The organism is Salinicola avicenniae (assembly GCF_023736115.1).
In the GTDB taxonomy this organism is placed as follows: Bacteria; Pseudomonadota; Gammaproteobacteria; order Pseudomonadales; family Halomonadaceae; genus Salinicola; species Salinicola avicenniae.
Window position 1 is genome coordinate 401694 of sequence record NZ_JAKQZC010000005.1, and the last position, 57671, is coordinate 459364.

Below are 57671 nucleotides of genomic sequence, written 5' to 3' on the forward strand. Positions count from 1 at the left end.
GACTTCGCTGCCGCCGCCACGCTGCCCACGACCTTCTTCACCGTTTACTACGCACTCAAGCACCTCGCCCGCCTGGCGCCGGGAGAGCGCCTGCTGATCCACGGTGCCGCCGGTGGTGTCGGTCTGGCGGCTGTACAGGTCGGTCGCTGGCTCGGCGCGGAGATCTTCGCGACCGCCGGCAACGACGACAAGCGCGACTTTCTGCGTCTGATGGGCGTGGATAGCCTCTACGACTCCCGCAGCCTGACCTTCGCCGAGGAAATACTGCACGACACCGGACCGAACGGCGGCGTCGACGTGGTGCTCAACTCGCTGGCCGGCGAGGCGATCAACCAGAACCTTCGCGCGCTCAAGCCCTTCGGCCGCTTCATCGAGCTCGGCAAACGCGATTTCTATGAGAACACCGCCATCGGCCTGCGTCCCTATCGCAATAATCTGAGCTACTTCGGCGTCGATTCGGACCAGTTGATGCGTGAGCGCCCCGATCTCACTCGTCAACTGTTCCGGGAAATGATGGCCCTGTTCGCCGACGGCACGTTGACGCCGCTGCCGTATATCGCCTTCGACAACCAGCGCATCATCGAGGCATTTCGCTATATGCAGCAGGCGCGCCAGATCGGCAAGGTAGTGGTGACCTATGCCCAACCGCCGGTGGAAGACACGCCGCGACGAGATCCGCGTACGCTCGCACTCGACCCCGACGCCAGCTACCTGATCACTGGAGGACTGGGCGGCTTCGGGCTGGCAACCGCCCGCTGGCTGACGCAACACGGCGCCCGACATCTGCTGCTACTGAGCCGCCGCGGCCCGGCCCACGAGGAGTCTATCAGCGCCGTTGCCGAGCTGCGCGCGCAGGGCATCGAGGTCCGCGCGCTCGCCTGCGACGTCAGTGACAAGATAGCGCTGGCCGATGCGCTGGCTACCTGTGACAGCGCCAACGCGCCGTTGAAAGGGGTCATACATGCCGCGACCGCGATCGACGACACGCTCGTCCGCAATCTCGATGCCGAACGCCTGTCGCAGGCGCTGGCAGCCAAGATCGAGGGCGCCCGTCATCTGGATGCGCTTACCCGCGGGCAATCGCTGGATTTCTTCGTGCTCTACTCTTCGGTCACGACCCAGTTCGGTAATCCCGGGCAGGCTAGCTATGTCGCCGCCAATCACTGGCTGGAGGGGCTGGTCGCCGCGCGTCGCGCCAACGGCTTGCCCGCCACCTGTCTGCGCTGGGGTGCCATCGGCGACGTCGGCTTCCTGGCCAGGCACCCCCAGATTCGCGAGGCGCTGATGCAGCGTCTGGGTGGCAGCACGCTCGATGCCGCCGAGGCGCTGCAAGTCCTCGAGCAGGCCATCACGCACGGTGCCGCCACGGTCGGCGTCATGGAACTGGCGTGGCACGCGCTATCGCGCTTTTTACCGACCGCGGCCAGCGGACGCTATCGGGAACTGGCTCGTCTGGCGCGCGGGAAGGAAACGCACGACGGCGAGAAGGATTTCCGCCAGCAGCTGGCTGGGCTGGATGCCGACGCCATGCAGGCGCGCATCGTGGCGCTGCTTCGGCGAGAACTCTCACGGATCCTGATGCTGGAAGAAGAGCGCATCGATCTGCATCGACCCGTCTACGATATGGGTTTCGACTCGCTGATGGGCGTCGAGCTGGTCACGGCGCTGGAGTCAAAGCTGGGGATCCAGATTCCCGTGATGATCCTGAGCGATAACGCCACCCTGAACAAGCTCGGTCAGTACCTGGTCGGCAAACTGCAAAACGAGGAGACTTCCACGGAGACCCTATCGACGGACATGCCGCTTACGTCACTGGCTCAACGGCATGGTATCGATGATCACGACACGCCGGCTCGCCGCCTGGAGGCCGATGCATGAACCCCGATGCCAAACCCGACCTCAAGGCAAGACTGATCGCCCGCGCCACCGATCGCCGTCGTCTCTCCGCCAGCGCTAGCGCGCCGATCGGACAGAAAGAGGCCACCGTCGTCGAGGATCGACATACCCGTTTCGACACCCTGCCGGGCTATCAGCAGATACAGCTCATTCGTCAAGGCGCGGCGCAGTTCGGCGTTCCCGATCCCTTTTTCAAGCTGCATCAAGGCAATGCCGGTGCCACCACCCGGATCGGCGATCGCGAATACATCAACTTCGCCAGCTACAACTATCTCGGCCTATCGGGTGACCCGCGCATCAAGCAGGCGGGGATCGATGCGCTCGAGCGCTACGGCAGTTCGGTTTCCGCCAGCCGCATGGTCTCCGGGGAACGCCCCGTCCATCAGGCACTGGAGCGTGGCCTGGCCGAAGCCTATGGCGTCGACGATGCGGTCGTCTTCGTCAGCGGCCATGCTGCCAACGTCTCCACGATCGGCTACCTGCTCGGTGCCCGCGACCTGATCCTGCACGACGAGTATATTCACAACAGCAGCCTGATCGGCGCGCAACTTTCGGGCGCGCGCCGCATGAGCTTTGCCCACAACGACCCGGACGCGCTGACACAGCTGTTAATCCGACATCGCGGACAGTTCGAGCGGGTACTGATCATTATCGAAGGGCTCTACAGCATGGATGGCGACACGCCCGATCTCGCTCGGTTCGTCGAGATCAAGCAGCGTCACCGGGCCTGGCTGATGGTCGATGAAGCCCACTCGTTCGGCGTCTTGGGAAGCACCGGACGCGGTCTGCACGAGTCCTGCAACGTGGCGGTGGACCAGGTCGATATCTGGATGGGAACGCTGAGCAAATCGCTATGCGGCTGCGGCGGTTACATCGCCGGCAGCCAGCCGCTGATCGATACCCTGCGCTACCTGGCCCCCGGTTTTCTCTACAGTGTAGGGATGCCCGCACAGGTGGCGGCGCCCTCGCTGCGGGCGCTGTCGATCCTGTTCGAAGAGCCGGAGCGACTGCAACGCCTGAAGGCGCGCTCGAGCGACTTCCTGCGCCGGGCTCGCGAAGCGGGACTGAATACCGGTGACAGCATCGGGATGGCCGTGGTACCGATCATTCTGGGCAGTTCGTTGGTGGCTGCCCGTGTCTCGGATACGCTGTTCAAGGCGGGCATCAATGTGCAGCCGATCCTCTATCCTGCCGTCCCGGAAAAGAGCGCACGGCTGCGCTTCTTCTTCTCCTGCGATCACACCGAAGCCCAGATCGAGCGGACGCTCGACGTTCTCGTCGACGCCCTGGCACGGGAACGGCCCCGCTGAGGCCATCACCACGGGGGGGCCAAGGACGAGAAACCGCCGTCCTCGATGATCGTCGCGGCCATTGGTGTCGGCACTGCCACCCTGCACGTCGCGTGACGATTTCCCGCCTCTCGCCCTGACGTCGAATTGCCCTGATGTTGAATTGCCTAAGGTTGAATTGCCCTAGCGGCGAACCCACCAGAACGCGCGAGCCCGCTCCGGATCACCGAGCTCGCGCGCTTTACGCGCCGCCTGTTTTGCCATGACTCGCGTTGACCAGGGGTCATCGATCAACTGCTGAATGGCCTCCTGCCACGCCCCAGGTCGATCACTCACCAGCAGGCCATCCTCGCCGTGGCTGACGATCTCGCGATAAGGCGCACGGTCGCTGTAGAGACCGACGCAGCCAACGACAGCATTATCGAGGAACTTGATGTGCGACTTGCCCGCGTTGAAAGCGGTGTCACGCAACGGCGTCAAGCCGACATGCAACCGCGCCCGCCGGCGATAGCGCTGGAAGGCGCGCCAGCTCATCGGCCCCGGCGTCTCGACGCGAGGCCGAGTCTGCAGCGGTGGCGGCGCAAACGCCCCCAGCATGATCTCGAAGGTCAGCGACGCATTGCCATCGTGCAACGCGGTCAGCGCGGGCACGATCGACTCGAGGTCGGCCAGGTGCGCACGCGTGCCATGAAAACCGGCGCGGCAACCCGAATCACGGAAATGTGCCTGGTCGGGTGGTTCGGCAATCAGCGTCGGGGGTAGCAGGGTCACGCCAGCGTGGTGCTGACTGAAAAGCCGGGCGAGATGATCGCTGCAAGCAATCACCTCGTCCGCCAGTGCCAGCAGGCGTGGCTGCCCCCCACCGGCAAAGGCCCGCATACGTTGTCGATAGGCCATCGGCAGATTGGCGTCGGTCGCCGCCGCGCCGATATCGTCGTCGATCAAATAACGGACGCTGGCCAATCGCGCTCGGTGACATTCGAGCCATTCAATCCATGGCTCGGCCAGCGTGCGGCAGACAATGATATGGGCACCTCGTAAAGCCCCTATCAGCCAAGGGCGTGCCAGCCATGGCGAGCGCCAGCGACGCGTATCGAGACGCCGAACGTCGATGCCGCGATCGCGGAGCCACGGCGCCACCGCTCGCAGGAAATAGATATCCTCCGTCGGGCAGGCGCCGTCGCTCAGCAGTACCCAAGGCGGATGACGCATGGTGGGCACCTCGGTCGCGAATCAGTGTGAGGCAGGAGCCAACGCCCGCCCGATGTCCGTGCGCGGCTTGACCATCAGTTTGGTGAACGCTCTCAGCACCATCTCTTCGATGCCCGGCCCCATCTCCTTGCGCAAGGCTTCGTAATTGGGGTAGCTGGGCTCGGGAGCGATGCACATCTCGAAGAAGTGCTGGCGATTGATGTGCGGATTGTCGACGAAAAACTGGCTCAAACGATTGTGCTTCTCCTGCTTGGCCGCACTGACCACATAGTTGCCGATGCGGTCGAAGAACTGCTCGGCGCTGCGCAGGGGCAGGTGGTAGATACAGGCTTCCCACTCGCGTGCCAGGTTGGTCACTTCCTCCTCAGGCTCCAGCACCTCGTTGTTGTCGCGAGACATCAGCCAGTGATAACCCATGTGCAGGCGATGTGTCCGACGGTGCAGGAAAAGCGCCTTGGTATCGGAGGCCTGCTCGCCCATCGACCAGTACTCCGCTTCCAGCAATCGCCCTTCCAGATCCTTCTGATAGGCGATGCGCTCCTTACAGATGACATTGATCCAGGGCAGCCGGAAGTAGAACCGTTTGAGGTTCTCCTCGCCGGGGAAACGCTTCACAAAGGCGGCGAAGAAATCCTTCACCGTCATCCCTTTGCGGAAGGTAAGAAATTCATCGGCATCGAATCCGAAGACCACATTGTGGCAGTCCTTCTTGAGATAGACCTCGAGGGCCCCGTTGATATAGTCGGCCTTGCGCTTGGAAAAGCCTTGCTCGTCCTCGATCTCCATGAAGACGATCTCTTTCTCGGGGAAACGATCTCGCAGCAAGGCCACGCATTGCCGCAGAAAATCATGCTCGACGTGGCTGATGACGATGAGTCGATCGAAGCCGGTACGCAGTTGATGCAGGAAAGAGGCAAAGGCGACATCCTCTTCCCCTCTAACCATCGTGATGGCAGTAAACTCAATATTCATGGTCGGCGTTTCCTGTCATTGTTGGTGGACCGCATCGCCATCAAGGCGAAACTGGAAAGAAACCGGATCGTTGACGAGTCGTTATCCGCTCAGCGCAGCGAAAAATCCTCGTGGGTCAGGGTCAGGCTGGGGTGATAGGCCGGGTCGTCGAACAGGCAGTGACGCCAGCGCCGTCGCATATAGTTGGCCTCCCGCGTGGCCCGATTGCGCTTCGCCGGCGTGTCGTCGGCGCCCCGGGAGAGCGACTCGTGGTGATAGAGTTCGGCGTATGGCGTCCATAGGTTCCGGTAACCGGCCTCGCGCACCTTCAGGCAGAAGTCGACATCGTTGAACGCGACCGCCAGATTCTCTTCATCCAGCCCGCCCACGGCATCGAAGATTTCGCGCCGGACGACCAGGCACGCCGCGGTGACGGCCGAGTAGTTCTGCACCAGATGCAGCCGCGTGAAGTATCCCGCGTCGTGCTTCGAGAAATACTTGTGCGCATGCCCCGCGACGCCGCCGATACCCAGCACGACGCCACCGTGCTGGATCGTGCCATTGGGGTAGTAGAGCTTGGCGCCGACGCAGCCGATTTCGGGTCGACAAGCCTGGGCCACCATCTCCTGCAGCCACGTCTCGTCGATTGGCTCGATGTCGTTGTTGACCAGGCCGATGACCTCGCCCCGGGCGTGACGCACACCAAAGTTGTTGATCGCAGAGTAATTGAAAGGATGCGGCCAGGCCAATACGCGAACCCGCGCGTCCTGCGTGAGCTCATCGAAGAACGCCAGCGTTTCGCCACAAGTCGAACCGTTATCGAGAATGATGACTTCCAGGCGCGGATAGCGCGTGCGCCGCAACAGTGCCTCGACGCAGGGCCGGAGAATCGAGATCTGATCGCGGGTCGGGATCAGCAGGCTGACCAGCGGCGGCGTTTCCGGTAGCGGCCAGCGCACCCGGTAGGTATTCGGGTACTTGCCGGCTTCGACCTGAGCATCGAGTGCGTGCGTGGCCAGATAATCGGCCACGGCCCGCAGACCTGCCTCGCTGGTATACGTTTTCTCGCCGGCCGCGGTGGCGGTCGACCCTCGCCCCGCCCCCCAGTGATAGAGCACCTTGGGGATCCGGATTACCTGAGAGGCAGTCAGGCCGTGCGTGCAACGCAGCGCCAGATCGTGATCCTGACTGCCCTCGAAACCGCGGCGGAAACCGCCGACGGCCCGCATCCGCTCGGCGCGGTATACGCCGAGGTGCGAGAGATAGTTCTGACCGAGCAGCAGATCCGGGTTCCACGCCGGCTTGAAGTGGGGATCGAAGCGCTCGCCGAATTCGTCGATCTTGTCCTCGTCGCTGTAGAGCACCTCGGCATCCGGGTGTCGCTGCAGCGTCTCGACAACCTGATAGAGTGCCTCCGGTCGCAGGCAGTCATCGTGATCGAGCAGCGCCACGAACTCCCCGCGCGCGCGCGCCAGTGCACTGTTGCTGGCGGCGCAGATGTGCCCGTTGACGGGACGGAAGATCACATCGATACGCGTATCGAGCTCGGCATAGCGCGACAGGCAATCGTGGACCCGGCTATCGGAGGAGGCGTCATCGGCGATGCACAGCTGCCAATGTTCATAGTGCTGCGAGCGGACCGAGTCGATACAGCGTTCGAGATCCTCGATCCGCGTGTTATAGGTCGGCAGCAGGATCGAAATAAGCGGCCGGCGGTAAAAAGCGGCCATGCGCTGGGTGATCCAGTCGATATCGGTGGGCGGCTGCTGTTCCAACCACTGGCGATAGCTCTTGCCCGGGCAGAGCCGCGCAAAGGTTTCGTCATACTGTTTCAGCGCCAGCGCCCGCCAGTTCGTGCCCTGCTCCCGGGCTTGTTGCCGAAGTGCCGGGAGCACGCGTGATCTAGGCGTTTCCAGCCACCGGTGATGCAGATTGGCAAGGCGATGGCTCAAGCGATCGTGGGCGAACCAGGGCGTCAGCCAGACCAGACGCAGATGGGTCAGGGTAAAACGCCCGGCACGCTCCATGGGATCGAAACGCAGCGCGACAAGGCCATGCGGGATAAAGCAGAGTCGCTTGGTAATACGGCTGGACTTGAGCGTCAGGTAGAGACTTTCCGTTTCGTTGAACCCCGCTCCCGTATCGAGATAGAGGCGAATCGAGACACTTGGCTGGTCATGCCGCATGGCCACCTCGAGCATGTTCCAGCCCGGTAGCGGCAGATCGCGGCGCCAGTGAAACTGGGGATCGTCGCTCGTGGCACGCCAGGCATAGTCATCGGGCCGGGCGTAGTTAGCGGGCCGGGTGTAGTTATCGGACTGGGCATCATGATCACAGGGCTCGAGCCCCGCCAGCGGCTTGAGGCGTGGCTGACAGACGAAGCGCGTCGAGCGTTTCAGAACATTCCAGGCGCCCGGCGCTCGAACTACCGATACCGGCTGCAACGAGGTCTGCATGGCATCACTTCCTCTCGGGTTCCAGCGATGTCCGTAAGCGCTCGGGCTGCCGCACGCTGCGCGGTCCGAGCGACTGGCCGGTCACCATCACGCGACAATCGACAACATCTCCCGGGGATGACTTCAACGGCAGATGAAAACCGACATAGCTACCGCGTGGGGCGCCCCAGCGAAGAAAGCCGGGTCGAAGCGCATTGGCCAACGTCTGACCGACACGCTCACCGTTGACCCAGATTTCCATCTCCACGGGCGTATCGTCCGTGGCCCACCAGGCCCAACCGACAACCCGATCCGGCTGGCACTGCTGAATACCACCGTGAACGTATGCCTTGCCCTCGCGCCAGAGTGCCAGACGTGATTCGAACAGCGCGCGACAGGCCGCGTAGAGATGCAGGTCCTTGCGATTCAGTTCACGCAACGCAGCCTCGTCCTCGGGCGCGATCTCGTAGCGGTGGTCGACCGTCGTATGTCCCAGGTTCTCGACCAGCCCCGGCACCGCCCAACCATAGAGATCGTTGATCAACGACAGCGACTCCGAATAGCGCTCGGTGAGCCCCACGAAGCCGATCGCTTCCAGCGAGGTCGAGTCGAGAAAACGGCTCTGGCGGTTGATCATGTCGTCACGGCGATAGAAATCGGAGAAGCTGCCCTGAAAGCCGTGATGTCGGACGAAATGGTGGTAGTCGGATGCGACCCGTTGAAACGGGTCGCGAACGAAAGAAAAGCAGTTGCGCAGCCCCGCCAGATGGGCGTATTTCTCGAGCGGGACATGCCCACCCAGTAGCGCCACATTCTGCTGCGCCAGCATCTGCCACAAGCGCCAGAAGTCGCGACGCTCGTAGACCCAGCGAACCACATCCGCAGCGGTCTCGCGCTGTTTCTCGCCGTAGTCGTGCCAGACCCCCGACTCGCCGAGATGGCGTTTTGCCCCCAGCCGAAAGCTGGTGCCTGCAGTCTTGGGAATATGCACAAAAAAGCGCGTGGGCGCCGGTTCCGCGGAGGCCGGTTCGAGCAGCCGGGAGGTATCCGCCACGCACTTGAGCCAGGCACTCGACAGCGTTACCTCGGTGTCATTCAGATCATGGTTACGAAAGTAGGTCAGGTCTCGCGTATGGCCGGCGGCCATATTGGCCCGGCCTCGCGGCATCTTGGTATCGACGTACTCTTCCAAGGACTTGATGTTGTAGTGATAGACGCGGCACGGCGTCTCGACGACCGTCCGGGTGCGCCCGGTGCCGGGTTTGTCCTCGAGAAACGCCGCCTGCTGCCCGTTCGCAGTCAAGTACTGGAAACCGGGAAGCAGCGTGGCCGTGTGCGCCGTGACCGAGGTCGCACAGCGCGGTTTGACGATCGACTTGACGTGACAATTGACGCTGTGCGAGCTGACACTGGCCCGCCGGAATCGCGACAGGACCCCGCCCGGCTGTCGGAAGCGCAGACCACCAGAGCCGAAGATGCGCCAGTTGATCGCGACCGCTCCCACCTCCGGGCGCTCCAGCAACGGTAAAAGTCGCGCCAGCGGCTGATCGCCGTCAACATCCACGAGAAATTCATCAGCATCGAGAAACAACAGGTAGTCGACGTTGCGAGCCTCGTGGGTCAAGACATGCCGGTACCATGATGTCTGCGCTCGATCCCCCGGCACCCAGCGCTGGGTGGTCAGCCAACCCTGAGCCTGCCAATCGGCGAGCAGCTCGGCCGTCCCGTCATCGCTGCCATTGTCGGCGATATAGAAGTGTTCGATGCCTATCAGGCGATGATGGGTAATCCACTCGGCAAGATACGGGCGCTCGTTCTTGACGATGGCGGCAATGGCAAATCGATAGTGCGGCGGTTGAGCGACACGGGCGATCATCGGCGTAGTTTCCTAGGTGACGCGAGCGCGGCGGCGACTATCTCGCCGCGCCCAGAACAGGACCAACATCTTCTCGACGGCGATAGATGAATCGAGTGATGGCCCGAATTTTTCGATCGGTAATGGCTTCACCGAAGTCGTTGGTGGCTTCGGCAAGACTGGTATAACGGGGCTGGCTGGCGATACAGGCCTCAAACAGCTGATCGGCGAAATCCCGCGTGACGCCCTCGGACGCCGCGCCCGACTCCTCATTGGCAGCCTGCGCCAACACCCGACGCATGGGCCCCTCCAGACGGTCACGAAACTGGCTCGGGCTGCGCAGCGGGACGTGATAGACGCAGGCGCCGGTCGACTCCACGAAATCTCGAGCCCGCGGGTGGGGCTGCACCGGAATATCCTTTTCACCCAGAAACGTCTGGTGATACGCCATGTGCACGCGAGTATTGATACGTTTGCGGAACAGCACCTTGTGCCGGCTGTTCTCGCGCCGATCGACACACAGATATTCGTCCTGCAGGAACTGACCGCTGAGATCCTGAGGCGAGAAGTCCCGCCGCTTTGGGATCAGGTTCAGCCACGGCATCGGAAAGCAGTCCGCCGCGATGTCGCCGCTCGGCATCGATGCCTCCTGTGACAAAAAGGCCCCGAGGAAATCGCCGACCGAGGTATAGCGCCCCAGTGACAGAAACTCGTCGGCATCGAAGCAGTAGACATAGTTGGCTACCTTGGGGTCGACGAACATCGTCAGCGCCCGGTTGACATAGAAGGCTTTGCGCCGACCGAAATGCCCGCGACTTTCGATCTCGACCAAGTCGACTTCCAGGTCAGGAAACGCCTCACGCAGACGATCGATGCACTGGCGCAGAAAACCGTGTTCCAGGTAGCTGACGACGATCAGGCGGTGAAAGCCCAAGCGCGCATGATGCAGTAACGACGACCAGATGATGTCGCTCTCGCCTCGCACCATGGTCAGCGCGGTAAAGCTGGGGCCATGCTGCTGGCGTTCACGGGTGTTCGCGTTCAAGCGCTAGCCCCCTGTACAGACTGTCCAAAAGAGAGTGCGGTCGGCGACCGGTAGCGAAGCGCCCGCCGACCAGGGAGGCGGTCGAGACAGGCAACGGACCCTCACGACGCTATCGTGAAGCCCCCTTCAACACCGTGCGCCCTTGTCCACTAGCGAGCACCACGACAACCGGACGTCACGGCGCTAGCCGTGAAGCCTGATCGCCTCACTCTCCGATAAAGGGATTGCGTCCGACCTCGCTGATCAAACGGCCCCACTTGAGGATCTGCATCTCGTCCAGGGCATCCGCGCCGTTCAACACATGGGGAAATCCCAGCGCGCGCCACTTGTCCATCGGATGCAGGATATGGAAGGTCGTGAGCCCCATATCGCCGGGCATCTGCGCATCGGCGACCACGTTGTCACCGATGTGCAGATGGCGCTGAACCCCTTCGTTAGCCAGGTCCTGTTTGACCTTGGCCCACATCGTGCCGTTGTCCTTGCGCGCCTGCTCCTCGCTCGAAACCATCAGGCGATAAGCGGCCGCGACACCGGCTTTACGCAGCATCAGCCCCACTTGCTCACGGTTGTAGTAGCTATCGGAAATCACCCAGAGAATATGTCCCTGCGCCGCCAGGTGGTTGAACAGTTCCACCATTTCGTCCTTCGGCCGAATCATTTCCAGGTCGAGCTCGAACTCTTGCTCCATCCAGCTTCGCGCCAGGTCGCTGTCGACATCCAGTTCCACGGCCAGCTCGTCGTAGATCGCTTCGATCCGCACGTCCCCCTGGAAATTGGCACGTCGTCGCAGCGTCGACTCCGCATCATTGCGCAGCTTGACGAAGTATTTCGCCGACTCGACGTAGTCCTGTTCCGCCAGCAACTTGCCTAGCTTGAGCTTGGCGTAGTCCGGCACGGTGTACTCGCGACGAACCAGCGTGTCGAAGACATCGAAGCTGATGCAGGCATGCGCCTGAATGCTTGCCAGGTGCTGTTCCAGTCGACCGTGATAGCTCGCCGTGATATAGCCATTGTCGGTCGTGAACTGTCCGGTCGGCGGATAGAAGAACAGCTGGCGATAGCCGAGATTCTCGGCCAGCGGCCCGAGCACTCGCTCCAACGCGTGAAGCATGGAGTTATCGTTGGGTAGCGGCTCTTCCGGAAAATCCTCATAGCGCCAGGTCTGATCCAGCACGCCCTTCATCGCGCCAGGACGCGACCAGAACATGCCGCCAGCGGGATAACTCAGGAAATCCGGTATCGGACCCAGTCCCAGCTTCTTCTGCCACTCGCGCATGAAGCCCTTGTTCATGGTCTGATGGTTGACCCAGGAGGGCATCAGCCAGAACGTGGTGGGGTAATAGAGGCCCAAGGTGTCGTCAGCGGCGAACGCATTCAGCAGCCGAGTGATGACCGAGACGTCGCGCAGCAGATATTCGATCAGGTACTCCGCCCACTGGGTCTGCTCCTTGCCGGAGTAGAGCGACTTCTTCGAGTGAAGGTGGCAGAACAGATCGTACGCCTGCAGCGTCTCGCCATACTCGACCAACACCGGCCCGAAGTTGCGACCGCGATTCGGCACCACGCGTGTCTCGAGCTTGTTCACCCGCGGATGCCCGTCGAACACCCGGTGCGCATGCTCTTCGAATTCCGCCTTGGCCAGTGTCAGATAGACATCCACCTTGACCGGGAACCGAGAGATGGCGCTGGCAAAGCGATCCAGGAAATCCGGGTAGAAGACGTGCAGGCAGAGCGCGACCTTCAGCTCACCGGCAGCCTCGCTCAACGTCGACGGTGGCGACACGATCTCCCGCGGGAACCAGCGAACGGTGGCCGGCACATGCTGGCGCCCTTCGCTTCGGCCGTGAAGCAAGTAGTGCTGTAGCGGGCTCTGCTGGGCGTGGAACACATCGATGTACATGCGATGGTAGGTCTCGCTGTCGAAGCGCGGCGACGGATTGACCGGCGCGAACTGCGACTTGCGAATATAGTCATCGAACGCCTCTCGCTGTGTGGCAAAGCGGGAGCCGTAGGTGGCCTGATACCAGCGGGGATCGAAGAGCTGGGTATTCAACGCATCCATGAAGGCCTGACTCATCAGCGCGGAATAGGCATCCTCGCCCTTATCGGTACTGCCGATCGGCAGCTCCGGCGGCTCTTCCGGCGTCGGCGCTTCCGGGGGTTCTTCGGTCGGTGTCTGCTCGTCCAAGGTCACGGCGGCATCGTTGGCTGGCGTGCCCTCCTCGACCACGAAGGTTTCCGTCATGGTGACCAGACTCTTGTCTTCCAGCCCCGGCTCCTGGCGCGCCGGCGCGCCGTTCTCGCTACCCGGCAGGACAATATTCTTGTCCAGCCCGACCAACTCTTCTGCCGCCAATCGCTTCTTGCGCGCTTGGCTGGAAAGCTGCGTATGAAACAGCCAAGGCAGTAGCGATATCATTTTTCCCGCTGGTTTCATGTGAGGGCCCCCGCTCTCTCGGTCTCTCGATTTAAATCGCGAACATCTGCATCGGATTGACGATGCCATTGCCAGTGATATCGTCGTCGACACTGAACAGATGCCAGACGTCATGCGGAATGCAGTTAGGCTTGGTCGCAAACACTTCGTACAGATCTTGAACATCGGTTCGTGAGTAGGTCACGCCGTGATGTCGGCACCGAATGACATGGTCGATCGCACCGTCGAAAACGGTCTTCAGGTCCTGGAAATGCCGCTGTGTCGCCGCCTCTCGCCCATAGAAATATTCGAACTCGCCGCTACTCTTCTGGCGAATATCTACCATCTGCCCGTGAGGCGCCGTCAGCAGGCATTCGAAAAGCAGCGAGCGGTCGAGCATGGTGCAGCCACTGCGCCAGCCGACGCCCTCATGAAAAACGCCTTTGAGCAGCGCTTGATGGTCACCGACTTCGGTTTCACCTGGCTTGGTCGCGATGAAATAGAGCCCCGCCGTATCTCGCTCCAGAACGTGCGTCAGGATTTTCTGGATCGTGCCGGAGTAGCCCAGGTCCAGCATCAGCGGGCGTTTCTCTTCGTCCATCAGGCCGGAGCGGCGAAGATAGGCGATCAGTGCCTTGCGGGTCGGGGAAACCAGTGACTCCAGCGCCTTGAGATGCGGTGACAACCACTCGTAGACCAGCGCCTGATCCTTGGGCAGCTCGCAGTTGAATCGCAGTAGCTCGATCGGTAACGCCGAGAAGATCTCGTGGAGCTGTAGGCCAAAACGCTTGCGCATCAGATCCAGAATGCTGCCGGCAAATTCGTTGCTGAGCGCCATCGGCATAATGACCGGAGAGCCGAGCATGGCGCGAAACAGAAGCGTGCGTGAAACCCGAAGGTAGACCGGGGTGTTCTCGAGATCGATCGACGATTCTCGCTGCAGGCGCGACAGCAGACGATGAAAACACCACCCCTCGCGGGCCAGGCAAACGGGCAGATGTCCGTTCGACTCGGCTTCGATGGATTCGGCATAGACATGTAGCGCAGGACCCAGAAAGGTCGCGCCGAATTCATGTAAAGCTCTGCTCTTGGCTTGCATGAGAAGGCCTCTGGCTTTTCGTTGCCGTGTCAATGGAATTGTTGTCATCTTCGTATTCGCCCCACGTCCACGCCTCGGGCGACAGGGAGCGCATCTGTCGGGAACCCTTCTCGACTCATAACGCGGCTATTCGGCCAATACGGCTCGATAAAAACAGCTCGATCAATACGGTACGACCGATACGGCATCGTTCCGGCGTGTTTCACCGAACATGTCAGCCTTGATCGTCTTCGAACTTTTCGATCCCGAACGCCGGCGACCGGGACTGCCGGTGGTTCAGAAAGCGCATTCATCCAAAATATTTGTAAAAATACGTCGCACAAATGTTTTTGTGACAATCTGACGAGACCGACACGCTTTTCGAAACGTTTTAATGCCGAAAAAAGACACTTTCATGCAAACTATGTTTCCTTGAAAAGACAACCTGTCCGGCATCGACAATTGGCAAGCCCCGTTAAGACTTTAGTTAGGTTAAGCGGGAGGCAGATTTTGTTGAAGATGAATTTACTAATCGATATTCATCACCCTGAAAACACAGAAACGCAACAAACAGAATGATAACGAGCAACGACCTGGCGCCTAATCTCGCTCCGGTGGACACTTGATGTCACGATAAGCCGATATGGCGATCCGATCCCTGGTAGTGCGTCCCTGCCCGGCATCACTCAGGTCTCGAAGATACCGCCTGTCGCCACCGGCGGCGCGAAGAACAGATATCGCATATGGCAGGCCACGGCCTATCTCATTGTCTCCCCCACAACATGCAGCTGACTGCCAAGCTCAGTGATCCTCTGGGATAGCTCGGGATAGTAGACGCGGTTTTCGAGCTCAAACCGGGCGTTGTACTCCTCTTCCTGCTTGAGCACCCCGGGGATCAGATGAAACCCTGACCGCCGCTCCTTCAAATGCGTCAGCAGGGCCTCTCGGGAAAAGTCCGCCACCCTGGAGGATAGCTTCTCGTAAGCCGACTTCTTGAACGCTTCATAGGACTTATGATGAAAATGAAAGTAGACGATCGGCGTTTTCTTCTCCTTGTCACTCAACCTTGACTTGCCATGATGAAAGCCGATATCGAGTGATGCACAGGTATTGCGAGCGAAGAAGCATTTTCTTTGCGCATCTTTTGGAAGGTAATAATCAGGATGGACCGGACTGTTATCGTATGCTCGCAAGATCGTCAGCACCTCGGGACTTTCCTGGTAAGGGTGCAGAGCCTTTTCGATTTCCGCGATATCGATCTTGATTCTCTGGTCGATACAGCATCCGACGAATTCATCGCAGTCTAGCGGTAGAAAGAAATCGTAGACCCCCTCGACGTCCAGCTCTCGAATCTTGCTGGACATGATCTCTCCCTTGTTCTCAAAGTGCCGCTTCTCCGACTTATCATAAAACACATTCAAACCAAACTTCTCGTATTTTTTGAGTATTTTCAATGTCTCGGAGTCAGTTGACCCATTGTCGTAAACAAACAGGTTGGTCAGCCCAAAGAGTTCTGCATGATACACAATCCACGGATGAATAAGATCACGCTCATTCTTCTGCATCATCAGACAGGCAATACGCATCCCCTGGCTTTCCAGACGCGGCTTTCTGCCAGAGACTGACTTTCCTGGTAATATCGACCACCCTACAAAACTCGCTAATTTTGTTTTCATCGTCAGCCAACCCATTATTGGTTATTGAAACCCCGCCATATCACTATTTTCTAAATAGCCGTCAATCTGCGGTTATTCAATCACCAATTTGGCATGACATCTTGGCTGTTTTGTTTATCCCTCAACACAGTGTATTAAACGAGTAAAACTGCAATTTTCTGTTGAAGCCGCACTACGGGAGATTACGACAACCCCAAGCCGAGCGATAATAAGGATTCACGGCTCGGCCCGTTGTTGTCGCCGTACTGTGCCGCTCGAAAACAACAGACTTTGAACGCGCGTTATTCACTATGGGGCTAACCATGCTGGATTAATCCATTCCGGATCATGTCACCGATGCGGCGCTGATTGTCATGCCGCGCCCGACCGCGTAATAATCGATACCGGCTGCCAACATCGCCTCCGGTTCATAGAGATTGCGGCCGTCGATCACCACCGGGTGCGTCAACTGTTCGCGGATCCAGCTAGCATCCAACGTTCGGAATTCCTTCCATTCGGTGCAGACAACCAGGGCATCTGCGCGCTTGACCGCCTGGACGCGGTCCGCCACCAACACGAGATCGTCGCGCTCGCCGTAAATCCTGCGGCACTCTTTCATCGCTTCTGGATCATAGGCCTGTACCGTCGCGCCCTCCTGCCAGAGCCGCTCCATCAAGGCACGGCTCGGCGCATCGCGCATATCGTCGGTCTCCGGCTTGAACGACAGGCCCCAGACCGCGATCGTCTTGCCGGCAAGCGCCCCGCCCAGTGCGTGGGCAAGCTTGTCGTAAAGCGTGGATTTCTGACGTTTGTTGACGGCCTCCACCGCCTGCAGCAGTTCGGCCTCGTAGCCGACCTTGCTCGCCGTTCTTGCCAGCGCCTGCACGTCCTTGGGAAAACACGATCCGCCGTAGCCACAACCCGGATAGATGAAGTGATAGCCGATCCTCGGATCGGAGCCGATGCCCCGTCGCACATCCTCGATGTCAGCCCCTAGACGCTCGGCCAGATTGGCCATCTCGTTCATGAAGCTGATCTTGGTCGCCAACATGGCATTGGCAGCGTACTTGGTCAGTTCGGCGGCGCGCACACTCATGAACATGAGCTTTTCGCGATTCCGGTTATACGGGGCGTAGCATTCGCGCATCAGTTCGCTGACGCGCTCGGAATCCGTGCCGACCACGATGCGCGACCCTCGCGTGAAGTCCTCGAGCGCCGACCCTTCCTTGAGAAATTCGGGATTCGAGCAGACGTCGAAAGGAATCTCCACAACCCGCTCCGCCTGAATATCGTCGATACAGGCCTGCACCTTGTCTGCGGTTCCGACCGGGACCGTCGATTTGTCGATCACGACCTTGTAGTCGTCCATGTACTGGCCGATGGTCGAGGCCACCGCCAGCACATACTGCAGATCGGCGCTGCCGTCCTCGTCGGGCGGTGTTCCCACGGCGATGAACTGCAGCACACCATGGGCGACGGCCATACGCGCGTCCGTAGTGAAGCGCAGGCGCTGCGATTCCACATTGCGCAACACCATCGACTCGAGCCCCGGCTCATAGATCGGAATTTCGCCCTGCGTCAGACGCTCGATCTTGCTCTGGTCGATGTCGACACAGACGACATCGTGGCCGACATCGGCCAGACAGGTACCGGTAACCAGACCCACGTAACCAGTGCCGAATACAGTAATCTTCATGGAACGCTCCCCCTGAAAACGCAATGCCGTCTTTCAGACGGCAGACCAGACGATGGGTGGAATCGAGACGCCGCTTCGGCGATCTCGGGGCGCCGTCATCGACGGCACTCAGGCAAAGGTGGGCGCCTGCGCCAGCGAGCTTCCCTGCTCGTCCTTGTCCGACGTGATCGGGCTACCGCCGACCAGCGGCCAGTCAATGCCCAGTTGCGGATCTTTCCAGTGAAGGCTGTATTCATCACCCGGCGCGTAGTAGTCGGTGCATTTGTACTGGAATTCCGCCTCGTCGCTGGTGACGTAGAAGCCGTGCGCGAAACCCGGCGGCACCCACAACATCTGGCGATTGTCTTCGTTGAGCAGCGCACCGACCCACTGCCCGAAGGTGGGCGAACTGCGGCGCAGATCGACGGCGACGTCATAGACCTCGCCCCGGGTCACGCGCACGAGCTTGCCTTGCGGCTGCCTCAACTGATAGTGGAGGCCCCGTAGAATGCCGCGACGCGACTTGCTGTGATTATCCTGCACGAAATCGTGGTCACCGCAGTGAGCGACAAATTCACTGCGGCGATAGGTCTCGAGAAAAAAGCCACGGTCGTCACCGAATACCTTGGGCGTCATCAGCACGACATCGGGAATGGCCAGCTTTTCGTAGTTCATGTTTCCTCTCTCCGGCGGCGAACGGTCGGGTTTGGTCAGCATCGGTTATCAGCGCAACATGTCTTCAGGCAACCGAGCCACGCTGGGCATCTTCCAGCCGTTTCAGCAGATACTGGCCGTAGCCGGTCTTCTTCAGGGCATCGCCCCTCGCGGCCAGTTGCTGGGTGTCGATCCAGCCCTGGTTCCAAGCGATCTCCTCGAGACAGGCGACCTTCAATCCCTGGCGATGCTCGATCGTCTGCACGTACTGTCCCGCCTCCAGCAGGCTGTCGTGCGTGCCGGTATCGAGCCAGGCAAAGCCACGTCCCAGACGCTCCACTCGCAAGGCGCCCTGCTCGAGATAGGCGTTGTTGACGCTGGTGATCTCCAGTTCGCCTCGTTCGGACGGCTCGACACGCTTGGCGATGTCGACGACATCATTGTCATAGAAATAGAGCCCGGTCACCGCGTAGGGAGACTTGGGCTTGATCGGCTTCTCCTCGATCGAGAGCGCGCGGCCGGTCTCGTCGAAATCCACGACGCCGAAGCGTTCCGGATCCTTGACCAGATAACCGAAGACCGTCGCCCCGGACTCCATGGCGGAGGCGCGCTTCAGCTGCTCTGAGAAATGCTGTCCGTGGAAGACATTGTCACCCAGCACCAGACAGACGGGATCCTCGCCGATGAAACGTTCTCCGATCAGGAAAGCCTGGGCGAGACCATCAGGCGAAGGCTGCTCGGCATACTGGAAACGCACCCCGAACTGCTCGCCGCTGCCCAGCAGGTACTCGTACTGCGGTAGATCCGAGGGCGTGGAGATGATCAGGATTTCGCGAATGCCGGCCAGCATCAGGACCGAGATCGGATAGTAGATCATCGGTTTGTCGTAGACCGGCAACAGCTGCTTGGAGATGCCCTGCGTGATCGGGTGCAGGCGGGTGCCGGAACCTCCGGCCAGAATGATGCCCTTACGTGCCATGATTCAGCTCCTTGTCGATAAAGAATCGAACGCGTGTCTTGTTGTTGAAGCCGTTGTGACGCCGGCGCTTCGTGTCCCGTTGTCGGTACTCAACGGGAGCCGTTGATCTCACGCCATTCCGCCAGTGTCAGTGCCAGCTGGGATTCCCAGCCCGGCAGCGTGATGCCCAGCGCCTGCTCCAGCCGTGCCAGCGCCAGTCGGGAGTTGAGCGGCCGCGTCGCCGGCGTCGGGTAGTCGGACGTCGGGATCGCGGCAACCCGCTCGGGGTCGACCTTCAGGGGCTCGCCGGCCGCCCTCGCCTGACGGAAGATCGCCTGGGCGAACCCGTGCCAGCTCGTCTCGCCACGTGGCGCCAGATGATAGAGCCCCGAGGGCAGCGACTGCCTCAGCGCCAGCAGCGTCACCTCGGCGATCAGGCGCGCCGGCGTCGGCGCACCGATCTGGTCGCCGACGATATTCAGCGCCTCACGCTCCCGGGCCAGTCGCAGCATGGTCTTCATGAAGTTGCCGCCGCGGGCGCTATAGACCCAACTGGTGCGGAACACCAGCGCCTCGGCACCACTCGCCATGACCGCCTCGTCGCCCGCCAGCTTGCTTTCGCCATAAGCCGACAGGGGTCCCGTGGCGCTCGTTTCCTGCCACGCCTGTTTCCCGTCACCGGGATAGACGTAGTCCGACGAATAATGGATGAGTTGCCCGCCATGAGAGGCGCAGTAATCGGCGAGCTGGGCAGGTAGCTCGGCGTTGAGGCGAAAAGCCGCCTCGCGCTCGTTCTCCGCCGCATCCACCGCGGTCCAGGCTGCCGCGTTGACAATTCGTGTCGGCTGCCAGCGATCGAGCGCCCGTACGACCGCGGCGGGATCGCCCAGATCGAGCGAGCGGCGGTCAGGCGCGATGACCTCGCCGAGGGGTGCCAACGAACGCTGCAGTTCAAAGCCGACCTGCCCGTTACCACCCAAAATCAGAATGGTCATGCGATCGCTCCCAGTCGTTCTCCCTGGTAGCTACCGTTCTGGACACGACGCCACCACACTTCATTATCGAGGAACCAGCGAACCGTCTTGCGCATCCCGCTCTCGAACGTTTCACGCGGCATCCAGCCCAGCTCACGCTGAATCTTGCCGGCATCGATGGCATAGCGCTGATCGTGGCCGGGACGGTCCGCCACGAACGTGATCAGGTCGCGATAGTGCGCCAGGCCTTCGGGCTTCTGCGGCGCCAGCTCCTCGAGCAGATCGCAGATGGTCTCGACCACCTGAATGTTCTGCTTTTCGTTGTGGCCGCCGATGTTGTAGGTCTCGCCGACCTGCCCCTGGGTCGCGACCTGTACCAGCGCCCGGGCATGATCCTCGACGAACAGCCAGTCACGAATCTGGCGACCGTCGCCGTAGACCGGCAGCGACTTGCCGGCCAAGGCACTGAGAACCATCAGCGGAATGAGCTTTTCGGGAAAATGGAACGGCCCATAGTTGTTAGAGCAGTTGGTCACCAGCGTGGGCAGGCCGAAAGTGCGCTGCCAGGCGCGTACCAGGTGATCCGAACTGGCCTTGCTGGCCGAATAGGGGGAGCTCGGCGCGTAGGGTGTCGTCTCAGTGAACAGATCGTCCACGCCATGGAGATCGCCGTAGACTTCATCCGTCGAGATGTGGTGGAAGCGAAAGGCATCGGCTTTCTCCGGATTGCTATCCTTCAGGTCCCGCCAGTAGGCGCGAGCCGCCTCGAGCAGCGTGTAGGTCCCGACGATATTGGTCTCGATGAAGTCCGAAGGGCCGTCGATGGAGCGGTCGACATGGCTCTCCGCCGCCAGATGCATGACCACGTCGGGCTGGTACTCCCGGAACAGGCGTGCCATGGCGCCAGCGTCACAAATATCCGCAAGCCGGAACTCATAGCGCGGATCGCTATCCACCCGCGCCAGCGATTCGGGGTTGCCGGCGTAAGTCAGCTTGTCCACGTTGACGACCCGGTGCGGCGTATTCTCGATCAGCTCTCGCACGACCGCCGATCCGATGAAACCGGCACCGCCCGTTACTAGAAACGTCTTGCTCATGATGCTTCTCCTGCCCGGGGGCTCTTGTTGGTGACGGGCGACGTGACGGCCCGCGCCGGCGTCGTTCCCGAGTGATGGCGAGCGGCCCGTTGGACTGTGCCGTCGCTTGCCAGGGCAACCCTGGCCGGTCGTGTTGATCCGTCGTGACAATCGCACTGTTCAGGCGTCCTGCCCGGGTCAGTCGCGATGATCTTTCACGATCAGAATCAGCATGTTGAGAATGAGGGTGATAAACAGCGCGACGACCGCGAACACCACCGAGTTGTAGAGGCGTTCAGGCTGCTCGGGATATTCCGGCAGTGTCGGCGTCTGCAGGACGGAAACTTGTTTCAGCTTGCGGGCGGCTTCGATGCGCGTGTTCTCGAGCGCGGCAAGTGCCCCCGAATAGCTGTCCTGGGCAAACTGCGCGCGCAGCATCAGCGTCTGGTATTCCGAGGAGATGCTGTTGAGCGCGTTGCCAGACTGACGCGCGAGTCGCTCGCGCTCCTGGCTGATCTGATCATTGAGCGCGCGAATTTCGCTGTTGATCCGCACCATCTCCGGCGAGCGCGCACTCTGGTAACTGCCGAGCGCACTCTTGCGAGCCTTGGCAATGGCCAGCTGCCCTTCCAGGCTGGCCACCACGGAGTTGAGGCTCTCTACCGTGCCGGTAGGCGAGACAAGGCCATTGGCATTCTGATAATCGAGCAGGTCGTCACGCGTCTTCTGAAACTTGTCTTCCAGCAGAGACACTTGCTGCTCGAGGAATCGCACCTGCTCCTCCGCCAGCCGCTGCCCCATCTCGTTCATATGCCGCTCGCCCTCGTCGAGCAGCAGCCGAGCGATCTGGCGCGCCTTCTCCGGCGTGAAGGCTTCCACGTCGACACGCAGGACGCCCGCGTACTCATCCAGCTCTACCGATACGCGAGAGAGGTAGTACTCATGCAGCTCTTCGAGCGGCGCCTCCTCGTCGTTCAAGGCGCTGAAAAAATCCGCACCGGAATTGGCGTAGTGATTGCGGAAATCTGCCTCGTCGACCAACAGCTTGAGCATGTCGACGGAGCGCATGAAATCACGCAACAGCAGCATGTCCGCCGTGTTGCCACCGGCGCTGCCCGTCATCAGCGAACTGAAGCTCAACTCCGGCGCGGCCAGCTGGGGGCTTTCCAATACCACGTTGGCATGCGAGACATAGCGATCGCTGGCCCAGAGTGCCCAGTAGAAAGAGACCACGACGATCGCGGCCAGGCAGACGACCCAGTGCAGGGACTTGCGTAGGGGGGATGACTTGTTCATGGCCAACCTTCTCTTGTTGTCTGGCGTCTCGACGACGTAGTAGATCTCGACGCGCGGTGGTGCGAAGCCCGACGATCCCCGATCCGGGAAATCCCGAATCCGGTTGCCTGGCCTGACGGCATGACGTGGTTACGTGGTCCGGAACCTCGGCGAGGTCACGCGACTTAGGGGGCCGGGGACTGGAACTGCTGAACGTATCGGCGCGCTTCCAGCATTCGCTCGCGGGCGTCCTCCAGACGCCAGCGCAGAATGTCGTCCGGATCATTGCGAGCCGGATCGTCGCCGGCGATCTGGTAGTCGAGACGAATCTGCTCGAACTCCCGGTTGGCCTGCTTGAGTACCTGCTTGGCTTCCGTCAGCGAGGTCGGCACCACCAGTGGTGTGCTCTTGCGACCATCGATGGCCAGATGATAGGCATCGATCGCCGCGTTGATGTCGTCGAACCAGCGCGCCTTGCCGCGCTCCAGTAGAATGCCGGCCTCGCAGAACTCCCGCAGCACGCCCTCCCCGTGGGAGACCATGATCAGGCTGGCCTTGCCGATGCGCTCCTGGAACGCGGCCTGGGCCTTGGCCTTGAAGGCACGGTCACCGACCGCCGTGGCCTCGTCGGAGAGATAGACATCAAAGTCGAACGCCAGCGACAGGCCGAATGCCAGACGGGAGCGCATCCCGGATGAATAGGTCTTGACCGGCTCATCGAACGCTTCGCCGATCTCCGCAAAGGCTTCGACCTGCGCGATGATCTCGTCGATGCCGGCTCCTGCGCCGTGAATGCGCGCCACGAAGCGGACGTTCTGTCGCCCCGTCATTGATCCCTGAAAACCACCGGCCAGGCCGATCGGCCATGAGACCCGGCTGCTGCGCGTGATCACGCCCCGATCCGGCGTATCCATCCCGCCGATCAGTCGCAGCAGCGTGGATTTTCCCGCCCCGTTGCGGCCCAGTAGCCCCACGCTCACCCCGGTGGGAATAGTCAGGTTAATGTCCTGCAGCACCCAGTGGCTGCCGTGATGGTTGTGATAGCGCTTGTAAAGGTCACGGATCTCGATCATGGAACGGCTCCCTCAATGCGCCTTGAGCTTGTCGTGAAAACGCATGTGAAGCGCCAGCCCTAGCGTGATCGACCCCAGCGCCCAGAACCACAGGTAGGTCATGTCGATGCCGTCGATGGTGTGATAGCCGCCGAAGAAGCTCAGGCGCATGCTTTCCAGACCATGCACGATGGGGTTCCACAGCAGGTACTGCCGAAATTGGTGCGGCACGTACACGGCCGGAATGATGACGCCCGACAGCAGTAGCAGTGGCAGCCCCATGATGCGCGCGATCTTGCCGATCTCGGGGACCAGGTCGGCGGCGACCGACAACGTCAGACCGACCCCGCAGCCAAGCGCCCACAGTGATAGCCAGTCGAGCAGCACCCCGAACGGATGGTCGGGGATCAGCTCGAACTTGAGCAGGCTGCCAATCACGATGAAAAGCAGGAAGATGAGGGACTTGAGCATACCTTCGAGAAAACAGCGCACCAGCACGGGATCGACCGGCTTGACCTGGCGATAGGCAAATAGGCCCCGGTTCGCCTCGATGGCACCGATGGAACGCATCATGTTCTCGCGGAACAAGGTGAATCCCATCATCCCGACCACCATCCAGGCGACATAATCGGCGCCGGAGACGTGGCTACCGGACATGAACAGCCCGCGTACCGAGACCATGATGGCAATGATCGCCAGCGGCTCGAAGATCATCCAGAACCAGCCCATGCGATCCGCCATGGTGCGCGAAATCGCCTCACGCATGAACGTCGCGAACCAGACGCTGCAGGCGACCCGCCAGGAAGAACGCGCCGCTTGTTGCCCTGGCGCCTGCGGCGCCGGCATCAGCGTATCGGTAGCCATGCGACATCACCTCCCTTCTCTGACCGCCCGAAGGCCGTGCGACGGCTCATAGATCCAGCGCCACGCGCGTGGCCACGGCGACCTGGAACAGAATCTGGGAGATGCTCGTCGCCAGCTGCAGGTTCTTGGTCGGTACCGCCGGTAGCACAAGGATCTCGTCGCCTGAACGCAGTTGGGTATGACTCGCACGCTCGACCGCGCCGTTGCGGCGCACCACCAGAATCTCGTCGCGATTGGCACGCGTCGTGAAACCACCAGCCCGATAGATGTAGTCCTCGACGCTCATCCCCGCGGTAAAGACCATCGCCTGCGGCACCAGTACCTCGCCGCTGACCAGCAGAGAATCGTTGACTTCCGGAATCGTCACGATGTCGCCATCCTGCAATCGAATGTCGGCGATGCTGCCGTCACCCCGCGCCACGACCAGACGTCCAGTCGGCTTGACCCGCGATGCCTTCTCGACGAAGTTCTGGATCAATTGGGCTTCCTGCACGCGGATCTGGGCTTCCTCGTTGGTCTGCGAGGAGGCGCCGAGATAGGTGGTCTCCAGCCGTCGCAGACTCTCGTCGAGCGACTTCTGCTGCTGCTCCGCCACGCTGACCCGGCGAATCGATACGCTTTGCGTCTCGGTCATGCCGCGCGGCACGCTGATGGCATTGAGCAGCTCGCCCAGGCGGGCATCCCGCGGTAACGCATAACGTGAAGGGCCGTAGTAGCTACCCTCGACCTGCACCACGATGGTCTCGTCGCGCTGGTCGGCGCTGAACAGCACCTCGTCGCCCCGTCTCACCTCCGCATCGCTGAAGGCGACCAGTGGCAGATAGCGTGAAATCGGTCCGCTCGGTCGGCTGCCCCGCAGCAGCACATGCGACACACCGGCCTTGAGACGCGCCAGCGCGACGACGTCGCGCCCGGTCAAGGCATTGCCGACCAGCTCGTAGCGGTAGTCCTTCTGCACATCCCCCACCACGCTGATCGCCGGTCCGCGCTCCTCGACCACGATGGTGTCGCCTTCCCGGAACTGCGGTCTGGCGATATCGCCGTTGAGCAGGAAGTCGTAGAGATCCACGACCGTCACCACCTGACCGCCCCGCTTGACCAGAACACGACGATAACTCCCGAGCGCCTGGTCGATGCCGCCGGCCTGGTCGAGGAAATAGAGCAGCGAATCATTGGGCGTGCCGGCATACCGCCCGGGATTCAGCACATACCCCGTGACGAAAACGCCGACCGGCTGAACTCCCTGCAGATTGGTGTAGACACTGACATTGTCGGGATAGACCGCCTGTATCGCGCCGCGCACCCGGGCATTGAGCTGGGCATTGGAGATGCCCTGCACCTTCAACGGCCCGATGCCCGGCAGGAAGATGTTGCCTTGAGCATCCACTACCAGTACGCGATCCAGCTCTACCCCACCCCAGACGCGTAGGGTGATCTGATCACCGGGCTTGAGGGTATATTCCGGATTGAGGCCGTCGGCCATCATGCCGCGGAACCCACCGGTGAACAGGTTCTCGCCGAAGGGAGGCAGGCTCTCGGGGTCGACCATGGTCTGCGCGCGTGGATCGACCGGCCCATAGGTGCCGCTGTTCCACGCAGCGCGGGGCGACGCTTCCACCTCACCCGAATCATCCTGCTGTGGGGGTAGCGTCTGCGCCTCCTGGCTCGACCCCAGAATCGTGCTGCTGTCCAGGCCGATAGCCTGACCGTGAGCGAAGCCGGCGTTCAGACACGCTACCGCCACCAGACACAGGGCCCGGAAAATCGTTATTGCGCGTTTCATGGTCTTCACCTTCCCTAACGCTGTTCAGGCCACCGAATCCGGGACCTGATACGGATCCCGTGGGCACCTGCCTTCCGGCACGCCCCATCTCGCTGGCACAGGTGTCGCCCCGGCATCGGGAGCGACGGGTTTCGACGGCTTCGTTTATCGAATGATGTCCGTCACCAGACGCTGCGAGTACCAACCCTGCCCCGGCACCAGGCACGCCACCTCACCGTTTCCCAGCGACGCCGGCGCGGTGTTTCTCGTCACATCCAGATGCAGGCACTGACGCCCGCTGGCGGAGAAGTAGCGCTCTCTCGCGTGCACCGAGACATTTGCCCCCCACGGGCTTTGCGGCAATGTCGCCACACTGCCGACCACCGCGTTGTCGAGAAACGCGTTCAGCGGTGCGCCGGCCGGCGTGGCGTTGTCCATGGGCACCATGCCGTTCGATGTCTGCGCCGGGTGATAACCCCCGGCACAACCACTCATGGACGCCACGACCAGCGTGAGTGCGATCCATTGGCTCGAACCGCCTGCGCGACCGAGTCTCTGACTGGCGTTGTTCGACTTGCTCATAGTCCCCTCCCGCTCCCGTGCGTTATCGCCGGAAAGCCTGCGTTGCTGGCAGGTCAGATGACCCGGTATCGACGTAGTGCCGCGATCAGTTGGCTCACGTTCTCCTCGAGGTCGTAGACAGAGGTGTCGATCTCCGCCTCCGCCTGGAGTGGTGCCTCGTAGGGAGAACTGATGCCGGTAAATTCCTTGATGTCGCCGGCTCTCGCACGGCGATAGAGCCCCTTGGGATCTCGTTGCTCGCAGATCGCGAGCGGCGTGTTGACGTAGACTTCGATAAATTCGTCTGGCTCGACCATGCCGCGGACGAGGCGACGGTCATCGCGAAAGGGAGAGATGAAAGACACCAGCGTAATCAGGCCGGCATCGACCATGAGCCTGGCGACCTCGCCGACGCGACGAATGTTTTCCCGACGATCTGCCGCGCCAAAACCGAGATCGCGGCACAGCCCATGACGCAGGTTGTCGCCATCCAGCAGATAGGTGCTGTACCCCATGCCGAACAACTGACGCTCGAGCGCGTTGGCCACGCTCGACTTGCCCGAGCCGGACAATCCCGTGAACCAGACGATGCTCGGTTTCTGGCGGTGACGCTCGGCACGTCGCCGTTTGTTGACCGCCATCTCGTGCCAGACGATGTTGCCGGCGCTCAAGGTGTCGACGACCATGCCGCCTCCCAACGTGAGATGCGTCTGGCGATCGATGAGAATGAAGTTTCCGGTCTGGGGAGAGAGCGAGTAACTGTCGAGCAGCAGCGGCTCGGCAACCTCGACCTGACAGCGCCCGATACCGTTCGGGAGCAGCCGGTCGGCGGCCTGGCGCGTCATCGTGTCGATATCGATTTCATAGATGATCCGCGTTACACGCCCGACGACATGGCGACCACCCGCCTTGAGTTCGTACTCCTGACCCACCGCCATTGCCTGTTCGTGAAGCCAGATCACATCGGCGGTAAACGCCGTGCAGGACGTCACATCGCACTGCCCCGGCACCAGAACATCACCGCGACCGACCGCAATGTCGTCGGCCAGCGTCAGCGTGATCGACTGCCCGGCTTCCGCCTTTTCCAGGTCGCCGTTGTCAGTAACGATGCGCGCAATGCGCGACCGCTGCCCCGAAGGTTCGACCCGAACCCCCTGCCCGACAGCCAAGCTGCCGCCGGCCAACGTGCCGCAGTAACCGCGGAAATGGAGATTGGGCGAATTGACGTACTGCACCGGAAACCGCAGCGACGAAAGGGCGATGTCCGACGGCCCCTCGACCGTTTCCAGCAGATCCAGCAGGGACGGTCCCTCGAACCAGGGCATGGTCGCCTGGCAGGTGCCGGCGATGTTGTCACCGGCGCGGGCGCTGACCGGCAGAAAATGGATATCGCTCGTGATCAACTGGTCGGCGAATTCCCGGTAAGCCGCAACGATCTCCTCGTAGCGCGCTCGCGAGTAGGCGACACGCTCCATTTGGCTGACCACGACCACGACATGACGGATGCCCAGCAGGCCGCAAAGCACACTATGTCGGCGAGTTTGCGCTTGCATGCCCTGCCGTGCGTCGATCAGCACGAGAGCGAGACTGGCCGTGGAAGCACCGGTCGCCGTGTTACGGGTATGCCGCTCCTCGCCTGGCGCATCGGCCACGATGAACTGACGCCGATCGGTGGCGAAAAATCGGTGGGACAGATCGGTCGCGCTGTCGTCGATGCCCGCCGTGTCCTCGAGGCGTCCTTCGCCAAGTCGGGCTTCTCGACGCTCGGCGCTTCGTGGAGAGATGGCTTCCTGATCACCGGTGCGCTGGGCCGAATGCGGCGATGCACCTGCAAAAGGCGGAGCTACGTTGGCGCTCATCGCCCCGAGTCGACTTTCGAGGCGCCCGTTCGCCTCATATGCAAGCCGTTCGATTAGTGTTGACTTGCCGCTGCCGGCACTGCCGCAGGTGATCACGCGCAGCATCCCTCGCGCTTCCTGTGCCCGGAGAGAGAGGTCGCGAATGTCGTCGCACGGTTGCGGCAACTCGCTCATCGGAGACGCCCCTCGGGCTTCTGACACCCCGCGTTGGTAGCGGCAGCGGAATCGGCGGCGTACTCGCCTCCTACCGGCGACCGCCACTGCTGTATCTCCTGGATGATGGCGGGCAAGGTGGTGGCTCGAGAGGCAACCACACCGGCCTGCGGATAGCAGCCGAGTCGATCGAAACGCACCCAGCGCGCCTCGGGCACTTCATCCGTGGCCAGCGCCAGATTGTCGCCATCGACCACGAATAGACGGCCCTCGCGTTCGACCACCGGGCGCGGTGCCGCGTAGTAGAGCGGTACGACGGCTATCGACTCGCGATGGATGTATTGCCACACATCCAGCTCGTTCCAGTTGGAGAGCGGGAAAGCTTGAACACGCTCTCCCTTGTCGAGGCGACCGTTGCAGAGATTCCAGAGCTCGGGACGTTGATTACCGCTGCACCAGCGATGCTGTCGATCACGAAATGCATAGAGTGGCGAGCGCGACCGGACGTTCGTTTCGTCGCGCCGCAGGCCGCTGAAAGCGGCGTCGAAACCATGCCGATCCAGCACCTGCTCGGTCGCCTGGCTCAGCATGATCTCCAACAGACACGCTTTGTCCGGTATCCGTGGATTCAGACTTGCCAATGACTCCTCAGCCTCCACGGACTCGATCAGTTCCATTCCGACCTGAGCGCTCATTCGCCGCCGGAAAACCATTGCCTCCTGAAAGTCCCATCGGGTGTCGATATGCAGGAGCGGAAATGGCGGGGTGCCAGGATAGAAGGCCTTGCGCGCCAGATGCAGCATGACGGCAGCGTCCTTGCCAGCGGAAAACAGCATGGCTGGGCTGCTGAACTCGGCCACCACCTCGCGGAAGATCTGCATCGATTCCGCCTCGAGCTGCTGCAGGTGGGGGCGAAGCTGTCGAACCACTTTCGACATGTCGCCTCCTAGCGCCGTAGCCGTGGGATCGGGAAGACAACACCGCCTGCCACGGGGGAACCGGATGACGCCGTCACCACATTCCGGACAGCTGCCGTTGCGGTCCTGGCACCCGAGCGCCCCGCCAATGTCCGGCAGTCGAAGCCATCCTCGGTATTCTTCCCCATGACAGAACCCCCCAAGCAGTGACAGTCGCTCTTCCGGAATGGGCCAAGGCTGGTTTTCCCATCCCTCATCCCGCGAGCCCGTCAGAAAAAGCGCCAATTTTTGTTGTCCGCGACGGGATCGCTATTGGCGTCCAGTCAGCCGCGGGAATGCAATTCAGGAGTTCTTTTTGTACAAAAGATTACCGGGAGTCAAACGGTAAATTTTCTCTCTGTATCTATTTGTAAAACCCAAAAACAAAGATTCTAGTTTTAATAACCAAGCGATTTAATGATTCTTCTAACACTGATGACACGCATCAAGTTTTGGCAAAAAACCCATTAAAAACAATATCATGCAAAAATAAAAGGCAATAAAAAAGCTAGTAAAAAACAAGCCGACATGCCTCAAAATCGGAACAGGCGCCTACCGACAAGATGTCTCCAATGAGAAAAAACTAACCCGAGATAAAACCCGCAACGAGATAAATAAGAGAGACCGTTATCGACCACTATGAGAAAACCCATTACGACTTGTCGGATTAACCTCAGCGATCCGTCAGCAGATGATTAACGGAAAGTACTAGGAGTCACTGTGCAGAGACACATCCCTCACCGTGAACACGGCGTGGTATCGATACCACGCCCTTGCCACGTACCGACAGCTTGCCAAGTGAGAGGGCGATGGGCGTCCTGGGTCCCAAAGCAAAAGCAGGACCACGTCGCCGTGGCCCTGCTCTGAATACCGCCCTCCAATCAGGGCGCGTTATGCACCAACACGCTCAGCCGAACTGGTTCATGGTGTTGAGACTGCCACCGGCCTTGAGTGCAGCGGCCCCCGAGAAGTACTCCTTGTGGTCGTCGCCGATGTTCGACCCCGCCATGTCCTGATGCTTGACCGACGCCAGACCACGTCGAATCTCCTGGCGCTGGACACCGGCGACGTAGGCCAGCATACCTGGCGCACCGAAATAACCCTCGGCCAGCACGTCTGTCGACAGTGCCGCCGTATGGTAGGTCGGCAAGGTGATCAGGTGGTGGAAGATTCCCGCCTGGCGCGAGGCATCACGCTGGAAGCTTTGAATGCGGCGGTCCGCCTCCTCGGCCAGGGGAGTGTCGTCATATTCCTCGCTCATGAGACGCAGACGGTCATAGGCGCCGAGGTCCTGCCCTGCCGCCTGCCAGTCATCGAAGACCTGTTGACGGAAGTTGAGAGTCCAGTTGAACGACGGCGAGTTGTTGTAGACCAGCTTGGCGTCCGGCACGACCGCTCGAATACGCTCGACCATACCGGCAATCTGCCCGATATGTGGCTTCTCGGTCTCGATCCAGAGTAGATCGGCCCCGTTCTGCAGCGCGTGGATGCAGTCGAGTACCACGCGGTCTTCCCCGGTGTCCGAGCGGAAGCGGTAGAGCCCATTGGCCAGCCGCAGCGGCTTGCGCAGATCGCCATCCAGCTTGATGACGCTGTCGCCTTCGTTGACATCGTCGGCGGAGCAGATCGGCACGGTGTAGAGGAAACTGTTGTACTGATGAGCCAGATCCCCCGGCTCGTGGCTCACCGGCAACTTCTGAGTCAGGCCGGCGCCCAGCGAGTCGGTACGCGCGACAATCACACCCTCGTCGACGCCGAGCTCCAGAAACGCATGGCGAACCGCATTGATCTTGGCGACGAAATCCTCGTGCGGCACGGTTACCTTGCCGTCCTGATGCCCGCACTGCTTGGCATCGGAGACCTGGTTCTCCAGTTGGATACAGCAGGCGCCAGCCTCGATCATGCGTTTGGCCAGCAGGTAGGTCGCTTCTTCATTGCCGAATCCGGCATCGATATCGGCGATGATCGGCACGATGTGGGTCTCGAACTTGTCGATGCGCTCCGAGACGCTACGTGCCAGCATCTCGTTACCCTGCCGTTTCGCCGCGTCCAACTCGTGGAAAAGATGCCCCAGCTCTCTGGCGTCCGCCTGACGCAGGAAGGTGTAGAGCTCCTCGATGAGCGCAGGGACGGCCGTTTTCTCGTGCATCGACTGGTCGGGAAGCGGACCAAATTCAGAGCGCATTGCCGCGATCATCCAGCCAGATAGATAGAGGTAACGCCCAGCCGTCGTACCATGATGCTTCTTGATGGAGATCATCTTCTGCTGCCCCACGAAGCCATGCCAGCAACCGAGAGACTGGGTATAGCAGCTGGGGTCGGCATCATAGCGCTGCATGTCCCGGCGCATGATGTCTGCCGTGTAGCGTGCGATATCGAGTCCGGTACGGAAGCGATTCTGCGCTCGCATTCTCGCCACGGACTCCGGATTAATGTTGCCCCAACGCCCCTCCTGCTCAAGGCACAAGCGGGTCAGGGATTCAATATCTTTCTGATAGATGGACATGACCACCTCCGACGGCAAGACGATTTCTGGTTATTGAATGATTGTCGCCATTCTCTTTCCCGGAATTTCTTTCCAGAAAAACCCAACGAATTTTTCCATCATGAAACATTCGTTTTAACAGCTGGAAAAAAGAAATTGACGCTATCGACGGTGACACTATCTCCGACGGAGATCGTACCCAACAATCCGTCCTTTGATGCCGCGGCGTAAGGGCTTTACCCAGAATTCGCTTTTTGATCCGCTTTTGTAGTCATGTATGACATATGATACGAGACAGCGTTATCCAGCTACCGATTGGGGTGGAAAACCTGGCAATATTTACCACTTTTCTGGCAGAGTCGAAAAAGCCACGGAGATTCAATACGGTTTCACTTCACGGTGCATTGTCAAAGCCGACAAAAGCCCGCCTATGCCGTCCGAAAAATCAGAAAGCCGGCATGCGACCTTCGTCGCATGCCGGCTAGTTCACTTCCAACGCGCTTTCCCAGCCAGCGATCGCACGCCCCTGGTGGCACGCCCAGAGCCCGGTCTTGTTCACGGGCGAGTCGCACCGAGCCTCTCAGATGCGCGAGCCCGCTAGCCCCTCGTGGCCAGATCGATGCCCTCTTGCGTGACTTCCGCCACCAACTGCAATTCTTCAGGCGTCACCACATAGGGGGGCATCCAGTAGATCACGTTGCCGAGCGGACGCAGCATGACGCCGCGAGACATGGCATGACGGAAAACACGCAGCCCCCGACGCTCGCGGTAGTCGTACGGTGTCAGCGAGGCCTTGTGCCGCACCATTTCAATCGCCACCACCATGCCGGTCTGACGCACGTCGCCCACCTGCGGATGCGCTCGCAGTGGTGCTGCCAGCTCGCCCATCAGGGCTGCCTTGCCACGATTGTTGGCGATGACATCATCCTGCTCGAAGATATCCAGCGTCGCGAGCGCCGCCGCGCAGGCTAGTGGATTGCCGGTGTAGCTATGTGAATGGAGAAAGGCCCTGAGCGTCTCGTAGTCATCGTAGAACGCCCCGTAGACCGCATCGGTCGTCAAGACAACGGAAAGCGGCAGGTAGCCGCCGGTCAGCGCCTTGGAAAGACACAGGAAGTCCGGCGTGATACCGGCCTGCTCACAGGCGAAAAGCGTACCGGTTCGTCCGAAGCCGACCGCGATTTCGTCGAAGATCAGGTGCACCCCGTGACGATCGCAGGCCTCTCGCAACCAGGCCAGATACTCCGGCGGATACATGCGCATGCCACCGGCGCACTGAATCAGGGGCTCGACGATGACTGCCGACAGCTCATGGGCATGCCGCTCCAGCGCGACTTCCATCTCGGCGAATCGCACCCTCGCCTGACCGATCCACTGATCCCGTGGCAGGCCGAAACCATCCGGCGCCGGCACCTTGATCACGTCAAGCAACAGCGAACGATACGTCTCGGTAAAGATAGCGACATCGCCCACGGAGAGCGCGCCCAGCGTTTCGCCATGATAACCGTTGGTAATGGTCAGAAAGCGGCGCTTTTCGGGCCGGCCCACGTTCTGCCAATAGTGGTAACTCATCTTCAACGCCACCTCGATCGCCGAGGAGCCGTTATCGGCATAGAAGCAGTGACCGAGCCCCGCCGGCGCCAGCCGCTCGAGACGCTCGGAGAGTTCGATCACCGGCTGATGAGTAAAACCGGACAGGATGACGTGCTCGAGTTCATCGAGCTGAGACTTGATACGCGCGTTGATACGCGGATTCGCGTGCCCGAAGACATTCACCCACCAGGAACTGACGATATCCAGGTAGTGCTTGCCCTCGAAGTCCTCGAGCCAGGCGCCCTTGCCGCGCCGAATGGGGACCATCGGCAACGTTTCGTGGTCCTTCATCTGGGTACAGGGGTGCCAGACGCTGGCGAGATCCCGCCGCATCCATTCGTCGTTCAGGTTCATGATGGCCGTCCATCTTGCGGATTGTTGCCGCCCGCCATCGAGCGGGAAAGCAGCGGATCGATATCGAGAAGGTCCGCGACCGCCGCCGGTGTCGGCGCCGTCAGCCGCGGCACCACCCCCAGGCAGGGAACGCCTCCCTGCTCCCCCAGCCAGTACGACAGGGCATCGAGGTTGTCTTCCATCCGCGGCATGTCGGCCTCCACGATATTGGCGACCCAGCCGGCGACGCGTAAGCCATCGCGCTGGATCGCCTCCAGCGTCAGGCGGGCATGGTTGATCGCCCCCAGCCGCACGCCAACAACCAGGATGACCGGGAGTCCGAGTTCCCGCGCGAGATCGGATAGCGATTCGTTTCCGGCGAGCGGCACCCGCCAGCCGCCGGCCCCCTCGATGACGGTAAAACCCGACCCATCGGCAAGCAGCGAGCGCATGGGTGGCGCCAGGCGTGCCACGGTCAGTGGCTCCCCCGCTTCCCTGGCGGCGATATGTGGCGCAATCGCCGGCGCCAGGGCGACCGGGTTGATGGCCGCGTAATCGAGCCTCGGCTCGCATACGGCCTGGATCGCCAGCGCATCGGTATTGCGCAGGCCCGCGGACGTGCGCTCGCAGCCCGAGGCGACGGGCTTGCCGCCGGCGGTCGTCAACCCTCGCCGCCGCGCGGCAGCAAGCAGGCCCGTGGCGATAACCGTCTTGCCGGCATCGGTATCGGTGCCGGTGAGGAAATAGGCAGTCATGATTCATTCTCCGGGCGATAAACGCTGCATCAGTACGCTGGCAACCCGATAACGCGTGGGGATGCCGGCAGCGACACGGTGAGCTTCCAGCGCCTGCAGACGTCGCGCCATCCTCGCGCGGCCAGCAAGCCCCGCCGAGACCGGACGCGTCGTCAGCGTGTTGGCACCAATGCGCTGGAGTGCCCGCAGCGCCGATCGCGCATCGGCGTGCCAGGTACGATGCGTGGCCCAGGAAAGCCGCCGGCATCGCAGACCGTTGACGTCCAGCTCCGCTTCCAGCTCGGAAGGCGTCAGGAAACGGTTGACGGGAACCGTGCCGTCGGCACGCAGCCAGGCGTCGCGCAGCTCGCTCAGGCTCTCGTCGCCCAACGTCGTGAACGCCAGCCAGCCGCCCGGACGCAGTACTCGCGCGGCTTCCCCCAACGCCTTGTCGAGCGAGTCGCACCACTGCAACGCGAGACTCGAGACGATCAGATCGCGGCTCGCGTCGGCCAGTGGCAAGCGCTCCGCTTCCCCTACCAGCCAGCGAACCGGCAAATCACCATGGCGCTGGCACGCGCTGGCAATCATGCCCGGCGCCAGATCGAGACCGATTCCCTCGATCTCATTCTGCCGCCCCCCGAATCGTCGTATCAGCTGCGAGATCGCATAGCCGGTGCCGCAGCCCAGGTCGAGGACATCAAGGGGGGCAGGGGCGGTCGCGGTCAATGCGGACAACGGCAGCGCCTCCAGCAACGCATCGGCGACCTCTCGCTGCAGCTGCGCCTCGCCGTCATAACGCTCCGCCGCCCGGGAAAAACCGTTCGCGATCCGCTGCTGTCGGGTAGCGTCCGCCCGCACGCTGACGGTGACCGGGCTCATGGGGCCAGCGCTCGCGGCCGCTTCGAGACACGCAGAAATGCCGCCATCCGCTCGGCGGTCTCCTCGGCATGCGCCAGCGGAAAAGCATGGCCGGCATCCGGCAGGCATGCCGTCCGGCTGCCCACGGGCAACCTTGATGCGATAGCGGCCCGCGCCGCAACAGGCACCAGCAGATCGTTCTCCGCGAACAGGTGAAACTGCGGTATGCGTAACGTCGAGAGCGCCTCGCGCAGATCCAGCGTCGCCAGCACCGCCAGGCCGGCGAGCGAGTGATCCAGCGGCGTCGACTGCAATGCCTCGAGCAGCGTTCGGCTCAGCCGCCGCGCATCGCGTCCGCCCTGGGCGCTCAACTGCGCGAATCGGGTCAATGTCCGGCCGGGGCCGGTAGCGAGACCGTCGCGGAATGCCTCGAAGGTCTCGCCAGACATGGCGGTCGGCCAGCCGGGGCGCGCGACGAAGCTGGCGTTGGTGCCCAGCGTGACCAGCCCGCAAGCCGCATGGCCCCGCCACTGCGCCAGTGCCGTGGCGAGCATACCGCCCAGCGACCACCCTGCCAGCCAGGCACCGGTCGGCAAGGTGCGGTCCAGCATCGCCACCCAGCTCTCGGGACGATGACTGGTCAACCCGGCATAGCTGGCGCACTCGATATGCCAATCGGGCAGCTGCTGACGTAGCGCCTCGATCAGCGGCCTCAACGGTTGCGGCCCCAGCGCCCACCCTGGCAACACTATCAGCGTCGGTGACGTCGTCGCCGGTGGCATCGATATCGATGTCGCGTTCGCGCCAGCATCATTCATGATCTCTCCCTCCCCGCGATCCGGGACGGATGCGAGACGCGATAGAGCGTCTCCAGCAATCGATCCACATCCGCGCGTGTGTGCGAGGCCGAGAGCGTCACCCGCAGCCGCGCACTGCCGACCGGCACGGTCGGGGAGCGGATCGCGCTGCACCAGATCCCGCTCGCCTCGAGCGACTCGGCCATGGCTAACGCGGCAAGATCGTTGCCGCCATCCTCTCCGTCACCAGCCCGCTGCGCACTATGCCGACTGACGACCAGTGGCTGAATTGGCGTGCAGGATGGCATCAGCGTTAGCCCATGGGCATGCAGACCCGCGGCTTCACGACGAAAATGCGCGATCAAGCTATCGAGATGCCCGCGCCTCTCGGGTTCGTTCTCGACAAGATCGAGGCTGGTCAGGGTCGCCCAGGCGAGCGCCGGCGACAGGCTGGTGGTGTAGACATAAGGCCGCGAGAACTGGATCAATGCCTCGATCAGCGCGTCGCTGCCGGCAACGAAAGCCCCTTGCGTACCCAACGCCTTGCCCAAGGTGCCCATGAGCACCGGCACGGCCTGAGGCGTGACGCTCTGAGACTCCAGCGTGCCGCGTCCGGTGACGCCGAGTACACCCAGGCCATGCGCATCGTCGACCATCAGCCAGGCGTGATGGCGCTCGCAGGCCGAAGCCAGTGCGGGCAGATCGGCCGTATCGCCATCCATGCTGAAAACGCCATCGGTCACCACCAGCCGTCGACGTGACGGATCGAGCGCCGCCAGACGCTGCTCGCAGGCCGTCGCGTCGCCATGGGCAAACCTCTCGAGTCCGGCGCCGGCCAGACGCGTCGCGTCCAGTAGCGAGGCGTGGTTGAGACGATCGTGCAGCGCGATGTCACCTCGTCCCAGCAGCGCGGAAATCACCCCAAGATTGGCTTGATAACCGCTGGAGAAAAGCAGTGCCCGCTCTCGTCCGGTCCACGTCGCAAGCCGTTGTTCGAGCCGCTCGTGCGCTTCGCTGTGGCCGCAGACCAGATGCGACGCCCCGCCGCCGGTACCGAAACGTCTGGCCCCTTCGGCCAGCGCTTCGGCCAACCGTGGCTCACCGGCCAGGCCAAGATAGTCGTTGCTGCAGAACGTGAGTCGATCGTGTGGGCCACGCACACCGGCGCCTGACGTGGTGCGACGTTCGCGATAACGATGACGTTCACGCTGCCGCTGCAAGCGGGCTTGCAGGGCGCCATCGAGCGTGTCGCGGTGAAGATCAGGCATGGGTATCAGCGTCCGGCGGCCGCGTCGGTGACCCGCTCACCGATTCTCGCCTGCGCCAGCGTCTCGCGAATCGCCGCCTCGTGCGTCGTATCGTCGAAACCTTCACGCCGCTCGGGATGCAGGCCTAGCCGCGCGAACAGTTGACGATCGTGGCTAGCCTGCGGGTTCTGGGCAGTCAGCAGGCGATCGCCGTAAAAGAGAGAGTTGGCGCCAGCGAAAAAGGCCATGGCCTGCGTTTCGTCGCTCATCAGCTCGCGACCGGCTGCCAATCGGACATGGGACTGCGGCATCAGGATGCGCGCCACGGCGATGGTGCGAACGAACTCGAACGGATCGAGCGCCTCGACGTCGGCCAGCGGGGTCCCTTCGATCCGGATCAGCATGTTGATGGGCACGCTCTCCGGATGCACCGGCAGGTTGGCCAACTGCTGCAGTAGGCCGGCACGATCCTCGACGCTCTCGCCCATGCCCAGAATCCCGCCGCTGCAGATCTTCATGCCGGCATGGCGCACGTGATCCAGCGTCTCGAGACGGTCGGCATAGGTCCGCGTGGTGATGATCTCGCCGTAGTACTCCGGCGAGGTATCGAGGTTATGGTTGTAGTAGTCGAGCCCCGCCTCGCCGAGCTGATCCGCCTGCTCACGGCTCAGCATGCCCAGTGTCATGCAGGTCTCCAGGCCCATGGCGCGGACGCCTCGCACCATGTCGATCACATAGGGCATGTCCCTGGCGGTGGGGTGTTTCCAGGCCGCGCCCATGCAGAAGCGACTGGCACCGACCTCGAGCGCCCGGCGCGCCTCCGTCAGAACCGCTTCGACCTGCATCAGCTTCTCGCGATCGAGACCGGTGTTGTAATGCCCCGACTGCGGGCAGTACTTGCAGTCCTCCGGGCAGGCGCCGGTCTTGATCGAGAGCAGCGTCGAGATCTGTACCGCGTTGGGATAGAAATGACGCCGATGCACGCCCTGGGCCCGGAACAGCAGATCGTTGAACGGCAGCGTCAGCAGCGTTTGGATCTCGTCACGCTGCCAGTCGTGGCGCACGCCATCGTCCGCCGTTGACGACCCGGCGCGAACGCGGCCCAGTCTGGACGTTGGTATCGAGGTGTCTGTCGTTTCAGCCATGGCCACAGTCAACCTTGGTTATTCTAAAAGTTGACAAAGGGTGCCATGCCCCGTGGTCAACTTCAAACAATAACCAGGTTTACCAATGCCGCCGACTTCATCACAGCCGGCGCTCACCCCGCCGGCATCAGAGACCTCGCGAAGCTGGCGTCGAAGTCGTCGGGATCGAGCCGCTGCGACCAGCCGATGATCGGAATCCTGTCGTGATTCGGGCCGCCACGCGTCGGGACCACATACTCCCAGGCGATGCGCCCGTCCCGCGTCACCTCCACCAGACGCCCCCCATCGGATTCGCTGATCAGGGTATTGCCGTTGTCGAGTCGGTGCTGATCACCGCGGATCTCGCTCTCCAGCGGGTGTTCGGCCGTGCCGGCGTACTGCCAGCGAATTGCCATCGTGCGGGGATCGAACTCGAGAATGCGCGTCTCGCCCTCGGCCGCGTGATAGTGACCACGATTGTCGAACAGCGCGATATCGCCGTTGGGCAGCACATCCGGGTCGTGCTGACGAATCCAGGGCCCTCGCGTGGCCCACTTGATCTCCTGGCTGCGCGGATCGATAACGGCAATCGAACTGGTCTCACGAAACGACAGCAGCAGATCGCCCTCGTCACCGAAGGCGAAATGTCGGGCCTTGTCGGCGTCAATGTAATCGACGGCATTGGCATGAATCGGATCCCCCACCATGATGCCGGGCACGTTATCCAGCAACTCTCGGTAGCGAGAGGTCTGAATCGCCGGCAACAAGCGCGTCCGCTGTTGCTCCTTCCCGTCGGCCGATAGCACCACGAGGGAGTCTTCCAGACGCGGCGGCTTGAGATAGCTCAACCCCTCGAGTTCATCGTCGAAGATGCCGTGTACCAGTGCGTAGATACGTCCGTCGTCGCCGATCGCGAACTGATGATGGGCGCGTCCGGCGTAGCGCCAGATCACGTTGGAGTCCTTGTCGAGCTTGACCAGCCCATAGCCGTAGGGCGTGTCGCCATTCCCCTCATAGAGCGCGATCAGATCCCCGTTGGGCTGCACCTGGGCGTTGCGAAAGTGAATGAACTCGTCAGGGCGCGGGTTGGGGATTCCCTCGCCATCGGGCCACACTTCGCTATAAGGTTTTCGCCACTCGTGGACCACGTTTCCCGACATGTCGATCAGATAGGCAGCAGGCTCGGTCCCCACCGTATAGAGCGTCAGCCCTTCACGCGCGAGCTGCGGGTCGTGTTGCGTCACGCCGCGAGTATCGGTGCGCTGCGCCCGCCAGATATCCCCCTTGAAAACGTCACTGTAGTCGGTCATCTGATGATAGAGCGCCTGACCGGCCTGGTAGGCATTCTGGATCTGTGGGCCGGGAAAGAAGTTCGTCACCACCGAGAAAGCGCCAACGACAAAAACAATGACCAGCAAGGCAATGATCGCCAGCGTCTTGAAGATCCGATCGCCAAGCGTGTCGGCAGCAGTATCGGCGTTCGGCGAACGCCCGGGAGGCCTGGACGCGTCCATGTCGAGCTCCTGTTCGAATTTCCGAGCCGGACATCGGCTCGGTCGTCCGCCGTGAAGCCGATGACTCCACCCACGGTCGATCAAGACTTAGAGAGAGAGCCTGCAGGCAGGGTTCATCCCTTTTCGTAGTCTTGATGTGACGAATGGCCCGTTTTGCTTGCCAGTCACCGCCACTGCGTAACCTCGCCGCCGACTTTCGTTGCGAATATGTGGCGGCGTTGCGAATATGTGGCGGCGTTGCGAATACGTGGCAGCGTTGCCAAGGCGTATCAGCGTTGCCAGAGGATGCGAGGATCTTCCAGCGGTAGCGCGACGGCGTCGTGCCAAGGGCGAGCGCGCAGACTGAAATCATCAGCATCGCGCTCGGTGGCCAGCGACAACGTGAAGCGACAGGACTCCCCGACCATCTCGGTATCGGCTTCCATCGCCAGACAGACCGCAGCCTCGGCCGGCGTCTCGTCGGCATAGAGCTCGACTCTGATCGCCGAGGGCACCAGCCCACCAAGATGCACTTGCGCGGCGAAGTGATGGTGTCCGGGCTCGCTCGTCACCCGGCATTCACCGAAGCCGACCGCTGGCCACGCTTGTTCGATACCACGCTGCCAGTCGGCGATCTCGCGCCCTAGCGCCCCCGCATTCGCCTCGCGTTCGCGGAAAGCGGCCGCCAGCGGGCGGTAGTAGCGTCGGTAATACTCGCCGAGCATTCGGCTGGCCGAGAAGCGCGGCGTCAGCCGGCTCATGCTGGCGCGCATACGCGCTACCCAGGCCTGCGGAACGCCATGTTCGTCACGATCATAGAAGGCCGGCACGATCTCGTTCTCGAGTCGTGCGTACAGCACCTCGGCATCCCGAGTGTCCCAGGCGGGATCGTCGCCGTGCTCCTCTCCGTCGCCCAACGCCCACCCCAAGTCCGGCCGATAGGCCTCCACCCACCAACCATCGAGCTCCGACAGATTGAGCCCGCCGTTGACCAGCACCTTCATGCCACTCGTGCCGCAGGCTTCCCATGGCCGCCGTGGCGTATTGATCCAGACATCCACGCCGCGCACCAGCTCCTGGGTCAGCCGCATATCGTAGTCGGCAAGAAAGATCACGCTGGCACGCACGTCCGGTCGCCGTGAGAAGTCGACCCACTGCCGGATCATCTCCTGCCCGGCCCGATCGGCGGGATGCGCCTTGCCGGCCACCAGCAGCTGAACCGGACGCGTGGCGCTACTCAGCAGTCGCACCAGACGCTCGGGATCGTGCAAAAGCAGGTTAGGCCGCTTGTAGGTGGCGAAACGCCGCGCGAACCCCAGCGTCAGCGCCTCCGGGTCGAGCACGTGGCGCGCCCGTTCGATGCTCTCGGGGCTACCACCGGAGACCGCTACCTGCCGCGCCAGTAGCTCCCGGGCGTAAGCGATCAGTTGGCGGCTCGAGAGCTTGTGCAGCTCCCAGAGTCGGGCCGCCGGAACGACCTCCATGGCGGCACCCAGCACGTCTTCGCCGGATAGCCAATGAGGTTGGCAGCAGAACTGCATCCACAGCGATTCCGCAGCCGGCGACGACCAGGTCGGCATATGCACGCCATTGGTGATATGCGCGATGGGGATCTGCCACGTTGGCCAGCGAGGAAAGAGAGGCTGAAAAATCGCGCGCGAGACGCGGCCGTGGAGACGGCTGACGCCGTTCACCGCTCGACTGCCACGGCAGGCTAGATAGGCCATGTTGAAGCGCTCGCTGGCATCTTCGGGTCGGCTGCGCCCCAGCGCCAGCAGCGCATCGATACCAATGCCCAATCGATGGTCCGCGTACTCTCCCAGATAGCGCACGATCAGTGACGGCGAGAAGCGATCGAAGCCAGCCTCCACCGCCGTGTGGGTAGTGAAAAGATTGCCGGCTCGGGTGATCGCGAAAGCGACATCGAAGGGCTCTCCGTGCTGTTCCATTCGCGAGCGGGCACGTTCGAGCACCACCAGCGCCGCATGCCCTTCATTGAGGTGACAGACCTCGGGTCGGATATCCAGCATCTCGAGCAGCCGCCAGCCGCCGAGGCCAAGCAGCATCTCCTGCTTCAGGCGTACCTCTTCGTCGCCACCGTAGAGTTCGCTCGTGATCCCCCGGTAGACCGGATAGTTGGCCACGTCGTTGCTGTCGAGCAGATAGAGCCGCGTATTGCCGACCCGCGCCTCCCAGATTCGTAACCAGATCGAGTAGCCCGGCAGCGCCACTTCGATACGCAACCATTCGCCTTGCGCCGTCCGTACCGGCGAGATCGGCAGTTGCCCCGGGTCGTTGTAGGGATAGAGCGCCTGCTGGTGCCCTTGCGCATCCAGCGTCTGCCGAAAGTAGCCACGCTGATAGAGCAGGCCGACCCCGATCACCGGCAAATGGAAATCACTGGCCGCCTTCAGCTGATCACCGGCCACGTTGCCCAATCCGCCAGAGTAGATTGGCAACGCCTCGCTGAGCATGAACTCCATGCTGAAATAGGCAATCGAGAACGGCGTGTCCCCTGCCCCCAATGGTGTCTCGGCGTGATGTTCGGACCGTACACGCCGCGCGGCGATCAACGCACGCAGCTGCACCGCGGTCCCGGCATCCGACAGGAAGTGGTGCAGGCGCTCGCGGGACACCGTCTGCAGCACCGCCCAGGGGTTGTGCGTCAGGTGCCAGAGCCGGGCATCGAGCGCGCGCCAGATCCAGTCGGTCTCCTGGTGCCAGGTGCAGCTCAGATCCAGCGCCAGTTCGACCAGATGTTCGTAGTCGGGCATATCGCCCGCCGTCTCGTCACGCGCTGCCATCGCCTCACCTCACCTCACCGGTTGAATCGCGGATGCCTGCAATCAGTCTGGCGCGATTTCCCGACCCGGACAATGTCGTCCAATGCGCTTTAAACGAGCGCGCTACGAGACAAATCGACAATCAACGATAAAACTCACAAGTATACTTAACTTCCTCTAGTATCAAGATATCACTTAATACTTTGATTTTGTTTATAAACTGATAATCGCATCCCAAAATGCCCTGAGTCATTCTGATGCTAAAGCCACCTAACGCCACCATGCCGGGCCTTGTGGTGAAATGCCGCACTCGCGACGCGGCACATTACAAGGCAACTCCTTGGCATGCTAAGTTTCAAATACGGTCCGTGTTCAGGGAGTTATCGATGCACGCTGACAAGACTTTCCCGCTTCAATCGATCGATCTCGACGTGTTCGTTTTATTTGACGACGTCCGCATTGTATCCGGCAACTTGCTTGTCTCGATCGGTCAGGAGAATCGCCACGATGCGCCGTAGTGCCACGTCTTTCCGCGGCATCCTGTCGATCGTGGGCGATATCGTCGAAGTCGATGCGCGCGCGGCGCAAAAGCTGGGCATCCTGCCGCGCAATCGCGAGCTGGCGCTGATCGAACAGGACGGGCGCCCCTTCTCGCTGGCCCAGGTCGCTCGCATCGACCGCGACCGGGTATCACTTCAGGTCTTCGCCGGCACCCAGGGGCTATCAAACCGGGCTCAGATTCGCTTCCTGGGCCGTCTGATGCAGGCCATCTACTCTCATAACATTTATGGCCGGGTCTTCAACGGTGCCGGCGAACCGATGGATTTCGGCCCCCGGCTCGACGACGATCCACGCGTCGATATCGCCGGTCCGACGGTCAACCCGATGGCGCGCATTCTCGCGTCGCGCATGATCCGCACCGACATCCCGATGATCGATGTCTTCAACTGCCTGGTGGAGAGCCAGAAGATCCCTATCTTCTCGGTCGCCGGCGAGCCTCATAACGCCCTGCTGGCGCGTATCGGTATCCAGGCCGACGCCGATGTCGTGGTCTTCGGCGGTATCGGCCTGATCTACGATGACTTTCATGTTTTCCGCCAAGCCTTCGAAGAGGCCGGGGTGCTCTCCCGCTGCGTCATGTTCGTCAATCTCGCCTCCGACCCGGTGGTCGAGCGGACGCTCATTCCGGATCTTGCCCTGGCGGTCGCCGAACGTCTGGCGGTTGAAGAAGGTAAGCGAGTCCTGGTGCTGCTCTCCGACATGACCGCGTTTGCCGACGCCCTCAAGGAGCTGGGCATCGCCATGGAGCATATTCCCTCCAATCGCGGCTACATGGGCGATCTCTACTCCCAGCTCGCCCGACGCTACGAGAAGGCGTGTGACTATCGGGGAGCGGGCTCCGTCACCATTCTGAGCGTGACCACCATGCCCGGCCACGACGTCACGCATCCAGTACCGGACAATACCGGCTATATCACCGAAGGCCAGTTCTACCTGCATGACGGCGTGCTCGACCCCTTCGGCTCGCTATCGCGGCTCAAGCAGCACGTCATCGGCAAGCAGACCCGCGAGGATCACGGCCAGATCATGAACACCATGATTCGCTACTACGCGGAGGGCATCGAGGCTGAACAGAAACAGGCCATGGCCTTCGAGCTCTCTCCCTTCGACCACGAATTGCTGCGCTTCGCGCGGCGCTTCCGCGAACGCTTCATGCGGCTGGACGTGCGCCTGCCGCTTGAAGCCGCGCTGGACGCCTGCTGGGCCCTTTTGGCCGAGTGCTTCCAGCGCGACGAAGTGGTCATCAAGCAATCCCTCAAGGACACCTACTGGCCCGACCATGCCGACCACGACGCCGACGCTGAACAAGAGCTCGCTCAGTCGTCTTAAGCGACAGCGGGCCATGTACCAGCGCTACCTGCCGGCGCTGGAGATGAAGCAGCGCATGCTGCTCATGCTGCAAAAGCAGGCACAGACCCACCTCCAGGCACTGCGTGACGAAAAAGCCGCACAGCAGGCGACTATCGGCGAGGAGCTTTCGATGCTGGCTGACGAGGTACCGTTACCTGAAGCGCCGCTGCAGATAACGGCGGTGCGGGTCACGCAGGAAAATCTGGTTGGGGTCAACCTGCCACGCCTGGATGCCGTCGAGATCGAGCACCGCCCTATCGGTCTGCTCAACGAAGCGCACTGGGTACGGCAACTGGTCGAGCACGCCGAGGCGACGCTACGACGGCGCATCGCGATCCAGGTACTCGAGCAGCGGCTGGCGCTGCTCAAAGCGGCCACGCGCACGGTGACGCAGCGCGTCAACCTGTTCTCCAAGGTGATGATCCCCACGGTCGAACGACAGATCGCACGTATCGACCTCTACCTGGCCGACCAGGAGAGAGCTTCGGTCGTCCGCGCCAAGCTGGCCAAGCAGAAACATGCCATGGCGCGTGCGCAATGAGCATCGTCACCATGCGCAGAGCGACGCTGATCGGCAGCTACACGCACCGACGCGAGATACTCGAACGCCTGCAGACGCTCGGTGTCGCCCACATCGAAACCCGCGGCTTGACGGGTGGCGAACCGCATCGCACGCACGTCGAACTACAAGAGGCGCTGGGCTACCTGCTGGCCAGCCCCTATCGACGTCGAATGCTGCCACCGACCTCTCAACCCGACCGCCAGCAACTGCTGCAAGAGATTCAGGCCAATCGCCGCCGCCGCGAACAGGTCCAGGACCGGTTGACGCTGCTGCATCGACATCGTCAAGAACTCGAACCCTGGGGCGAGTTCGAGTTTCCCGATCTCGCGGATATCGGCAGACAGCGGCTCTGGTTCTATCTGGCTCCCCTGAGCCAACGCCAAGCGCTCGCGGCGATCGCACTCCCCTGGGTCGTAATCAGTCACGACCATCGTCAGCTTTATCTGGTGATCGTCTCCCCAACCGAGCCGACACCGGAGCAAGTGCCGTTCGAGCGCTCCCACACCGGCGGCGCCTCGCTGCGCAAGATGCATCTCGAGGAAGCCGCGCTGCAGGTCGAGCTGGAAAAACTGGATGCCGAGCGCTACCTGCTCACCCGTTGGATTCGTTACCTCGCCAGCCAGCTCGCTCGGGCCAGCGATGCCGATGCCCTCGATCTGGCGGAACGGGCCAGCGACACGGACGAGGTGCTGTTCCGGCTCAGTGCGTGGGTCCCCGCGCAGCAGCTCCCGTCGCTCAATGCCCTGTGCGACGTCGTGCCTGTGGCGCTGGTGCACCGCGCCCCAGCCGCCGATGAAGAGCCGCCGATTCTGCTCGATAACCCGGAATGGGCGGCAGGCGGCGAGGAAGCGCTCAAGTTCTTCCAGCTCCCCGACTATCGCAGCTGGGATCCGTCGATGATGCTCTTTCTCTCTTTCTCGCTGTTCTTCGCCGTGATCCTGGCCGACGCCGGCTATGCCCTGGCCGGAGGTGCGCTCTGCCTGCTGTCCCGACCCCGCTGGAAACGAACCCGCACCGGCCGACGACTGGGCAATCTGGCGCTGGCGATGTTCGCCACATCGCTGATCTACGGTGTGCTCGTCGGCAGCTACTTCGGCCTGGCTCCGCCACCCGGTTCCTGGCTAGGCAGCCTGCACTGGCTCGATATGGACGACTTCGACGCCATGATGACGCTCTCCATCGCCGTCGGTGTCGTTCACCTGATGCTCGCCAACGCCTTAGCGGCTTGGTATGCCCGCCCACGCTGGCGGGCCTTGGGATACCTGGGCTGGGTCGTCATGCTCCTCTGCGGCTTTCTGCTGTGGCGGGCGACCCAACAGCCCCTCCCCGAGCCGCTTCTCGCCATGCCCTGGAGCTACGGTTTGATCGTCGGTGCTCTGCTCGTGATGGGGTTTTCCAGCGACAAGCCCTTCGATACCTGGCCCCATCGACTACAGCATCTGACCGGCGGCGTGACGTCGCTGGCCGGACTAACGCAGGCCTTCGGCAACGCCTTGAGCTATATGCGCTTGTTCGCGCTCGGGCTGTCCAGTGCCTCGCTGGCGGTCACCTTCAACCAGCTGGCCCTGCAGGCGCGAGATAGCCTGTCGGGAGGCGGCATGCTGGCCTTTCTGGTGATCCTGCTGCTGGGACACCTGATCAATTTTGCGCTGGCTCTCATGGGGGGCGTCGTCCACGGCCTGCGACTCAACCTGATCGAGTTTCTGCACTGGGGCATTCGTGGCGAAGGACGCCCCTACCAAGCATTCGCCAACAAGGAGGCGTCGACGTGGATCAAGTGATTGTGGTGCTCGGATGGCTGGGCATCTATGCCCCGGTAGCCCTTGGCACCATTGGTAGTTCGATCGGCTGTACCGTGGCCGGGCAGGCCGCCGCCGGCGCCATGCTGGATGTCGAGAGCGGCTACGGCAAATTCATCGGCGTCGCTGCCATGCCCTCGACTCAGGCGATCCTCGGTATCGTGATCATGTTCACGCTCAACCGGGAGGTCACACTGGCCAATGGCGGCGGTATCGCCGCCATCGGGCTGCTCGCCGGCATCGCCTTTCTGTTCAACGGCATCTATCAGGGACGCTCGCTGGCCAGTGCCATCGATGCCGCCAAGCACAAGCCGGAAATCTTCGGTATGTCGCTGGCGCCGGCGGCCATCGTCGAAGGGTTTGCGGTCTTCACCTTCGTCTTCGCGCTCGTCTTGAGCGGCTCGTTACCCAGTTGAGGTTCCCATGAGCGCCTTCAATGAATCCAACAGCCAAGGCATTCAGGCACTGATCGACAGCCTGCGCGAGCAAGGCGTGGAGGCCGGCCGACAGCAGGCCACCCAGATGGTCGAGGAGGCCCAGCAGCGCGCCGACTGGCTGCTCAGGCAGGCCGAAGAAGAAGCCGCGGCCGTGCGCGCGACGGCCGAGGCCGACGCCGAAACCCTACGACGATCCGGGCATCAGGCGCTACAGCTGGCCTATCGTGATCTCTGCCTGACCGCGCGCGATACCTTTGCCAAGCAGTTCGCGCGAGAGCTGCAGACGCTGGTGCGGCAGACGCTGGACAGCCCGGACCTGCTGGCCCGCCTGATCCTGGAGGCAGCGGGACGCGAGCCGGTGCCGGAGACACTCGAGGGCGTGGCGCTGCTCCCGGAGACGGTGATCGGTCTGGAGGCGCTACGCACCGATGCCAGCGCGCTACACGAAGGCCCGCTACCGGGCCTGCTGGCGGAGGTCGCCGAGCGGATGCTCGAGCGCGGCATCGTGCTGTCCGGCGATGCCAGGCATGACGCCGGCGTGCGCTTCGTGCTGGAAAATGGACAGGTCGAAGTCGACCTGACCGACGGCGCCATCGCCGCCCTGCTGCTGCGCCACCTGCAGCCGCGCTTCAGGGCCCTGCTCGAAGGCGTGGTGAGTTGAGCCGCGCAGCCTCCGCCATCGCACGGCCTGTCATGCCGGCGGATGACGCGTTCAAGGCCTATCGTTACACCATGCTGGTGAGCTCTCTGCCGCACCTGCCGCCGCCCTACACCTATCAGCATCTGCCGATCACGAGAGTCCAGCTGGAGCAGCGCCTGGCGCTGCTGACACGCGAGGACCGGCATCTTGTCGACGTGCTGGAGCGCCTGCTGGTACCGCAGCGGCTGGGGCATTTCGCGGACGACAACACGCTGATCTCGCAGGCCAACGCCCTGCTGACGGCGCTGCCCGCCCAGTGTCAGGCTCATGTCTGGCTGCAGTGGTGGCTCACGTTGAACGGCCTTGGCGCAGCGCTCGCGCTTCGTCAGCGCGGTGGCGATACGCCCGGCGCTTTATCGGCACTGCCGGGCGTGGGCCGGCAGCTCGCACGCGCCTGGTCGCATCCCGATTTTCATCTGGCGCATCGCTACCCCTACCTGGAACGCTTGGCCGAAGCGGTCGCCAGCGGGCGCGCCGACACCATGGAGCGCGGCTTGATCGACATCGCCTGGGCTTATTTCCATCGCGAACGGGCCGTCAATCCCTGTGGTCTGGAAGCGATCATGCTCTATCTCTACCGCTGGTGGTTGCTCTCTCGTGCGGCACCTCGCGACCCCGACATCGCCCGCGAGCGCTTCCTGCGCTGGGTGGACACCCTGCCCGCCCGAGATCCCTTCACTGACCACGAGGCAACGGCACCATGAGCCAGGCCGCATCACCGACAACAACGTCCCCCCAGTCGGCCGACGCCACGGCCCATGTCGTCGCCATCAACGACGACGTGGTGACCATCGCGCTCGACGACGCGACCCGGGGCAGCCTGATCAAGAACGAAGTGGTCTATTTGTGCCCGCCAGCGGATACCGGCACGAGCGCTATCCGACTCAAGGCCGAGGTTCTGCGCGTACGCGGTAGCGAGGCCGATGCTCAGGTCTACGAGGACACCCGGAATCTGGGAGTCGGCGACCCCGTGATCCAGAGCGGGGAACAATTGACGGTGGAGCTCGGCCCCGGTCTGCTCGGCCAGATCTACGACGGTCTGCAGAATCCACTGCCGCGGCTGCTGGCCCAGGGTGGCACATTCCTGCAGCGGGGCACGCAAGCGCGCGCGCTGGATAGCCGTCGGGAGTGGCCGTTCGAGGCAGGCGTGCGCAGCGGGGATCGGCTCGAAGCCGGTGATGTGCTGGGAACGGTACAGGAGGGACGCTTTCGTCACCGTATCTTTGTGCCCTTCGCACTGCGGGGCCCTGTCACCGTCACCTGGATTCAGGCCGGCACCTTCACTATCGATACGGTGATCGCACGTTTGATCGATGAGACAGGCCACGAATATCCCGTCACCATGACCCAGCGCTGGCCGGTTCGCCATCCCCTGAGTCAGACACTCATCCAAAGGGGCCGAGCCGAGCGCCGCTATCCTGAAACGCCGCTGACGACGACGATTCGCCTGATCGACACCTTCTTTCCGATCGCCAAGGGGGGAACTGCCTGCATCCCCGGTCCGTTCGGCGCCGGCAAGACCGTCCTGCAAAACCTGATCTCGCGCTACTCGGACGTTGATATCGTGATTATCGTCGCCTGTGGTGAACGCGCCGGGGAAGTCGTCGAGACAATCAGCGAATTCCCCCAGCTGGCCGATCCGCATACGGGCGGCACGCTGATGGATCGCACCGTCATTGTCTGCAACACCTCATCCATGCCGGTCGCGGCCCGCGAGGCCTCGATCCACACGGGTACGACGCTGGGCGAGTACTACCGGCAGATGGGCTACGACGTGCTACTGATCGCCGACTCGACCTCGCGTTGGGCCCAGGCAATGCGCGAAACCTCCGGCCGCCTGGAGGAGATCCCCGGCGAAGAGGCCTTCCCGGCCTATCTGGAATCCTCGATCCACAAGCTCTATGAGCGTGCCGGCGTGCTGGCGACCACACGAGAGGAGGTCGGCAGTCTCACGCTGATCGGTACGGTCTCGCCGGCGGGGGGGAACTTCGAGGAACCGGTAACCCAAGGCACCCTGGGTACCGTCAAGACCTTTCTCGGGCTGAGCTACGACCGTGCCTATAAGCGCTTCTATCCCGCAGTGGATCCCTTGATCTCCTGGTCACGCTACGGGGACCAGCTCGCCGCCTGGTTTCGAGACACCATGGGCGAACCGTGGCGAGCCAGCATCGAGCGGCTCGTGACTCTGCTGCGGGCAGGCGACGAGATTCAACGCATGATGCAGGTCACGGGCGAGGAAGGCATTGGCGACGGCGACTACCTGACTCAGCAACAGGCGCTGCTGATCGACATGGTCTATCTGCAGCAGGACGCCTTCGACAAAGTGGATGTTTCCACGCCGCTGCCCCGCCAGAAAGCCTCGGTCGAGCTGCTGCTGCGCGTGCTCGATGCTCCGATCATCTTCGAGGACAAGGCCCGGATTCGCGAGACTTTCACGCGGTTGACCGACCTATTTCGCAACCTCAACTACGCCGAGTTCGAGAGCGACAACTACCGCTTGTATCGAGAGGCGATCGAGCGCGTTCTCACGTCAGGTGATGAACCGGCATCAGGCCGTGCCCCGTCAACCGGCACGGCCTAATCCTCCGAGGCGTCGACGCCTCGGAGAGTCTACCTCCCGGATTTACTCCATGACCATGACCATGCGCCCGTCGACCTTGCCTTGCTCGAGATCGCTGAATATCTGGTTGATATCCTCCAGCCGGGCCTTGTGAATATGGGTCTTGACCTTGCCTTCGGCAGCAAACCGCAAGGCTTCCGCCATGTCGTTGCGGGTCCCCACGATAGAGCCGCGCAGGGTGATGCGCTTGAGGACGACATCGAAAATGGGAGTCTCGAAACCGCCGGGCGGCAGCCCATTGAGACTGATCGTACCCTTGCGGCGCACGAAACTCAGCGCCTGGTTGAAGGCCGGTACCGACACCGCCGTCACCAACACGCCGTGGGCGCCACCACCGGTCGCGGCAATTACCTGATCGACGGCATCTTCATCCTTGGCATTGACCGCCACATCCGCCCCTAGCTGGCGGGCCAGCTCGAGTTTCTCCGGCGCGACATCCAGTGCCACCACGTGTAGCCCCATCGCCTTGGCATACTGCACCGCCACATGCCCCAGGCCGCCGATACCGGAGATCGCGACCCACTCCCCCGGCCGCGTATCGGTCTCCTTCAAGCCCTTGTAGGTCGTAATACCTGCACAGAGAATCGGTGCCACGGCAGCAAAATCAACGTCGTCCGGTAGTTTGGCCACGTAATCCGCATGACCGATCGCGTACTCGGCAAAGCTGCCGTTGACGGTGTAGCCGCTCATGTTCTGGCTTTCGCACAGAGTTTCCCAGCCAGTCAGGCAGAACTCGCAGTGACCGCAGGCATCGTGCAGCCAGGCAATACCCACCGCGTCGCCGACCTTGAGGTGCGTCACCCCCTCCCCTAGCGCCACCACCACGCCGGCGCCCTCGTGGCCCGGTACGAAGGGAGGCGTCGGTTTGACCGGCCAGTCGCCGTGCGCCGCGTGCAGATCGGTATGACAGACACCACTGGCCTTGATCTTGACCAGCACTTCCCCGGGACCCGGCTGTGGTACCGGCAACTCCTCGATCTCGAGCGGTTGACCGAATGCACGAACGACCGCCGCTTTCATTGAATCCGACACGTTTCTCTCCTCCAGCAATGAGCTTTCAACTGCCAGGAAATCCACTACGGGCAAGAGGCGCCCGAAAACATGATTGGCGCAACAACCCGACCGATTCAAGCGCATCAATGTCGCAGGTGTCGCGCCATCCTTTAATCACCTACGATTCATTCTCGAAGCGCCGGGGAGTGACAATCGGCCGCGCTTGGAAAACCGCCAATAACAACAATTTAAATGATTGAAAAGTCTTTAAAAACTGAGCCAACTCTGAAAAATAGACAGCAATCTAATAATAATTAACGCGCATGAGATAAAAGAAATCTGCAAAGCTAATCATTAGTCGAGTTTCAGTAACGGCCAGCGGTATTAATGATCTACCAAAAGCGTTGTCGTTGTTCTCCGGGCATTCACCTCTTCGGTCTGCCATCGTCCAATAAAACGCCATGTTGCGAAACAGGAAAAACCTCATGATTACGCAGGGCAAAGAGGTCGACACCGATGGTGCGCCCGGCACCATCTCGCAGCGACGAGACGACGTGACCGCTCGCCAACTCCCCGACCTGACCTCAGGAGTTCGTTTATGACGCTGTCGCCGCGCAGGTGGAAGCTGCTGGCTCTACTCGGGTTAGTCTTGCTGGCTGCCTTGGCCGGGTTGGCCTGGCGCTGGCTCACGCCCGCGGGTTACGGCGAATCGATAGCCGCCGGCAACGGCCGCATCGAGGCGACCGAGATCGACATTGCCACCAAGCTGGCCGGCCGAGTCGACAGCATCCTCGTCAGCGAGGGGGATTTCGTCGAACCCGAACAGATCGTCGCGCGCATGAACGTGGATTCGCTGACGGCGGAGCGGCGTCAGGCCGAAGCGGAGCGACAGCGCGCCCGTCACGCACTACAGACGGCCAGAGCCGGGGTGGCGCAAGCCGACAGCCAGCGCGCGGCGGCCGTGGCTACCGTCGGCCAGCGCGACGCCGAACAGGACGCGGCAAGACGACGCTACGAACGCTCCAGCAGTCTGCTGCAGCGCAACGTGATCTCCCGCCAGCAGGTCGACGATGATCGCGCCAGCATGCTCAGTGCACGCGCCGCGCTGGCCGCCGCCGAGGCGCAGGTTTCGGCCGCCGAGGCCAGCGTCGGCGCCGCCCGTTCGCAGGTAATCGAGGCCGAATCGGCGATTGAAGCCGCTCAGGCCAGCGTCGAGCGGGTGCAGTCGGACATCGACGACAGCACCCTCCGTGCCGACCGTCTTGCCCGTGTCCAGTATCGCATCGTGGAACCCGGCGAGGTGGTGGGAGCGGGCGGCAAGGTTCTCAACCTGGTCGATCTCACCGATGTCTACATGACCTTCTTCCTGCCGACGGAACAGGCCGGCCGGGTCGTCCTCGGTGATGAGGTTCATCTGATCTTGGATGCCGCTCCCGACTACGTGCTGCCCGCTCGGGTCAGCTTCGTCTCCAGCGTCGCGCAGTTTACGCCCAAGACCGTGGAGACCCGCAATGAGCGCGAGAAACTGATGTTTCGGGTGCGCGGCCGCCTGGACGCCGATCTGCTGCACCAGCATATTCAGCAAGTGAAGACCGGCCTGCCGGGCATGGCTTACGTCAAGCTGGACCCGCAGGCCGAGTGGCCCGAATCGCTTCGGGTAAACGTGCGCATCGACGCGACGCCATGATCGACGTCTTCAGCAATGCCCTGAGCAACGCCCTGAGTAACGATAGTCGCGACGACTGTGTCGCGCGGCTGGCTGGCGTCTCGCTGCGCTATGGGCGTCAGGTGGCCCTCGACAACGTCACGCTGACGCTACCCGCACGGCGCATGATCGGCTTGATCGGTCCCGATGGCGTCGGCAAATCCAGCCTGCTGGCCCTGATCGCCGGCGCCCGTCGGCTACAGGAGGGCACGGTCGAGGTGCTTGGCGGGGACATGGCCAAGACTGCCCATCGCCGGCGTATCTGCCCTCGCATCGCGTATATGCCCCAGGGCCTGGGCAAGAATCTCTACGCCACACTCAGCGTTCGGGAGAATCTCGACTTCTTCGGACGGCTGTTCGGCCAGAGCCGGCAAGAGCGCGACCGCCGCATCCACGAGCTAACGCAGAGCACCGGACTGGCACCCTTCGTCGAGCGCCCGGCCGGCAAGCTCTCTGGCGGCATGAAACAGAAGCTGGGGCTCTGCTGTGCACTGATTCACGATCCCGACCTGCTGATCCTGGACGAACCCACCACCGGGGTAGACCCGCTCTCGCGCCGCCAGTTCTGGGAGCTGATCGAACGGATTCGCGGCGCCCGCCCGGGCATGACCGTAGTCGTCGCCACCGCCTACATGGACGAAGCCGAGCGCTTCGACTGGCTGGTAGCCATGGATGACGGACAATGCCTCGATCAGGGCGAACCTTCCGCGCTGCTGGCCCGCACGCACAGCGATTCACTGGAGTCGGCGTTCATCGCCCTGCTGCCGGCAGCCAAACGGCGCGGTCACGAGTCGGTCAAGATACCGCCGCGACTCGGCACCTCCGATACCGCCATCGAAGCGCACGGCCTGACCAAGCGGTTCGGCGATTTCACCGCGGTCGACCAGGTCGATTTCCGCATCGAGCGCGGCGAGATCTTCGGCTTTCTCGGTTCCAACGGCTGCGGCAAGTCGACCACCATGAAGATGCTGACCGGTCTGTTGCCCTTCGATGCCGGCGAAGCCAGGCTATTCGGCCAGCCGGTGGATCCCGGCGACATCGCAACGCGACGTCGGGTCGGCTACATGTCGCAGGCGTTCTCGCTTTACGGCGAGCTAAGCGTACGCCAGAACCTCGAACTCCACGCACGACTCTTCGAGATCCCCGCCGCGCGTCGACACCCGCGCTGTCACGCGCTGCTCGACCAGTTCGATCTCCATCACGTCGCTGACCGACTGCCCGGCGATCTACCCTTGGGTATCCGCCAGCGCCTGTCGCTGGCCGTCGCCGTACTGCACGAACCGGAGATCCTGATTCTCGACGAGCCGACCTCGGGGGTCGATCCGATTGCCCGAGATTATTTCTGGCAACTGCTGATCGAGCTCTCGAGGTCACAGAGCGTCACGATCTTCATCTCGACCCATTTCATGAATGAAGCCCTTCGCTGCGATCGCATCTCGCTGATGCACTCCGGTCGGGTACTCGACAGCGATACGCCAGCAGCGCTCCAGGCCAAACGCGGCTGCGACTCGCTGGAGGAAGCGTTCATTGCCTATCTGCGCGACGCCTTGCCGCCAGATTCGGCGTCATCCGGCGAGCGCACCGCTGCGGTGTCGGCCAGCCTGTTGTCCTCAATCGATGCACAGCCTGCCACGAACGGAGCCGATCTCCCGCGTCCGGTACGCTTCAGCCTGCGCCGACTGTTCGGCTACGCCGGACGCGAGAGCAAGGAACTTCAGCGTGATCCGGTGCGCGGCGCCATGGCACTAGTCGGCACGCTGCTGCTGATGTTCATCATGGGTTACGGCATCACCATGGATGTCGAGAACCTTCGCTACGCGGTGCTCGACCGCGATCAAACGACGACCAGCGAGGCCTACACGCTCAACCTGACGGGCTCGCGATACTTCGACGAACAGCCGGCGCTGAGCGACTACGATGACCTCGAACGCCGATTGCAGCGCGGCGATATCAGCCTCGCGGTGGAGATACCACCGAACTTCGGGCGCGACCTGAAGCGCGGCGACACGCCAGAAGTCGCTTTCTGGATCGATGGTGCCATGCCAAGCCGAGCCCAGACGATCCAAGGCTACGTGCAGGGCATTCACGACACCTACCTGGAGCAACGGGATCGCATGACTTCAACGTCGCCAGCCGTCTTCGACGTTGCTCTGCGCTATCGCTACAACCCGGACGTGCAGAGCCTGCCCGCCATGGTGCCGGCCATCATCCCGCTACTGCTGATGATGATCCCGGCCATGCTGACTGCCCTCGGCGTGGTGCGAGAGAAGGAGCTGGGATCGATTACCAACTTTCATGTCACGCCTGTGTCGCGGCTGGAATTCCTGATCGGCAAGCAGTTGCCTTATATCGCCCTGGGACTCGGCAACTTCCTGCTGTTGGTGGCACTGTCGGTATTCGTTTTCGAGGTACCGCTGAAAGGCAGCCTCGCGGCGCTGACGTTGGCGGCACTGCTCTATATCCTCTGTGCCACCGGTCTGGGCTTTCTGATCTCGGCGCTGTTTCGCAGCCAGATCGCGGCGATCTTCGGCACGGCGATCGTCACGCTCATTCCTGCCATCCAGTTCTCCGGCATGAACTATCCCGTCTCGGCCATGGAAGGCGGCGCCGCGCTTTTCGGCCAGCTCTATCCGACCGCCCATTTCCTCACCATCAGCCGCGGTATCTTCTCCAAGGCCCTGGGTATCGTCGATCTCTGGCCCGACTATGTTGCCCTGCTGGTCGCGATCCCGCTGCTTGCACTGTTCAGCTTTCCCGGCCTGAAGAAACAGGAGGCGTGACATGCACACGCTCGCCAACATCTTCCATCTGGGCATCAAGGAGCTGCGCGCGCTCAAGCGCGATACCGCCCTGCTCGTGCTGATCGCCTATGCGTTCAGTCTTAGTGTCTATTCGAGTGCCAACAGCATGCCGGAGATTCCGCATCGGGCCACCATGGCCGTCGTCGACGAGGATCAGTCGCCCCTGTCGCGACAGATTCTGGACGCCTTTCAACCGCCCTACTTTCTGCCACCGGTCCCGGCCGACCGGGCAGAAATGGACAGCGGCATGGATCGTGGTCGCTACACCTTCACCCTGGATATCCCGCCGACATTCCAGCGCGATCTGCTGCGCGGCAGCGCGACCGCGATTCAGCTCAACGTCGATGCCACTCAGGTCAGCCAGGCCTTTAGCGGTGCCGGCTACATCCAGCAGATTCTGACAACGGAGGTCTCGCGCTTTCTCGACACCACAGGTGGAAGGGAGCCCGAGGCGGCCCGCGCCGTCATCCGCGCGCGCTATAACCCCAATCTGACTCAGTCCTGGTTCGGCGCCATCAATGCCATCATCAACCAGATCACGATGCTGTCGATTATCCTCACCGGCGCCGCGCTGATCCGCGAGCGCGAACACGGCACGATCGAACACCTGCTGGTGATGCCGGTGACACCGTTCCAGATCATGGCAGCGAAGGTCTGGTCGATGGGCCTCGTGGTGCTGATCGCGGCCGTGCTGTCGCTGGAGTTTATCGTCGGTGGATGGATGGCCATTCCCATTCGTGGCTCGTTGAGCCTGTTCGTGGCTGGTGCCGCACTTCACCTGTTCGCGACGACGTCGATGGGCATCTTCTTCGGCACCGTCGCGCGTTCCATGCCCCAGCTCGGGCTACTGATCATCCTCACGCTGATTCCGCTGCAGGTCCTCTCCGGCGGCATGACGCCCCGCGAGAGCATGCCCGAAGCGATCCAGCAGATCATGCTGCTGGCACCGACCACGCACTTCGTCGAGTTCGGGCAGCTGCTGCTGTTTCGCGGCGCGGGGCTATCCGTTGTCTGGCCACAACTGCTGGCGCTGGGCACGATC

At 62.1% G+C, this 57671-nt stretch carries 43 protein-coding genes (2 of these 43 cut by a window edge); 13 read left to right on the forward strand and 30 right to left on the reverse strand.

What is annotated here, in order from left to right:
• Both MC381_RS13940 and MC381_RS13945 read left to right on the forward strand, forming a co-directional pair.
• On the forward strand, positions 1 to 1878 hold the final stretch of the coding sequence (locus tag MC381_RS13940) for a type I polyketide synthase (protein ID WP_251978350.1). 5697 nt of this gene lie to the left of the window's left edge; the window shows 1878 of its 7575 coding nt (coding positions 5698-7575); its start codon lies off the left edge, out of view; it ends in the stop codon at positions 1876 to 1878.
• Complete coding sequence (locus MC381_RS13945; protein ID WP_251978351.1) at positions 1875 to 3206, forward strand: aminotransferase class I/II-fold pyridoxal phosphate-dependent enzyme; 1332 nt, start codon at positions 1875 to 1877, stop codon at positions 3204 to 3206. The genes MC381_RS13940 and MC381_RS13945 overlap by 4 nt, the downstream gene beginning before the upstream one ends.
• Before the next feature lie 162 nt (positions 3207 to 3368).
• Here the strand turns inward: MC381_RS13945 and MC381_RS13950 are convergent, their stop codons facing one another.
• The 29 genes from MC381_RS13950 to glgP form a co-directional block, all read right to left on the reverse strand.
• Positions 3369 to 4397, reverse strand: a complete 1029-nt coding sequence (locus MC381_RS13950) for a glycosyltransferase family protein (protein ID WP_251978352.1) — start codon at positions 4395 to 4397, stop codon at positions 3369 to 3371.
• A gap of 21 nt (positions 4398 to 4418) precedes the next feature.
• Positions 4419 to 5369: a glycosyltransferase family 2 protein gene (locus MC381_RS13955; protein ID WP_251978353.1), complete on the reverse strand. Its 951-nt coding sequence runs from the start codon at positions 5367 to 5369 to the stop codon at positions 4419 to 4421.
• A gap of 89 nt (positions 5370 to 5458) precedes the next feature.
• A complete protein-coding gene (locus tag MC381_RS13960; protein ID WP_251978354.1) occupies positions 5459 to 7804 on the reverse strand; it encodes a glycosyltransferase family 2 protein in 2346 nt (781 codons plus the stop codon).
• Between the two features lie 4 nt (positions 7805 to 7808).
• Positions 7809 to 9659: a glycosyltransferase family 92 protein gene (locus MC381_RS13965; RefSeq protein WP_251978355.1), complete on the reverse strand. Its 1851-nt coding sequence runs from the start codon at positions 9657 to 9659 to the stop codon at positions 7809 to 7811.
• 37 nt (positions 9660 to 9696) lie between these two features.
• A complete protein-coding gene (locus MC381_RS13970) occupies positions 9697 to 10683 on the reverse strand; it encodes a glycosyltransferase family protein (protein WP_251978356.1) in 987 nt (328 codons plus the stop codon).
• Positions 10684 to 10888: 205 nt separating this feature from the next.
• Positions 10889 to 13102: a rhamnan synthesis F family protein gene (locus MC381_RS13975; RefSeq protein ID WP_251978357.1), complete on the reverse strand. Its 2214-nt coding sequence runs from the start codon at positions 13100 to 13102 to the stop codon at positions 10889 to 10891.
• Between the two features lie 49 nt (positions 13103 to 13151).
• Complete coding sequence (locus tag MC381_RS13980; RefSeq protein WP_251978358.1) at positions 13152 to 14198, reverse strand: hypothetical protein; 1047 nt, start codon at positions 14196 to 14198, stop codon at positions 13152 to 13154.
• A 737-nt stretch (positions 14199 to 14935) separates the two neighbouring features.
• Positions 14936 to 15868, reverse strand: coding sequence for a glycosyltransferase family protein (locus MC381_RS13985; RefSeq protein ID WP_251978359.1), 933 nt, complete (start codon positions 15866 to 15868; stop codon positions 14936 to 14938).
• A 310-nt stretch (positions 15869 to 16178) separates the two neighbouring features.
• Positions 16179 to 17528: a UDP-glucose dehydrogenase family protein gene (locus MC381_RS13990; RefSeq protein ID WP_251978360.1), complete on the reverse strand. Its 1350-nt coding sequence runs from the start codon at positions 17526 to 17528 to the stop codon at positions 16179 to 16181.
• Positions 17529 to 17636: 108 nt separating this feature from the next.
• Positions 17637 to 18182: a dTDP-4-dehydrorhamnose 3,5-epimerase gene (gene rfbC, locus MC381_RS13995; RefSeq protein WP_251978361.1), complete on the reverse strand. Its 546-nt coding sequence runs from the start codon at positions 18180 to 18182 to the stop codon at positions 17637 to 17639.
• Between the two features lie 64 nt (positions 18183 to 18246).
• Positions 18247 to 19140: a glucose-1-phosphate thymidylyltransferase RfbA gene (rfbA, locus tag MC381_RS14000; RefSeq protein WP_251978362.1), complete on the reverse strand. Its 894-nt coding sequence runs from the start codon at positions 19138 to 19140 to the stop codon at positions 18247 to 18249.
• A gap of 89 nt (positions 19141 to 19229) precedes the next feature.
• Positions 19230 to 20114, reverse strand: coding sequence for a dTDP-4-dehydrorhamnose reductase (rfbD, locus tag MC381_RS14005; RefSeq protein ID WP_251978363.1), 885 nt, complete (start codon positions 20112 to 20114; stop codon positions 19230 to 19232).
• Positions 20111 to 21190, reverse strand: a complete 1080-nt coding sequence (gene rfbB / locus MC381_RS14010; RefSeq protein WP_251978364.1) for a dTDP-glucose 4,6-dehydratase — start codon at positions 21188 to 21190, stop codon at positions 20111 to 20113. Before rfbB ends, rfbD begins: the two co-directional genes overlap by 4 nt.
• Before the next feature lie 177 nt (positions 21191 to 21367).
• The gene (locus MC381_RS14015; RefSeq protein ID WP_251978365.1) at positions 21368 to 22465 is read right to left on the reverse strand and encodes a KpsE/RkpR family capsule polysaccharide export protein; all 1098 of its coding nucleotides are present in this window, start codon (positions 22463 to 22465) and stop codon (positions 21368 to 21370) included.
• A gap of 164 nt (positions 22466 to 22629) precedes the next feature.
• Positions 22630 to 23517 carry an ABC transporter ATP-binding protein gene (locus tag MC381_RS14020; RefSeq protein WP_251978366.1) on the reverse strand — a complete coding sequence of 296 codons (888 nt, stop codon included), beginning with the start codon at positions 23515 to 23517 and terminating at the stop codon, positions 22630 to 22632.
• Positions 23518 to 23529: 12 nt separating this feature from the next.
• Positions 23530 to 24360, reverse strand: a complete 831-nt coding sequence (locus MC381_RS14025; RefSeq protein WP_251978367.1) for an ABC transporter permease — start codon at positions 24358 to 24360, stop codon at positions 23530 to 23532.
• A 46-nt stretch (positions 24361 to 24406) separates the two neighbouring features.
• A complete protein-coding gene (locus MC381_RS14030) occupies positions 24407 to 26143 on the reverse strand; it encodes a polysaccharide biosynthesis/export family protein (protein WP_251978368.1) in 1737 nt (578 codons plus the stop codon).
• A gap of 144 nt (positions 26144 to 26287) precedes the next feature.
• The gene (locus MC381_RS14035) at positions 26288 to 26704 is read right to left on the reverse strand and encodes an RT0821/Lpp0805 family surface protein (protein ID WP_251978369.1); all 417 of its coding nucleotides are present in this window, start codon (positions 26702 to 26704) and stop codon (positions 26288 to 26290) included.
• A 53-nt stretch (positions 26705 to 26757) separates the two neighbouring features.
• Positions 26758 to 28716, reverse strand: a complete 1959-nt coding sequence (gene cysC, locus MC381_RS14040) for an adenylyl-sulfate kinase (RefSeq protein WP_251978370.1) — start codon at positions 28714 to 28716, stop codon at positions 26758 to 26760.
• Entirely contained in the window at positions 28713 to 29633 is a 921-nt protein-coding gene (gene cysD, locus MC381_RS14045; protein WP_251978371.1) for a sulfate adenylyltransferase subunit CysD, read from the reverse strand. Before cysD ends, cysC begins: the two co-directional genes overlap by 4 nt.
• 925 nt (positions 29634 to 30558) lie before the next feature.
• Positions 30559 to 32157, reverse strand: a complete 1599-nt coding sequence (locus tag MC381_RS14050) for an isocitrate lyase (protein ID WP_251978372.1) — start codon at positions 32155 to 32157, stop codon at positions 30559 to 30561.
• 576 nt (positions 32158 to 32733) lie between these two features.
• A complete protein-coding gene (locus tag MC381_RS14055; protein ID WP_251978373.1) occupies positions 32734 to 34083 on the reverse strand; it encodes an adenosylmethionine--8-amino-7-oxononanoate transaminase in 1350 nt (449 codons plus the stop codon).
• Complete coding sequence (bioD, locus tag MC381_RS14060; RefSeq protein WP_251978374.1) at positions 34080 to 34817, reverse strand: dethiobiotin synthase; 738 nt, start codon at positions 34815 to 34817, stop codon at positions 34080 to 34082. The genes MC381_RS14055 and bioD overlap by 4 nt, the downstream gene beginning before the upstream one ends.
• Before the next feature lie 3 nt (positions 34818 to 34820).
• On the reverse strand, positions 34821 to 35678 hold the full coding sequence (locus MC381_RS14065) for a methyltransferase domain-containing protein (RefSeq protein ID WP_251978375.1): 858 nt from the start codon (positions 35676 to 35678) through the stop codon (positions 34821 to 34823).
• Complete coding sequence (locus tag MC381_RS14070) at positions 35675 to 36475, reverse strand: alpha/beta fold hydrolase (protein ID WP_251978376.1); 801 nt, start codon at positions 36473 to 36475, stop codon at positions 35675 to 35677. The genes MC381_RS14065 and MC381_RS14070 overlap by 4 nt, the downstream gene beginning before the upstream one ends.
• On the reverse strand, positions 36472 to 37722 hold the full coding sequence (gene bioF, locus MC381_RS14075) for an 8-amino-7-oxononanoate synthase (protein WP_251978377.1): 1251 nt from the start codon (positions 37720 to 37722) through the stop codon (positions 36472 to 36474). The genes MC381_RS14070 and bioF overlap by 4 nt, the downstream gene beginning before the upstream one ends.
• 5 nt (positions 37723 to 37727) lie before the next feature.
• Positions 37728 to 38846, reverse strand: coding sequence for a biotin synthase BioB (bioB, locus tag MC381_RS14080; RefSeq protein ID WP_251978378.1), 1119 nt, complete (start codon positions 38844 to 38846; stop codon positions 37728 to 37730).
• A gap of 113 nt (positions 38847 to 38959) precedes the next feature.
• Entirely contained in the window at positions 38960 to 40339 is a 1380-nt protein-coding gene (locus tag MC381_RS14085; RefSeq protein WP_251978379.1) for an arylsulfotransferase family protein, read from the reverse strand.
• Positions 40340 to 40608: 269 nt separating this feature from the next.
• Positions 40609 to 43122, reverse strand: a complete 2514-nt coding sequence (gene glgP / locus MC381_RS14090) for an alpha-glucan family phosphorylase (RefSeq protein WP_251978380.1) — start codon at positions 43120 to 43122, stop codon at positions 40609 to 40611.
• Positions 43123 to 43487: 365 nt separating this feature from the next.
• Between glgP and MC381_RS18300 the strand changes: the two genes are divergently transcribed.
• From MC381_RS18300 to MC381_RS14125, 8 genes are read left to right on the forward strand one after another with little or no spacing between them, the layout of a single operon-like run.
• The gene (locus tag MC381_RS18300; protein ID WP_264297442.1) at positions 43488 to 43619 is read left to right on the forward strand and encodes a hypothetical protein; all 132 of its coding nucleotides are present in this window, start codon (positions 43488 to 43490) and stop codon (positions 43617 to 43619) included.
• Positions 43609 to 44991, forward strand: coding sequence for a V-type ATP synthase subunit B (locus tag MC381_RS14095; RefSeq protein WP_251978381.1), 1383 nt, complete (start codon positions 43609 to 43611; stop codon positions 44989 to 44991). The genes MC381_RS18300 and MC381_RS14095 overlap by 11 nt, the downstream gene beginning before the upstream one ends.
• Before the next feature lie 13 nt (positions 44992 to 45004).
• Complete coding sequence (locus MC381_RS14100; protein WP_251978382.1) at positions 45005 to 45553, forward strand: V-type ATP synthase subunit D; 549 nt, start codon at positions 45005 to 45007, stop codon at positions 45551 to 45553.
• Positions 45550 to 47355: a V-type ATP synthase subunit I gene (locus MC381_RS14105; RefSeq protein ID WP_251978383.1), complete on the forward strand. Its 1806-nt coding sequence runs from the start codon at positions 45550 to 45552 to the stop codon at positions 47353 to 47355. The genes MC381_RS14100 and MC381_RS14105 overlap by 4 nt, the downstream gene beginning before the upstream one ends.
• Positions 47343 to 47789: an ATP synthase subunit C gene (locus MC381_RS14110; protein ID WP_251978384.1), complete on the forward strand. Its 447-nt coding sequence runs from the start codon at positions 47343 to 47345 to the stop codon at positions 47787 to 47789. The genes MC381_RS14105 and MC381_RS14110 overlap by 13 nt, the downstream gene beginning before the upstream one ends.
• Positions 47790 to 47796: 7 nt before the next feature.
• Complete coding sequence (locus MC381_RS14115; RefSeq protein WP_251978385.1) at positions 47797 to 48471, forward strand: ATPase; 675 nt, start codon at positions 47797 to 47799, stop codon at positions 48469 to 48471.
• Complete coding sequence (locus tag MC381_RS14120) at positions 48468 to 49214, forward strand: hypothetical protein (protein WP_251978386.1); 747 nt, start codon at positions 48468 to 48470, stop codon at positions 49212 to 49214. The genes MC381_RS14115 and MC381_RS14120 overlap by 4 nt, the downstream gene beginning before the upstream one ends.
• Positions 49211 to 51091, forward strand: coding sequence for a V-type ATP synthase subunit A (locus MC381_RS14125; protein WP_251978387.1), 1881 nt, complete (start codon positions 49211 to 49213; stop codon positions 51089 to 51091). The genes MC381_RS14120 and MC381_RS14125 overlap by 4 nt, the downstream gene beginning before the upstream one ends.
• Positions 51092 to 51133: 42 nt before the next feature.
• On the opposite strand, the gene adhP is transcribed toward MC381_RS14125, so the two are convergent.
• Positions 51134 to 52162: an alcohol dehydrogenase AdhP gene (gene adhP / locus MC381_RS14130; RefSeq protein ID WP_251978388.1), complete on the reverse strand. Its 1029-nt coding sequence runs from the start codon at positions 52160 to 52162 to the stop codon at positions 51134 to 51136.
• A 559-nt stretch (positions 52163 to 52721) separates the two neighbouring features.
• Here adhP and MC381_RS14135 point away from each other — a divergent pair.
• The 3 genes in view from MC381_RS14135 to MC381_RS14145 are tightly spaced (at most 1 nt apart) and all read left to right on the forward strand, a layout consistent with a single transcriptional unit that may run on beyond the window.
• Positions 52722 to 53810: an HlyD family secretion protein gene (locus tag MC381_RS14135; protein WP_251978389.1), complete on the forward strand. Its 1089-nt coding sequence runs from the start codon at positions 52722 to 52724 to the stop codon at positions 53808 to 53810.
• Entirely contained in the window at positions 53807 to 56608 is a 2802-nt protein-coding gene (rbbA, locus tag MC381_RS14140) for a ribosome-associated ATPase/putative transporter RbbA (RefSeq protein WP_251978390.1), read from the forward strand. The genes MC381_RS14135 and rbbA overlap by 4 nt, the downstream gene beginning before the upstream one ends.
• 1 nt (position 56609) lies before the next feature.
• A protein-coding gene (locus MC381_RS14145) for an ABC transporter permease (protein ID WP_251978391.1) crosses the window boundary here: on the forward strand, positions 56610 to 57671 show its 5' portion. 54 nt of this gene lie beyond the right edge of the window; 1062 of the gene's 1116 nt are visible here — the first part of the coding sequence; its start codon is at positions 56610 to 56612; its stop codon lies beyond the right edge, outside the window.

Coding starts and splice junctions, on each gene's coding strand:
- cysC (WP_251978370.1), bottom strand. CDS start 28,716: ATGAGCGAGTTGCCGCAACCGTGCGACGACATTCGCGACCTCTCTCTC.
- rbbA (WP_251978390.1), top strand. CDS start 53,807: ATGATCGACGTCTTCAGCAATGCCCTGAGCAACGCCCTGAGTAACGAT.
- MC381_RS14105 (WP_251978383.1), top strand. CDS start 45,550: ATGAGCATCGTCACCATGCGCAGAGCGACGCTGATCGGCAGCTACACG.
- bioD (WP_251978374.1), bottom strand. CDS start 34,817: ATGACTGCCTATTTCCTCACCGGCACCGATACCGATGCCGGCAAGACG.
- MC381_RS14020 (WP_251978366.1), bottom strand. CDS start 23,517: ATGATCGAGATCCGTGACCTTTACAAGCGCTATCACAACCATCACGGC.
- MC381_RS13945 (WP_251978351.1), top strand. CDS start 1,875: ATGAACCCCGATGCCAAACCCGACCTCAAGGCAAGACTGATCGCCCGC.
- cysD (WP_251978371.1), bottom strand. CDS start 29,633: ATGTCGAAAGTGGTTCGACAGCTTCGCCCCCACCTGCAGCAGCTCGAG.
- MC381_RS13965 (WP_251978355.1), bottom strand. CDS start 9,659: ATGATCGCCCGTGTCGCTCAACCGCCGCACTATCGATTTGCCATTGCC.
- MC381_RS14035 (WP_251978369.1), bottom strand. CDS start 26,704: ATGAGCAAGTCGAACAACGCCAGTCAGAGACTCGGTCGCGCAGGCGGT.
- MC381_RS13980 (WP_251978358.1), bottom strand. CDS start 14,198: ATGCAAGCCAAGAGCAGAGCTTTACATGAATTCGGCGCGACCTTTCTG.
- MC381_RS14070 (WP_251978376.1), bottom strand. CDS start 36,475: ATGAATGATGCTGGCGCGAACGCGACATCGATATCGATGCCACCGGCG.
- MC381_RS13960 (WP_251978354.1), bottom strand. CDS start 7,804: ATGCAGACCTCGTTGCAGCCGGTATCGGTAGTTCGAGCGCCGGGCGCC.
- MC381_RS14095 (WP_251978381.1), top strand. CDS start 43,609: ATGCGCCGTAGTGCCACGTCTTTCCGCGGCATCCTGTCGATCGTGGGC.
- bioF (WP_251978377.1), bottom strand. CDS start 37,722: ATGCCTGATCTTCACCGCGACACGCTCGATGGCGCCCTGCAAGCCCGC.
- MC381_RS13990 (WP_251978360.1), bottom strand. CDS start 17,528: ATGAAGATTACTGTATTCGGCACTGGTTACGTGGGTCTGGTTACCGGT.
- MC381_RS14015 (WP_251978365.1), bottom strand. CDS start 22,465: ATGAACAAGTCATCCCCCCTACGCAAGTCCCTGCACTGGGTCGTCTGC.
- MC381_RS14050 (WP_251978372.1), bottom strand. CDS start 32,157: ATGTCCATCTATCAGAAAGATATTGAATCCCTGACCCGCTTGTGCCTT.
- MC381_RS14100 (WP_251978382.1), top strand. CDS start 45,005: ATGTACCAGCGCTACCTGCCGGCGCTGGAGATGAAGCAGCGCATGCTG.
- MC381_RS13985 (WP_251978359.1), bottom strand. CDS start 15,868: ATGGGTTGGCTGACGATGAAAACAAAATTAGCGAGTTTTGTAGGGTGG.
- rfbB (WP_251978364.1), bottom strand. CDS start 21,190: ATGAGCAAGACGTTTCTAGTAACGGGCGGTGCCGGTTTCATCGGATCG.
- rfbD (WP_251978363.1), bottom strand. CDS start 20,114: ATGACCATTCTGATTTTGGGTGGTAACGGGCAGGTCGGCTTTGAACTG.
- MC381_RS18300 (WP_264297442.1), top strand. CDS start 43,488: ATGCACGCTGACAAGACTTTCCCGCTTCAATCGATCGATCTCGACGTG.
- MC381_RS14085 (WP_251978379.1), bottom strand. CDS start 40,339: ATGGACGCGTCCAGGCCTCCCGGGCGTTCGCCGAACGCCGATACTGCT.
- MC381_RS14065 (WP_251978375.1), bottom strand. CDS start 35,678: ATGAGCCCGGTCACCGTCAGCGTGCGGGCGGACGCTACCCGACAGCAG.
- rfbA (WP_251978362.1), bottom strand. CDS start 19,140: ATGGCACGTAAGGGCATCATTCTGGCCGGAGGTTCCGGCACCCGCCTG.
- MC381_RS14135 (WP_251978389.1), top strand. CDS start 52,722: ATGACGCTGTCGCCGCGCAGGTGGAAGCTGCTGGCTCTACTCGGGTTA.
- MC381_RS14025 (WP_251978367.1), bottom strand. CDS start 24,360: ATGGCTACCGATACGCTGATGCCGGCGCCGCAGGCGCCAGGGCAACAA.
- MC381_RS14055 (WP_251978373.1), bottom strand. CDS start 34,083: ATGAACCTGAACGACGAATGGATGCGGCGGGATCTCGCCAGCGTCTGG.
- bioB (WP_251978378.1), bottom strand. CDS start 38,846: ATGGCTGAAACGACAGACACCTCGATACCAACGTCCAGACTGGGCCGC.
- MC381_RS13950 (WP_251978352.1), bottom strand. CDS start 4,397: ATGCGTCATCCGCCTTGGGTACTGCTGAGCGACGGCGCCTGCCCGACG.
- MC381_RS13975 (WP_251978357.1), bottom strand. CDS start 13,102: ATGATATCGCTACTGCCTTGGCTGTTTCATACGCAGCTTTCCAGCCAA.
- MC381_RS14115 (WP_251978385.1), top strand. CDS start 47,797: ATGAGCGCCTTCAATGAATCCAACAGCCAAGGCATTCAGGCACTGATC.
- glgP (WP_251978380.1), bottom strand. CDS start 43,122: ATGGCAGCGCGTGACGAGACGGCGGGCGATATGCCCGACTACGAACAT.
- MC381_RS14030 (WP_251978368.1), bottom strand. CDS start 26,143: ATGAAACGCGCAATAACGATTTTCCGGGCCCTGTGTCTGGTGGCGGTA.
- MC381_RS13955 (WP_251978353.1), bottom strand. CDS start 5,369: ATGAATATTGAGTTTACTGCCATCACGATGGTTAGAGGGGAAGAGGAT.
- rfbC (WP_251978361.1), bottom strand. CDS start 18,182: ATGAACTACGAAAAGCTGGCCATTCCCGATGTCGTGCTGATGACGCCC.
- MC381_RS14125 (WP_251978387.1), top strand. CDS start 49,211: ATGAGCCAGGCCGCATCACCGACAACAACGTCCCCCCAGTCGGCCGAC.